At 58.8% G+C, this 57671-nt stretch carries 53 protein-coding genes (1 of these 53 running past the window's edge); 27 read left to right on the top strand and 26 right to left on the bottom strand.

What is annotated here, in order from left to right; genetic code table 11:
* Positions 1–242 carry the 3' end of an acyl-CoA dehydrogenase family protein gene (locus BFL40_RS14695; RefSeq protein WP_071484683.1) on the top strand. Its footprint begins 1003 nt before the window's first position, so the window shows 242 of its 1245 coding nt (coding positions 1004–1245); its start codon lies beyond the left edge, outside the window; it ends in the stop codon at positions 240–242.
* Between the two features lie 332 nt (positions 243–574).
* Here BFL40_RS14695 and BFL40_RS14690 read toward each other — a convergent pair whose 3' ends face one another.
* From BFL40_RS14690 to BFL40_RS14675, 4 genes are all read right to left on the bottom strand, one after another.
* Positions 575–1360: a sulfite exporter TauE/SafE family protein gene (locus BFL40_RS14690; protein ID WP_071484682.1), complete on the bottom strand. Its 786-nt coding sequence runs from the start codon at positions 1358–1360 to the stop codon at positions 575–577.
* Between the two features lie 91 nt (positions 1361–1451).
* Positions 1452–2222, bottom strand: coding sequence for a class I SAM-dependent methyltransferase (locus BFL40_RS14685; protein ID WP_071484681.1), 771 nt, complete (start codon positions 2220–2222; stop codon positions 1452–1454).
* Between the two features lie 58 nt (positions 2223–2280).
* Positions 2281–3585: an ATP-binding protein gene (locus BFL40_RS14680; protein ID WP_071484680.1), complete on the bottom strand. Its 1305-nt coding sequence runs from the start codon at positions 3583–3585 to the stop codon at positions 2281–2283.
* A gap of 3 nt (positions 3586–3588) precedes the next feature.
* Positions 3589–4290, bottom strand: coding sequence for a response regulator (locus tag BFL40_RS14675; protein WP_071484679.1), 702 nt, complete (start codon positions 4288–4290; stop codon positions 3589–3591).
* A gap of 172 nt (positions 4291–4462) precedes the next feature.
* On the opposite strand from BFL40_RS14675, the gene BFL40_RS14670 reads away from it, so the two are divergent.
* From BFL40_RS14670 to BFL40_RS14660, 3 genes are all read left to right on the top strand, one after another.
* The gene (locus BFL40_RS14670) at positions 4463–5617 is read left to right on the top strand and encodes an efflux RND transporter periplasmic adaptor subunit (RefSeq protein WP_071484699.1); all 1155 of its coding nucleotides are present in this window, start codon (positions 4463–4465) and stop codon (positions 5615–5617) included.
* A gap of 6 nt (positions 5618–5623) precedes the next feature.
* A complete protein-coding gene (locus tag BFL40_RS14665) occupies positions 5624–8713 on the top strand; it encodes a multidrug efflux RND transporter permease subunit (protein WP_071484678.1) in 3090 nt (1029 codons plus the stop codon).
* A 103-nt stretch (positions 8714–8816) separates the two neighbouring features.
* The gene (locus BFL40_RS14660) at positions 8817–9458 is read left to right on the top strand and encodes a DUF1345 domain-containing protein (protein WP_071484677.1); all 642 of its coding nucleotides are present in this window, start codon (positions 8817–8819) and stop codon (positions 9456–9458) included.
* A gap of 50 nt (positions 9459–9508) precedes the next feature.
* On the opposite strand, the gene BFL40_RS14655 is transcribed toward BFL40_RS14660, so the two are convergent.
* The 3 genes from BFL40_RS14655 to BFL40_RS14645 all read right to left on the bottom strand — a co-directional run bounded on the left by BFL40_RS14655 (position 9509) and on the right by BFL40_RS14645 (position 15474).
* Complete coding sequence (locus BFL40_RS14655; RefSeq protein WP_071484676.1) at positions 9509–11779, bottom strand: autotransporter outer membrane beta-barrel domain-containing protein; 2271 nt, start codon at positions 11777–11779, stop codon at positions 9509–9511.
* Positions 11780–12037: 258 nt separating this feature from the next.
* Positions 12038–14116, bottom strand: a complete 2079-nt coding sequence (locus tag BFL40_RS14650) for a hypothetical protein (RefSeq protein WP_083374600.1) — start codon at positions 14114–14116, stop codon at positions 12038–12040.
* A gap of 125 nt (positions 14117–14241) precedes the next feature.
* A complete protein-coding gene (locus BFL40_RS14645) occupies positions 14242–15474 on the bottom strand; it encodes a hypothetical protein (RefSeq protein ID WP_071484675.1) in 1233 nt (410 codons plus the stop codon).
* Between the two features lie 274 nt (positions 15475–15748).
* Between BFL40_RS14645 and BFL40_RS14640 the strand changes: the two genes are divergently transcribed.
* The 5 genes from BFL40_RS14640 to BFL40_RS14620 all read left to right on the top strand — a co-directional run bounded on the left by BFL40_RS14640 (position 15749) and on the right by BFL40_RS14620 (position 20950).
* Complete coding sequence (locus BFL40_RS14640; RefSeq protein WP_071484674.1) at positions 15749–16777, top strand: LacI family DNA-binding transcriptional regulator; 1029 nt, start codon at positions 15749–15751, stop codon at positions 16775–16777.
* Between the two features lie 144 nt (positions 16778–16921).
* Positions 16922–17704 (top strand): sugar phosphate isomerase/epimerase family protein, encoded by a 783-nt coding sequence (locus BFL40_RS14635; protein WP_071484673.1) that lies wholly within the window; start codon positions 16922–16924, stop codon positions 17702–17704.
* Complete coding sequence (locus BFL40_RS14630; RefSeq protein WP_071484672.1) at positions 17697–18638, top strand: sugar kinase; 942 nt, start codon at positions 17697–17699, stop codon at positions 18636–18638. Before BFL40_RS14635 ends, BFL40_RS14630 begins: the two co-directional genes overlap by 8 nt.
* A gap of 45 nt (positions 18639–18683) precedes the next feature.
* The gene (locus tag BFL40_RS14625; protein WP_071484671.1) at positions 18684–19976 is read left to right on the top strand and encodes an MFS transporter; all 1293 of its coding nucleotides are present in this window, start codon (positions 18684–18686) and stop codon (positions 19974–19976) included.
* On the top strand, positions 19973–20950 hold the full coding sequence (locus BFL40_RS14620) for a 2-hydroxyacid dehydrogenase (RefSeq protein ID WP_071484670.1): 978 nt from the start codon (positions 19973–19975) through the stop codon (positions 20948–20950). The genes BFL40_RS14625 and BFL40_RS14620 overlap by 4 nt, the downstream gene beginning before the upstream one ends.
* A gap of 68 nt (positions 20951–21018) precedes the next feature.
* On the opposite strand, the gene BFL40_RS14615 is transcribed toward BFL40_RS14620, so the two are convergent.
* Positions 21019–22644: a methyl-accepting chemotaxis protein gene (locus BFL40_RS14615; protein WP_071484669.1), complete on the bottom strand. Its 1626-nt coding sequence runs from the start codon at positions 22642–22644 to the stop codon at positions 21019–21021.
* Positions 22645–22880: 236 nt separating this feature from the next.
* Here BFL40_RS14615 and BFL40_RS14610 point away from each other — a divergent pair, with 236 nt between their 5' ends.
* The 3 genes from BFL40_RS14610 to BFL40_RS14600 are packed head-to-tail and all read left to right on the top strand — an operon-like array spanning position 22881 to position 25339.
* Positions 22881–24308, top strand: a complete 1428-nt coding sequence (locus tag BFL40_RS14610; protein ID WP_071484697.1) for a nucleobase:cation symporter-2 family protein — start codon at positions 22881–22883, stop codon at positions 24306–24308.
* 12 nt (positions 24309–24320) lie between these two features.
* On the top strand, positions 24321–24782 hold the full coding sequence (locus tag BFL40_RS14605) for an LEA/WHy family protein (RefSeq protein ID WP_071484668.1): 462 nt from the start codon (positions 24321–24323) through the stop codon (positions 24780–24782).
* Between the two features lie 5 nt (positions 24783–24787).
* On the top strand, positions 24788–25339 hold the full coding sequence (locus BFL40_RS14600; RefSeq protein WP_071484667.1) for a GNAT family N-acetyltransferase: 552 nt from the start codon (positions 24788–24790) through the stop codon (positions 25337–25339).
* A 143-nt stretch (positions 25340–25482) separates the two neighbouring features.
* Here BFL40_RS14600 and BFL40_RS14595 read toward each other — a convergent pair whose 3' ends face one another.
* On the bottom strand, positions 25483–26409 hold the full coding sequence (locus BFL40_RS14595; RefSeq protein ID WP_071484666.1) for a carbon-nitrogen hydrolase family protein: 927 nt from the start codon (positions 26407–26409) through the stop codon (positions 25483–25485).
* A gap of 91 nt (positions 26410–26500) precedes the next feature.
* Between BFL40_RS14595 and BFL40_RS14590 the strand changes: the two genes are divergently transcribed.
* Entirely contained in the window at positions 26501–27421 is a 921-nt protein-coding gene (locus BFL40_RS14590) for a LysR family transcriptional regulator (protein WP_071484665.1), read from the top strand.
* On the opposite strand, the gene BFL40_RS14585 is transcribed toward BFL40_RS14590, so the two are convergent.
* Positions 27393–27647, bottom strand: coding sequence for a hypothetical protein (locus tag BFL40_RS14585; protein ID WP_017848398.1), 255 nt, complete (start codon positions 27645–27647; stop codon positions 27393–27395). The genes BFL40_RS14590 and BFL40_RS14585 overlap by 29 nt on opposite strands.
* A 162-nt stretch (positions 27648–27809) precedes the next feature.
* Here BFL40_RS14585 and BFL40_RS14580 point away from each other — a divergent pair, with 162 nt between their 5' ends.
* Positions 27810–28130, top strand: a complete 321-nt coding sequence (locus BFL40_RS14580) for an ElaB/YgaM/YqjD family protein (protein WP_071484664.1) — start codon at positions 27810–27812, stop codon at positions 28128–28130.
* 36 nt (positions 28131–28166) lie between these two features.
* Here BFL40_RS14580 and BFL40_RS14575 read toward each other — a convergent pair whose 3' ends face one another.
* Entirely contained in the window at positions 28167–29204 is a 1038-nt protein-coding gene (locus tag BFL40_RS14575) for an Ldh family oxidoreductase (RefSeq protein WP_071484663.1), read from the bottom strand.
* 214 nt (positions 29205–29418) lie between these two features.
* Positions 29419–29688 (bottom strand): PepSY domain-containing protein, encoded by a 270-nt coding sequence (locus BFL40_RS14570; RefSeq protein ID WP_071484662.1) that lies wholly within the window; start codon positions 29686–29688, stop codon positions 29419–29421.
* 152 nt (positions 29689–29840) lie between these two features.
* Between BFL40_RS14570 and BFL40_RS14565 the strand changes: the two genes are divergently transcribed.
* The 7 genes from BFL40_RS14565 (at position 29841) to fapF (ending at position 35831) form a co-directional block, all read left to right on the top strand.
* Positions 29841–30836 (top strand): FecR family protein, encoded by a 996-nt coding sequence (locus tag BFL40_RS14565; RefSeq protein WP_071484661.1) that lies wholly within the window; start codon positions 29841–29843, stop codon positions 30834–30836.
* A 315-nt stretch (positions 30837–31151) separates the two neighbouring features.
* Positions 31152–31598, top strand: coding sequence for a fibril amyloid chaperone protein FapA (gene fapA, locus BFL40_RS14560; RefSeq protein WP_071484660.1), 447 nt, complete (start codon positions 31152–31154; stop codon positions 31596–31598).
* 1 nt (position 31599) lies between these two features.
* Positions 31600–32166 carry a fibril amyloid subunit FapB gene (gene fapB, locus BFL40_RS14555; protein WP_071484659.1) on the top strand — a complete coding sequence of 189 codons (567 nt, stop codon included), beginning with the start codon at positions 31600–31602 and terminating at the stop codon, positions 32164–32166.
* A gap of 66 nt (positions 32167–32232) precedes the next feature.
* A complete protein-coding gene (gene fapC / locus BFL40_RS14550; RefSeq protein ID WP_071484658.1) occupies positions 32233–32940 on the top strand; it encodes an amyloid-like fimbrin subunit FapC in 708 nt (235 codons plus the stop codon).
* Positions 32941–33003: 63 nt separating this feature from the next.
* A complete protein-coding gene (gene fapD / locus BFL40_RS14545; protein WP_071484657.1) occupies positions 33004–33681 on the top strand; it encodes a fibril amyloid maturation endopeptidase FapD in 678 nt (225 codons plus the stop codon).
* A 37-nt stretch (positions 33682–33718) separates the two neighbouring features.
* Positions 33719–34468 carry a fibril amyloid subunit FapE gene (fapE, locus tag BFL40_RS14540; protein WP_071484656.1) on the top strand — a complete coding sequence of 250 codons (750 nt, stop codon included), beginning with the start codon at positions 33719–33721 and terminating at the stop codon, positions 34466–34468.
* Positions 34469–34517: 49 nt separating this feature from the next.
* Positions 34518–35831 carry a fibril amyloid transporter FapF gene (gene fapF / locus BFL40_RS14535; RefSeq protein WP_071484655.1) on the top strand — a complete coding sequence of 438 codons (1314 nt, stop codon included), beginning with the start codon at positions 34518–34520 and terminating at the stop codon, positions 35829–35831.
* Positions 35832–35944: 113 nt separating this feature from the next.
* Here the strand turns inward: fapF and BFL40_RS14530 are convergent, their stop codons facing one another.
* Positions 35945–37270: a sigma-54 dependent transcriptional regulator gene (locus BFL40_RS14530; RefSeq protein ID WP_071484654.1), complete on the bottom strand. Its 1326-nt coding sequence runs from the start codon at positions 37268–37270 to the stop codon at positions 35945–35947.
* 343 nt (positions 37271–37613) lie between these two features.
* On the opposite strand from BFL40_RS14530, the gene BFL40_RS14525 reads away from it, so the two are divergent.
* Positions 37614–37874 carry a hypothetical protein gene (locus BFL40_RS14525; protein WP_071484653.1) on the top strand — a complete coding sequence of 87 codons (261 nt, stop codon included), beginning with the start codon at positions 37614–37616 and terminating at the stop codon, positions 37872–37874.
* Positions 37875–37974: 100 nt separating this feature from the next.
* Here the strand turns inward: BFL40_RS14525 and BFL40_RS14520 are convergent, their stop codons facing one another.
* From BFL40_RS14520 to gnd, 3 genes are read right to left on the bottom strand one after another with little or no spacing between them, the layout of a single operon-like run.
* The gene (locus BFL40_RS14520; RefSeq protein ID WP_071484652.1) at positions 37975–38799 is read right to left on the bottom strand and encodes a Cof-type HAD-IIB family hydrolase; all 825 of its coding nucleotides are present in this window, start codon (positions 38797–38799) and stop codon (positions 37975–37977) included.
* Positions 38796–40319 carry a glucose-6-phosphate dehydrogenase gene (gene zwf, locus BFL40_RS14515; RefSeq protein WP_071484651.1) on the bottom strand — a complete coding sequence of 508 codons (1524 nt, stop codon included), beginning with the start codon at positions 40317–40319 and terminating at the stop codon, positions 38796–38798. Before zwf ends, BFL40_RS14520 begins: the two co-directional genes overlap by 4 nt.
* The gene (gene gnd / locus BFL40_RS14510) at positions 40316–41299 is read right to left on the bottom strand and encodes a phosphogluconate dehydrogenase (NAD(+)-dependent, decarboxylating) (protein ID WP_071484650.1); all 984 of its coding nucleotides are present in this window, start codon (positions 41297–41299) and stop codon (positions 40316–40318) included. The genes zwf and gnd overlap by 4 nt, the downstream gene beginning before the upstream one ends.
* A gap of 270 nt (positions 41300–41569) precedes the next feature.
* Here gnd and BFL40_RS34340 point away from each other — a divergent pair, with 270 nt between their 5' ends.
* From BFL40_RS34340 to BFL40_RS14495, 4 genes are all read left to right on the top strand, one after another.
* On the top strand, positions 41570–41746 hold the full coding sequence (locus BFL40_RS34340; RefSeq protein WP_256254413.1) for a DUF6026 family protein: 177 nt from the start codon (positions 41570–41572) through the stop codon (positions 41744–41746).
* A 165-nt stretch (positions 41747–41911) separates the two neighbouring features.
* Positions 41912–43654, top strand: a complete 1743-nt coding sequence (locus tag BFL40_RS14505) for a phosphoethanolamine transferase CptA (RefSeq protein ID WP_071484649.1) — start codon at positions 41912–41914, stop codon at positions 43652–43654.
* 128 nt (positions 43655–43782) lie between these two features.
* Entirely contained in the window at positions 43783–46020 is a 2238-nt protein-coding gene (locus BFL40_RS14500) for a TonB-dependent siderophore receptor (protein WP_071484648.1), read from the top strand.
* Positions 46021–46162: 142 nt separating this feature from the next.
* On the top strand, positions 46163–46384 hold the full coding sequence (locus BFL40_RS14495) for a hypothetical protein (RefSeq protein WP_071484647.1): 222 nt from the start codon (positions 46163–46165) through the stop codon (positions 46382–46384).
* A gap of 101 nt (positions 46385–46485) precedes the next feature.
* Here the strand turns inward: BFL40_RS14495 and BFL40_RS14490 are convergent, their stop codons facing one another.
* The 10 genes from BFL40_RS14490 to BFL40_RS14445 form a co-directional block, all read right to left on the bottom strand.
* On the bottom strand, positions 46486–46977 hold the full coding sequence (locus BFL40_RS14490; RefSeq protein WP_071484646.1) for a GNAT family N-acetyltransferase: 492 nt from the start codon (positions 46975–46977) through the stop codon (positions 46486–46488).
* 164 nt (positions 46978–47141) lie between these two features.
* Complete coding sequence (gene zapE / locus BFL40_RS14485) at positions 47142–48248, bottom strand: cell division protein ZapE (RefSeq protein ID WP_071484645.1); 1107 nt, start codon at positions 48246–48248, stop codon at positions 47142–47144.
* A gap of 15 nt (positions 48249–48263) precedes the next feature.
* Positions 48264–48599: a nuclear transport factor 2 family protein gene (locus BFL40_RS14480; protein WP_071484644.1), complete on the bottom strand. Its 336-nt coding sequence runs from the start codon at positions 48597–48599 to the stop codon at positions 48264–48266.
* Between the two features lie 52 nt (positions 48600–48651).
* Complete coding sequence (locus BFL40_RS14475) at positions 48652–49368, bottom strand: helix-turn-helix transcriptional regulator (protein ID WP_071484643.1); 717 nt, start codon at positions 49366–49368, stop codon at positions 48652–48654.
* Positions 49369–49590: 222 nt separating this feature from the next.
* On the bottom strand, positions 49591–52248 hold the full coding sequence (pepN, locus tag BFL40_RS14470; protein ID WP_071484642.1) for an aminopeptidase N: 2658 nt from the start codon (positions 52246–52248) through the stop codon (positions 49591–49593).
* A gap of 12 nt (positions 52249–52260) precedes the next feature.
* Entirely contained in the window at positions 52261–53091 is an 831-nt protein-coding gene (locus BFL40_RS14465; protein ID WP_071484641.1) for a DUF2797 domain-containing protein, read from the bottom strand.
* Positions 53088–53348, bottom strand: coding sequence for a YeaC family protein (locus BFL40_RS14460; RefSeq protein WP_016972751.1), 261 nt, complete (start codon positions 53346–53348; stop codon positions 53088–53090). Before BFL40_RS14460 ends, BFL40_RS14465 begins: the two co-directional genes overlap by 4 nt.
* Positions 53349–53362: 14 nt before the next feature.
* Complete coding sequence (locus tag BFL40_RS14455) at positions 53363–54232, bottom strand: rhomboid family intramembrane serine protease (RefSeq protein WP_071484640.1); 870 nt, start codon at positions 54230–54232, stop codon at positions 53363–53365.
* Entirely contained in the window at positions 54229–55203 is a 975-nt protein-coding gene (locus BFL40_RS14450) for a metallophosphoesterase (RefSeq protein ID WP_408003992.1), read from the bottom strand. The genes BFL40_RS14455 and BFL40_RS14450 overlap by 4 nt, the downstream gene beginning before the upstream one ends.
* A complete protein-coding gene (locus BFL40_RS14445; protein ID WP_003217892.1) occupies positions 55200–56090 on the bottom strand; it encodes an NAD(+) kinase in 891 nt (296 codons plus the stop codon). Before BFL40_RS14445 ends, BFL40_RS14450 begins: the two co-directional genes overlap by 4 nt.
* A 145-nt stretch (positions 56091–56235) precedes the next feature.
* Here BFL40_RS14445 and BFL40_RS14440 point away from each other — a divergent pair, with 145 nt between their 5' ends.
* Complete coding sequence (locus tag BFL40_RS14440; RefSeq protein WP_071484638.1) at positions 56236–57183, top strand: DUF1853 family protein; 948 nt, start codon at positions 56236–56238, stop codon at positions 57181–57183.
* The last annotated feature ends 488 nt before the right edge of the window (positions 57184–57671 follow it).

Below are 57671 nucleotides of genomic sequence, written 5' to 3'. Positions count from 1 at the left end.
CGGCGCAGGTGGTGGTGTCTGAATTGATCCAGCGTGCGACGACCGAGCTGTTTAATGCGCTGGGGGCTTCGGATGTGCGTCAGGGTAAATCCCTCGACCGGCATTGGCGCAATGCGCGTACCGTGTCGTCCCACAACCCGGTGATCTACAAGGCACGCATTGTCGGCGATTGGGTGATCAATGGCACTGAGCCGCCGTTTGTGTGGCTGATCGGGAATGGGCCGGGTGAGGCGGCTTCTTGAGGTGTCGATTTTTCAGGGCCGCTGAGTACATATCCGTTGTTTGGGTAACGGCGGCTTAGGGTTTCGCCCTTACGGCGACTCACTTTGGAAAAGCCCCAAAAGTAACCCGCTGTAAAAGCCAGCCCTTTCAAGGTCTTTGAAAAACTGGCCATATCTGGCTGATACCAACCAGTTAAGGGCGAACACTGTCCCTGTGGCGAGCGGGCTCGCCACCGGTTACTTATTGCCTGTTCTATCTAAAGACCTTGAAAGGGCTGGCTGTAAAAGCGGAACCAATAGAGGCCATCACCGCAGCAACGGATATGTACTCAAAACCAACCAGCTCCCACAGATCAAAACGCCAGTTTGTAGCCAATGGTCATCAACATAACCGCCAAGCAAGGGCGCAACACACCATCAGGAACTTTGCCGGTCATGTGGCTGCCAAGGTAAATCCCCGGCAGCGAGCCCATCAGCAAAAAGCCCAGCAAGTGCCAATCCATATTACCCATGCTGGCATGCCCCAGGCCCGCGACCAGAGTCAGGGGCACCGCGTGAGCAATCTCGGTACCCACAAGCCGCCGGGTGGCCAGGAACGGGTACAGGATAAACAGCGCCACGGTGCCGAGGGCCCCGGCGCCGATGGAAGTCAACGCAACCATGGTACCCAGGACCGCACCGGTCACCACCGTGAGTGCGTTCAGATTACGCGGGCTCATGTGGTAGTCATCACCCGCATGGCGCTGAGCAAAAGCCAACAAGCTTTTCTTGAACAGAATCGCCAACGCGGTCAACAACAACACAACGCCGAGCGCCTGCTTGATCACCGAGTTCATGGCGCTGGGGTCGGTGTGCAAGCTGGCAAGAAACCACAGGGTCAGCAAAACGGCGGGCACACTGCCCAGGGTCAACCAGCCGGTGATGGTCCAGTCGATGTTCTTATTCTTGCTGTGTACCAGCACCCCACCGGACTTAGTGATGGCGGCATACAACAGGTCGGTGCCCACGGCGGTGGCCGGGTTGATGCCGAACCACAACAGGATCGGGGTCATCAAAGACCCCCCGCCGACACCGGTCATGCCCACGATAAAACCAACGATCAGGCCAGCCACTACAAAACCAACATTACCCACATCCATTACAACTACCTGCGGCCTTATAAATTTCTGGCCGCAGGATAGCGATTTTTCTTATAACGACTTATATCAATATGGTCTGACCTTATTCACTTTATGCCAGCCGATGACAGACATAGGCTTGGGTCTGGTAAGGGAAAGCGACGGTTTCACGCCCGCGCAAGTCGGGATGGGTGTCGATCAGTGTCCGCAATTGCGCAGTCACCGTGGCTTTTTCCGCCGCCGGCAGAACTGCAATAAAGCTCACCGAGAGAAAGCGATCCATGATCACTTCTTGAGGGCTGCCGACATGACTGTAAGGAAAACAGGTCACTTCAGGCTCGGAAAAGTACCGACCGGTGAAAGCCTCACGCCACAATCCGGTATGAAAACGCGGGGTGTCGCCTTCGTACGGCGTGATGATTTCAGTAATGGCCGCGACCCAACCCACCGATTCATCCCGAACATTCCACACCAGCCCCAAGCGCCCTTCGGGCTTGAGTACGCGGTGGATCTCCGCCAGCGCGGCCTCGGTGGAAAACCAATGGAACGCCTGGGCACACACCAGCGCGTCGGCACTGGCGGACGCCAGGGGGATGGATTCAGCCGTGCCGTTTATCAAGCGCACATCCGGCAACAGTTTGGTCAACTGTGCCCCCATCGCCTCCACGGGCTCAACGGCAATCAGCGTCGGCGCCAGGCTGCTGAGTAAACGGGTGAATTTTCCGGTGCCGGCGCCCAGGTCGATCACCGTCGACTGCGCGTCGATGTGCAACGCGTCGGTCAGCCAGCCGGTGAGTTGTCGTGGATAGTCCGGCCGGCCTTGGGCGTAGGTGACGGCCTGGGTAGAGAAACCTTGTTGAGCAGACGCGTGAACACCAGTCATTGCCAATTTCTCCTCGGGTAAAGCGGGGGCACAGTGTGCGCCCTTCCCTGACGATTTTCTAATTGGCCTTACTGGGCAACCACACCCGAAACCGTGCGCCGCCCAATGGCGACGCCAGCGCCGTCAAGGTGCCGCCTTGGGCTTCCAGCGCGCGCCGGCTGATGGCTAAGCCCAGGCCGAAGCCGCCGGTGGCGCGATCACGGCTGCGGTCCAGGCGGTAGAACGGCTCGAAAATGCGCTCACGCTGGTCGAGAGGAATGCCGATGCCATCGTCATCCACCCAGATTTCACAGCCCTCGGAACACACGTTGACCCCCACCTGTATGCGCTTGTCGCAGTAGCGCGTAGCGTTACGCAGCAGGTTCTGCAAGGCGCGGGCGGTGAGCCGTGGATCAAGGCTGAAACGCTCAACAGCACAGTCGAGTGCTACATCAATCACGATCTCAGGGTTTTCCAGCTCATCATCGACACTGCCCAACACGCTGTCGATAAATTCGTCGAGTACCACGTCCACTCGCTCCGGCAACTGCGCCGGGTTTTGCAGGCGGCTGTAGGACAGCAACTCCAGTACCAACTCATCCAGCTCACGAATATGCGCGACCAGGCTTTGCAAACGCTCGCGACTGGCTTGCGGCAAGTCTTCGGACAGCGCCAGCGCCAGGCCGAAATCCAGACGCGTGAGCGGCGTGCGTAGTTCATGGGAGACTGCATTGAGCAAGTCACGCTGCTGGTTAAGCAGGTGTTCGATATCATCGGCCATGGTGTCGAACACCGTGGCCAGACTGCCGATGTTGGAGCTGGCTGGAATCTGCGTACGCTCGCCCAGGTTTCCCCTGCCCAGTTGCGCGGCGGTACTTTTCAGGCGCTCCAGATCACGCCAGTGTGGGCGCAGCCAGATCAGCAGGCAGGCCAGCAGTGCCGCAACGATCAGCACGTTTATCGCCCAATACAGGACGTTCATGTCCAGCGGGTCCGGCGGGATCGTCAGCTTGACCACGAATTGCGCATTGATCGGCGAGCTGATTTCCTCCATCCAGCCCCACTCCCCCAGGCGGACCACCGGCTTGCCTTGCTCCAGCAGCTTTTCCTCTTCAGGTGTGTAACTTGCGTCCTGGCGTACTAACAGTTGCACTTTCAGCGGTGCGAAGTCACGGCCCAGTTGCTCGGTGACCTGTGACCAGCGCTCCACCGGCGCTCGCAGGTATTGTTTGACGATCAGCTTTTGCTGGCCGCGGGTCTGTTCAATGTTGTAGTTCATGTAGCGATGTTCAAACACTTGGATCACCAGCTTCGGGATCAGGTAGATCGCTGCGCTGTAGGTGACGATGGTGATCAAGTAGAGGCGTAGCAGTACACGAAACATGAATCAGCATTCCCACTCGGAGCGGCTGAACAAGTAACCCTTGCCCCACACGGTCTTGATCTTGCGCGCCTCGCCGGCATGGTCGTCAAACTTGCGGCGCAGCTTGGAGATAGCCACATCCACCGAGCGGTCGGTGCCGTTGAACTCGATACCGCGCAGGCGTTGCAGGATCTGGTCGCGGCTGAGCACTTCACCGGCGTGCCGCGCCAGCACCACCAACAGGTTGTATTCACCGCTGGACAGCTCCACCGCCTGCTCGCGCCATGTCACGGTGCGTTCCGACAGGTCAATGCACAGGTTGCCCATCACGATCTGGTCATTCGCCGCCTGCGGTTCGGAAAGGCTGCTACGGCGCAATAACGTGCGCACCCGCGCCAGCAACACCCGCGGTTCGCAGGGCTTGGTGACGTAATCGTCGGCGCCCATTTCCAGGCCCAGCACTTGGTCGTGGCTGTCATCGCGCGCAGTGAGCATCAGGATCGGCAGGCCCGCCGAATCAGTGCGCAGCAAGCGGCACACTTGCAGGCCGTCGAGGCCGGGCAGCATCAGGTCGAGAATCACCAGGTCCGGCGGGTTGAGGCGCGCGCGTTCGCGTACGTGGTCGCCACGGCTGAGCACGCTGACGTGGTAGCCATTGCGTTCCAGGTAGCTGGCAATCAGCTCGGAGAGTGCGGCGTCGTCTTCCACCAGAAGGATGTTGGGCATGGTGTTTCCAGATAAAACGGTTTGTCGGTGTGTTGCAGGATTGTGCAAGGATATACGCCCCCGGCGCCGAGCGCCGCCGCACCTTACATTTCTTCACAGACGACCTACACAGCTTCACAGCACCGAAGCGCCGGTGACATTAGGATGCGCCAGTCAATATTGGGATATGAGCATGTCGAAGAATCTGTTTGCGCCGTTTTGCCTGCTGGCCCTGACGCTGGCACTGAGTGCTTGTGGCCAGTCGGCCGACGAAGCGCCGGAAATGCCCCCGGCCAAAGTCCGCATCGAAACCCTGCAGGCCAAACCCCTCTCCATCAGCAGCGAGCTGAGCGGGCGTATCGCCGCGCCACGCATTGCCGAAGTGCGTGCGCGGGTCGCCGGCGTGGTGATGCAGCGGGTGTTCAAGGAAGGCCATGACGTAAAACAGGGCGACGTGCTATTTCGCATTGACCCGGCCCCCTTCAAGGCCGACCTGGACAGCGCCCAGGCCAACTTGAGCAAGGCTGAGGCCGATGCTTTCAAGGCGCGCTTGCAAGAGCAACGCTACAGCCAACTGGTCGAAGGCAACGCCATCAGCGGCCAGGATTACGACAACGCCCGCGCCGCCGTGCGCCAGACCAACGCTGAAGTCGCCGCCAACAAGGCCGCCGTCGAACGCGCCAAGTTGAACTTGGGCTACGCCACCGTGACCGCGCCGATTTCCGGGCGTATCGGTCGCGCGCTGGTGACCGAGGGCGCACTGGTCGGCCAGAACGAAGCCACGCCGCTGGCAATCATCCAGCAACTGGACCCGATCCACGCCGACCTCACTCAGTCCACCCGCGAGCTGAATGACCTGCGCCGCGCCTTCCGTGCCGGCAGCTTGAAGCAGGTCGGCCAGGACCAGGCCAAGGCCACGCTGGTGCAGGACGATGGCAGCCTGTACCCGTTGCCGGGCAAGTTGCTGTTTGCCGAAATCAGCGTCGACCCGGGCACCGGGCAAATTATCCTGCGCAGCGAGTTTCCCAACCCGGACCTCGACCTGCTACCCGGCAGTTTTGTGCGAGTGCGCCTGGAACAAGCCGTCGATAAACAAGGGATCAGCGTGCCGCAACGCGCCATCACCCGTGACAGCGCCGGCATCCCGATGGTGCTGCTGTTGGACGCCGAACAAACCGTCAGCCAGCAACCCGTGGAGTTGGGTGCGGTGATCGGGGATCGCTGGATCGTCAGCAGCGGCCTCAAACCCGGCGACCGCATTGTCGTTGAGGGCCTGCAACACGCGCGCCCCGGTGAAAAAGTTGAGGTGGATGACAGCCCAGCCTCTGGCCAGCTCGTAAAGGAATAATCCGCCATGCCGCAGTTCTTTATTGACCGCCCGATCTTCGCTTGGGTGGTCGCCCTGTTTATCCTGCTGGCCGGCGCGCTCTCCATCCCGCAGTTGCCGGTGGCCCAGTACCCCAACGTCGCGCCGCCGAAGGTGGAAATCTACGCGGTGTACCCGGGTGCCTCAGCCCAGACCCTGGATCAAAGCGTGGTCAGCCTGATCGAGCAGGAGCTCAACGGCGCCGACCATCTGCTGTATTTCGAATCCCAGAGCAGCTTGGGCTCGGCCACCATCACCGCCACCTTCCAACCGGGTACCAACCCGGAAATGGCCCAGGTCGATGTGCAAAACCGGCTCAAAGCGGTGGAGTCTCGCTTGCCTCAAGCGGTGACCCAACAAGGCTTGCAGGTGGAAAAAGTCTCCGCCGGTTTCCTGCTGCTGGTCACCCTCACCTCCAACGATGGCAAGCTCGATGACGTAGCGCTCAGCGATTACCTGGCGCGCAACGTGATGAACGAGCTCAAGCGTCTGGACGGCGTAGGCAAGGCCCAGCTGTATGGCGCCGAGCGTGCCATGCGCATCTGGATCGACCCGCAGAAACTGGTGGGTTTCAACCTCACGCCGGCCGACGTGAATGCCGCGATCAGCGCGCAGAACGCCCAGGTTTCAGCGGGCAGCATCGGTGATTTGCCGGGTACGAAAACCCAGGAAATCACTGCCGCGATCCTGGTCAAAGGCCAGCTTTCGACACCTGCGGAATTCGCCGACATCGTGCTCAAGGCCAACCCCGACGGTTCCACCGTGCGCATCGGCGACGTGGCACGGGTGGAAGTCGGCAGCCAGGAATACCAGTTTTCTACGCGTTTGAACGGCAAGCCGTCCACCGCCGTCAGCGTGCAGCTGTCGCCGGGGGCCAACGCCTTGAAAACCGCGACTCTGGTGCGAGCGAAGATGGATGAGCTGTCGCGCTACTTCCCGGCCAACGTGGAATACAAAATCCCGTACGACACCTCGCCATTCGTCAAAGTCTCGATCACCAAGGTGGTGTACACCTTGCTGGAAGCGATGGCGCTGGTATTTGCGGTGATGTTCCTGTTCCTGCAGAACGTGCGCTACACCTTGATTCCGACCCTGGTGGTGCCGATTGCGCTGATGGGCACGTTCGCCACCATGCTGTTGCTGGGGTTCTCGATCAACGTGCTGACCATGTTCGGCATGGTGCTGGCCATCGGCATCCTGGTGGACGATGCAATTGTGGTGGTGGAAAACGTCGAACGCATCATGGTCACCGAGGGCCTGTCGCCCAGGGAAGCCACGCGCAAAGCTATGGGCCAGATCACCGGGGCCATCATCGGTATCACCCTGGTGTTGGTCGCGGTGTTTCTGCCGATGGCGTTCATGCCGGGTTCGGTGGGGGTGATCTACCAGCAGTTCTCGCTGTCGATGGCCACCTCGATCCTGTTCTCGGCGTTCCTTGCCCTGACCTTGACCCCGGCCCTGTGCGCCACGTTGCTCAAGCCGATCGCCAAGGACGAGCACCATGCCAAGGGCGGTTTCTTCGGCTGGTTCAACAAACGTTTTGAGCAACTCACTGACCGCTACGAAGGCTGGGTGGCCTATGCACTCAAGCGCAGCGGCCGATACTTGCTGATCTATCTGGTACTCCTCGTGGGCCTGGGGCTGATGTTCAGCCGCTTGCCCTCCTCGTTCCTGCCGGTGGAAGACCAGGGTTACACCATCACCGATATCCAACTGCCACCGGGCGCGAGCAAGAACCGTACGGTGCAGGTTGCCGAGCAGATCGAGGCGCATAACGCTGAAGAACCGGGGGTGGGCGACACCACCATGATCATGGGCTTCAGTTTCTCCGGCTCCGGACAGAACGCGGCGCTGGCATTTACCACACTCAAGGATTGGTCCAAACGTAGCAGTGAAGATTCGGCCTCGGAAATTGCCGACCGTGCGAACGCCGCGTTCAGCGAGCTCAAGGACGCGATTGCCTACGCGATCCTGCCACCACCGGTAGACGGCCTCGGTACATCGAGCGGTTTTGAGTTCCGCTTGCAGGACCGTGGCGGCGTCGGCCATGCCGCATTGATGGCCGCGCGTACCCAGTTACTGGCCACCGCCGCGAAGAGCCCGATACTGGCCAACGTGCGTGAAAGCGCCCTGGCTGAAGCACCGCAAGTGCAGTTGCAAGTGGACCGCAAGCAGGCCAACGCGCTGGGGGTGTCCTTCGCCGACGTGGGTAATGTGCTGTCCTCGGCTATCGGCTCGGCCTATATCAACGACTTCCCCAACCAGGGCCGTATGCAGCGGGTGGTGGTGCAGGCCGAAGGCGACCAGCGCAGCCAGGTGGCGGACTTGATGAAGATCAACGTGCGCAACAACGCCGGGAAAATGGTGCCGCTGTCGTCGTTTGTCGAAGCCAAGTGGACCCAGGGTCCAACGCAGTTGACGCGCTACAACGGCTACCCCGCCATCGCCATCAGCGGCGAAGCGGCGCCGGGGCACAGCACCGGTGAGGCGATGGAAGAAATCCAGCGCCTGGTCAGCCAACTGCCGGCGGGCCTGGGTCAGGAATGGACCGGCTTGTCGTTGCAGGAACGTTTGTCCGGTTCTCAGGCGCCGTTGCTGTTGGGCCTGTCGCTGCTGATTGTGTTCCTGTGCCTGGCGGCGCTGTATGAAAGCTGGTCCATTCCGACCTCGGTGTTGCTGGTGGTACCGCTGGGTGTACTCGGCGCGGTATTGGCGGTGACCCTGCGCGGCATGCCTAACGATGTGTTCTTCAAGGTCGGCTTGATCACCATCATCGGTTTGTCGGCGAAGAACGCGATCCTGATCATCGAGTTCGCCAAGGACTTGTATGAACAGGGCGAAGACCTGATTGACGCCACCTTGAAAGCCGCGCGACTGCGCTTGCGACCGATCATCATGACTTCGCTGGCGTTTATTCTCGGCGTGGTGCCGTTGGCGATTGCCACTGGTGCCAGCTCGGCAAGCCAGCAGGCGATTGGTACAGGCGTGATCGGCGGGATGATCACCGCGACGCTGGCGGTGGTGTTTGTGCCGGTGTTCTTTGTGGTCGTCATGAAGCTGGTGCGCAAAAGGAGCTAAGCCCGCACTTGTGTGGCGAGCGGGCTTGCCACAACAAGCGCGCCAGCCACAACAAATCGGTTCTGCGCTATGGTGCTCACAACCTCCCCTGTTGTGAGCACCCATGCGCTTCCTCGCCCTTACCCACCCTCGCCTCTCCGCCGCCGCTGTGCTGGGCCTTGCCGCAGGTATCCTGGCGCCGGCGGATACGCTCATCAGCAAAATGCTCATTGGCTGGAACGCCGGGGTCTGGACTTACCTGGTGCTGATGCTGTGGCTGATCAGCCGGGCCCGGGCCGACGATGTAAAGCGCATTGCCGAAACCGAAGATGAAAACGCCGGGCTCGTGCTGTTCATGGTGTGCATCGCAGCGATTGCGAGCCTGGCGACCATCACCCTGAACCTGGTGGGCATCAAGGACCTGGACAGCACTGCGCGCCTGCTGCATTACGGTTTTACCGGGCTGACGGTGATCGGCTCATGGTTACTGATCGGGGTGATTTTCAGCGTGCATTACGCCCGCCTTTTTTACACTTGGGAGGGTGATGAGCCAGCGCTGCGCTTTGCCGAAGACCTGCGCACCCCCAATTACTGGGACTTCCTGTACTTCTCGTTCACCATCGGTGTGGCTGTGCAAACGGCGGATGTGGGTGTTGCTACCCGTGCAATGCGCAAAGTGGTCTTGGGGCAATCGTTGATTGGTTTTTTGTTCAATACGGCGATTCTGGGTTTCTCGATCAATATTGCCGCAGGGTTGTTCAGTTAGGCGCACAAAAAAGGGGAAGCCGAAGCTTCCCCTTGTTCAAGTGCGTGTCTTTAGAAGGCCCACTGCACACCTACAGTGCCACTGTACGGCGTGTCATACGCCTTGCCTTTGCCATGACTGAGTTCGGCATGCATGCTAAAGGTTGACGAAAGCGCAACAGCCATACCCACCGTACCCTCGATACCTGCACCCGACAGGTTGTTTTTAAACTTCTGATCGTTGATATAAACGTTGCTGTCCGGGCTGAAGTCACGTGCTGCAGCAACGCGTACGAATGGCTGGATTTTGGCGCCGCTGTCGAGCTGGATATCGTTACCCAGTGTCACACCCACCTTGCCGATCGCCGAGAGGGATCGATCGCTCTTCGCCTTCAGACCGTTGTCCATGGTGTAGTTCGAGCCACCAATAACAGCGGTGTCCAGCTTGGCGAACGGTTCAATAAAAGCGCCTTCATCGTTGAGCGGCATCTTGCGGCCCACTTCAACCCATCCACTGACCGCATCCTGTGTGTATTTGCCTTTGGCGCGCTGGCCATCGCTCATATTGACCTGGCTTTGGCCGTTCAACCGGTTGTACTTTGTGCCCACGTCGACATACACGCCGCTGTCGTCTTGCCAGATACCATAAATGCCCGCGTAAAAGCTGTTGACCATACCGCTGCTGCCACGGCTCAGGCCCAACTTGGAGTTGCTGTAACCACCCAGGACGCCAACCGTCCACTCTTCATTCAACGTATTGTCGAAACCCAGCGTGAAGCCGTTCTGATTCTGTGAATAGCCCACGCCGTTGCTGTTGGCCGCCACATCAATCTTGTTACCGTAACCGCGCATCCACAGGCCTTGGCTCTTGCCTTCACCGAAGCGCACTTCGCCCATGCGGGTGCGCAGTACGCTCGACTCGCCAATCAATACGGCTGGCGCCGCAGTGGCCAACGCCAATACCGCCTTGGCGCTGGTACTGGTGCCCTTTTTCTCGGTATCCAGAAGCCAGTCAGTGCCTTCCTGCTTGAGCCCGTACTCAAAGGCACCGACATCGACGGTGTCGCCCACCAGGCCAAACTTCGCGCCGCCGCTTTCCGTGTGTACCACCTTGATGGCTTCACCCGTGGCCAACTCTGAGCCACTGGCTGCAATCAACAGTTGGTGGTTGCCTTCGGCATTACCACTGACGTTCAACAGATCGGTCTCGCCGGTGTTGAAGTTGGTGTGCATGGCGAAGGTGCCATTGCCGGTCAAATTGTTGGTATTGAGTTGAAGGTATTGGGTGGGGGTACCAAACACGACGGAGCCACCGCCCATCTTCAAGGCATCGACCTGGCTGTCGCCCACCAATACCCACTGGGCACCACTGTTGACATCCAGTTGCTTGACGTTGAACAACTGGCCGGTCAGCGAGGCATTGTTGTTCAGTTGCACGGTGCCGGTGCTGCCCGTGCCAATCACGACGTCACCGATCAAGGCGCTGTTGTCGATATTCAGGTTGGCGGTGGCATTATTGCCCACCTCCATCAGAACACCATTGCCGCCAATCAGGTTCGAACCGTTAAGCACCTGAATATCGTTCAGGGCACCGCTGTTCACCGAAGGGTTAACCAGGATCGCTGAGCCGGTTCGGCCTTCGACGACTGAATTATCGAGGATCAGGGTATTGGTGCGGCTCAAATTGGAGTCCGCACGCAGATTGACACCGTTCAGCCCACCCACTACGCGGCTGTTATTCCTGACGAAACCGTCTGCGTTCGCCAATACCAAACCGGTGCCGGCGGCGCCCGTGCCTTCGACCACTGCCCGGTCGAGGTTCACGACGCTGTAGGCGCTTGCCGAGATACCACGTGTCAACCCGGAGACGCTGCTGTCGATAACCGTGACGGTTGAACCATCGGTACCCGCCAGTGACCGGCTGGCAGTCACGCCGAAACCACCAGCGTTGGAGACAATACTTTTGTTGGTAATTAATGCACTGCTGTTGCTGTTAACCAAAATGGCCGTCGCAACGGCGGGGCGCGCAGTCACTCGTGAACCGTCAACGACTACGCTGGATCGTAACGTCGCAGAAATTTCCTGAGTCTGGCTGCCTGGCTGAAGGGTCAGGCCGGCCCCTTGCATATCAATCTGGTTGGTGGTCGCACCGACTGAAATCAAGCTCGAACCCGGACGCAATACATAATTATCCACCGCGGTGGTAGACGATATCGTCGTGCCTGGGCGAACGACTTCAGTTCGCGCCTGGGCATCCGGGGCGACAAGAAACAGCAACGTGACCGCGGGAGCCGCCAGGGCAATGCTCAAGGGCGTCTGTTTGAAGTTAAATACTGCCGACATCTGAGTGGACCTCTAATGAATGCTTCTTTACGAAACAATTAAGGCGGGTCGGAACCTCTTGAGCCCCGCTACCAAGCGGCGGCATGATCACCCAGCAGTCCACCTGAATCTGTAGGACATTCCTTAAGCTCAGGCCGTTATGAAACAGTTGATGTTAACGCAGGCAACCTGCGAATCATTATTGACTCTGACCTAACTAAAAACGCCAAAGAGGGCTCCACCCCTCTTTGGCATTCACTGTTTTTACAACCCGACAGATTAAGCAGGAACAGGCAGACCATCACAGTAAACTGGAGAAGTCGTGCCCACTCTCACGCCCAATACTCGATGAATGGCGTCATCAGACGACACTGTTTCACCCGGCAATTGAACGCTGCTACGGATGTTTGCCGACCCCATGTTCACAAAAGCTTGCGACGGTTGAATGGGCTTCAGCAAGGTTGCAAATGACCCGAAGTCGACTTCAAAGCCACTTGCGGCGGCCGTCCCGGGCACCGAGTAAGTCTGGGTATGCGTCACCACAATCGGTGCCGTATTAGTGTTATTGCTGAACCCTTCAAAGGTGAGCGTCAGGATCGAGCCTCCCTGCAAATAAACTGACGGCGGGAGGAACACTTTAAGCGCGCCGGAATTAACAGGCACAAAGCACGGGCAGTTGATTGTCTTGCGCGTGCCCGACGTGTTCCGGATAACGGGTGCGTCCATACGCTTAAAGACAGAGTCAACAATGACGTTAGTCAATGTCGGCCGCTGCGGGTTCGTACTGCCTGCCGTAGTAATCGCATAATAAGCCGACACCGTCGGACCACCCTCGCTGATAATATCGGCCGCCGGAATCGTGAAATCGATAGCGCGACTGACCGGTATCGCCGTGACAAGTTGAGCATACGTCTTGGAGCCGTATACAAGCGTCAGCGTGAACGGCACTGAGTTTTCCGGTGTTGTCGCAACCGTCCACAACTGCACCCGCGCCCGGGCAGGCAGGTTCGCGTCCACACGTTCCAGATGGTTGTCCGGGCCGAACAAGCCATTGGCGCGAATCGCGTTGACTACCAGAGGAATCAAGCTTGGGTTGACATCCGTATCATCTACTGGCGGTGGCCCGACAACGGATTTATCCAGGTTGATCGTGGTAGACAATGCCGAAGGGTAAATCACCCCTCCACGGTCAACGCTCCAGGAAACCGTCAGAGGCAAGTTGCCTCTGGCATTTCCGTACAGCGTAGTCAGCTGAGCTACAGTGGCTGAAGCCCGCAGCGGAAAGGTGCTGGCGCCCACGGTGATAGGTGTTAGATCCACAACACCATTCGCCGTGGTGAGCCTGATCCTGACGATGTCCGATGGGCTGGAACGTTGGATGTTGGTGTAGGCAAGAATCCCCACGTTCATACCGCCTACCTGGGCGATATCTGCGCGGTTGATCAGGCCGTCAGTGGTGATAGCGTCAGCGGCCAGTTCAACGGTCGGCGCCAGCAAGTCGATCGGTACGGGGGCTACGCCGACTTGAGTCAGCCGGTAGGCATTCGACCAGTCACTGCAGTTTCCGGCAACGTCACACACCCGATAAGCAAAACGGTAGTTTCCGTCGGACTCAGCCTCAATGGTTTTCAACGACAATGGAATCGTGGCGGGAATGGCCGGGTCGTTGGATAACTTGAACTTCGTTTCAGGGTCAGGTGGATCAATCGGTGTAGGCCAATCCAGAAAACCTAACCTTGTCTCTGCATAATCGTCCTCGGAACGTCCTTTCAAGGCGTCATACGGAATTGTAAAAAAGACCGTCTCATTTGGTTGGCTCGCGAAAAAAGCCCGATCAAAAGGGACCGGCAGAGGCGATGGAGGCTGCGGGGCGGGCGGAGTTTCATTGGTATACGGCGTTTTGTCGTCGTAAATAAACAGCTGCGGCTCCGAGAAACTCGTGTTACCCAAATCCGGATTATCAACCGAATACCGAACCACGTACACGCCTGCGGACCTTAACGATTTGGGTATAGGCACCGGTATAATGGGCCCCGGGTTGCTAATTTGTACGGTAAAACCTCGACTGTTATCGCTGAAGTATTTATCTTCATCCGCTTCAGTGGGAAATTTTGACAAGTCCGTATAAGGTGCAAGCTGGATAGTTAAGAAGTCCGGAAAATCCGCATCGGTGCTGAATGGCACCCATCTTGTAATATCAAAATTTGCGACAAGCGCTTTGCCCGCTGCACTCGTAATCAAGCCAGTATAGCCAGCCACTGCGTCTTCAAAAACACCGACAGTCAATCTTGGCGGGTTATACGCCCTGACAGGCCGCGCTTCAAAGTCGTCAATGATTTTTCTGTTTGTGGGGTCCATTTTGTTTCTCCAGACACGTAAATCACCAGGATTAACTGCACACTTCGCCATTGAATAAACTTGCGTTTATTCACCACGAACTTTCAAAGTTTATGAACCGTAAAACGACCGTTTATGCTCATCCGCTACTTGGGATCACACACAATTCCAAGTGGCGTGGCATAACAACCGGTGGCATACGTCAAATCCGTTCGCACGCGACCTACTAGCGATTCGGCGACCAGCACACCACCGCGTCGAACTTCGTAAGTGCCCGTCGCCGACGCGTAGTTACGCAAAGGAAACAAGGTCGTCTGGTAAGGCAGTACCACCACCGTCCAGCCACTCGTACTGTGCGTCGACGTCCACGTCACGCTGTCCGTAAACACCACATTCGCGATGGGATTACTCCAGTTATTGGCGCTAAAACCTTGCCATTTAAACGTGAGTACATCGCCCTGCTGAATCGTGCTATTGGGGGCTATTAACCAACAAACACCCTGCACCGCCGGTGGCACCGAACGCGCGGTCAAATAACCGTTGGTGAGTGTGTGCTGTACGGTAGGAGCCGGAACTTTGACGGGGGGAATGACAACGACAAGTGCCACCGTAAAAGGCAGGCCGTCGCTCATTTCGCTAGCGTTCCCTGTCTTGTCCAAAACCTTGTAGAACACCCACGCGTTGCCGTCATTGAGTTTCTCAAAGGCCTTGGCGTCGAGCATCACCCTCCATGGGGTGAAGCTGAAATCGATCAGAGAGCGACCATCCGCGGGCGTTACGGGAGGGGTAGCCTGATTGGATAAATAAAACTCAACCACGTTGTCTATTAACGGCTCGTTGTCGTCGAAAATCGAGAGGTTGAATGCAACGCGGGGGTTGGCATTCAAGTAAGCCCTGTCTACTGCCGGTGTCGGCTGATTTACAAAGCTCAGCCTTTTCGTCTGATTTCGCAGTTGTGGAGCGTCCAGATCGATGATGGCCTGTTTTTCGCTTGACTCACTCAGGCCCGCAGCGTTTTCGATGGAGTAGGAAATAAAGACGGTGCGAGAGCGCAGCCTCACGTCCGCCGGGTCAATTTCAATATCGTAGAAGTCAGGCGGCGAACCTGGGGGCGGCCCGACTGTCACCGTTTTGAGCAGTTTGACGCCATCGTCACTGCGCCAAAACACCTTAACAATATGCTTCGGGTCATCCACCGAGGGTATCGGCAGCCAGGCCGAAATTCGAACCATGAAGGGGCGCAGAAACGCAAGCAGCACCACCCCTCTCTTATCATTGGGATCAACCCCTAAGACCGTCACCGAGTCTAGCCCGCTCAAGACCCCAGATGACCTCATCATCAACCTGGAACGGGAATAGGGTTTCTGGACGGTAGTCATGCTGTGGCCTCGGGTCGGTGACACAACGGAGTGTAAGGAGTGAAGTGTTTCCACCCGCTTGCTGTAGGAAAAATTAAACACCTAAAGCCCCGCGCCAGATACTGTCAGAACTAACAGGTGGGCCTACCCATTCGTCGGTTTGTTGACCTGCGCTCCTGAACAACTGCCCTCAGTCACACTTGACGAAAAAGCTGCGTTGGCGTTTCATGAAACCGGTTTCAGGCGATTACTTCGGTCTGTAAACCCATCCATCCAATAAGAAAGGCCCGCCACCGTGACTCCATTTTCCGCCGCCCAGCGCAGCCGCGTGACCATGCTCGACGTAGCCGAGCGCGCCGGGGTGTCCAAGGCCAGCGTGTCGCGTTTTATCGGTGACGACCGCGCCCTGCTCTCCGACGCTATTGCGCTACGTATCGAACAGGCCATCAGCGAACTCGGTTACCGCCCCAACCAGATGGCCCGCGGCTTGAAGCGCGGCCGCACACGCTTGATCGGCATGCTGGTGGCCGATATCCGCAACCCCTACTCCATTGCAGTAATGCACGGCGTCGAAACCGCCTGCCGCCAACACGGCTACAGCCTGGTGGTGTGCAACACCGACCGCGATGACGAGCAGGAGCGCCAGCACCTGGCAGCGCTGCGCTCGTACAACATCGAAGGGCTGATCGTGAATACCCTCGGCCATCACCTCGACCAGTTGCTGGAATTGCAGCGAGAAATGCCCCTCGTGCTGGTGGACCGCAAGGTCGAGCCGCTGCACAGCGACCTGGTAGGGTTGGATAACCCAGCTGCAGTGCGCATCGCAGTGGAGCACCTGCAACAACAGGGCTACCACGATGTGTTGCTGGTGAGCGAAGCCAGCGATGGCACCAGTTCGCGCTTGGAACGCCAGCAGAGTTTCAAGGCCGAGATTGCCAGCCGCCCGGGGCTGACCGGCGCGGTGTTGGAGTTGAATGGTGAGTTGGAAACCCGCTTACAAGCCTTTCTTGCAAAGCCTGGCCCCAAGGCGTTGTTCTGCGCCAACGGGATTGCCGCGCTGGCCTGTACCCGTGCACTCAAAGTGTTGGACTGCAACCTGTTTGAGGATGTCGGCCTGATCGCCCTGGATGACCTGGATTGGTACCCGCTGGTGGGCAACGGCATCACCGCCCTCGCCCAGCCGACCGAAGCGATTGGCGCCAGTGCCTTCGACTGCCTGCTCAAACGCTTGCGCGGCGATGACGCGCCGACGCGCACCCTGGATTTTTTGCCTGAACTGATCGTTCGCGGCTCCACCCAATCTCTGCGGAAAAAGAACACGTAACCGCTGTCGAGCCTTGGCGAGGCTGCGTCAGCGATTTGTCAGTCAGACCGCCGACGCAGCCTCGCTGGGGCTCGACAGCGGCTACGCAAATGTTAGTTGGCACTCTACGCACAAAAATGAAACCGGTTTCAGAGGTAAACAACAATGCATAAATACCCCGTTTCCATCAGCCTTTCCAGCTACGGCGCCGACCTTGTACGCACGCTTGGGCAATTGAGTTTTGTCGAGTTGCTGAGCGCTGCCGGTGCCCAGCGCATCGAATGGCGTGAAGAACTGCTGACCACCGAACACCCCGCAACACTGGCCCAGGCAGCGGCCGAACATGGCCTGGAGTCGGTGTTTTCATCGCCTCTGGAGCTGTGGGTCGCCGGGCGCGCCCAGCCCAACGCCGAACTCTGCACAACCCTTGACCGTGCCCAGGCATTCGGTGCGCGCTGGCTGAAAGTCTCCCTCGGTTACTTCACCGACACCAACGACCTGCAAAGCCTGCATGCCCTGCTTAACCGTCACCCGGTCAAGCTGTTGGTGGAAAATGACCAGACACTGCACGGTGGACGGATCGAGCCGATGCAGCGTTTTTTCACGGAAGTCGAACGCTTGGGCCTGCCGGTCAAGATGACCTTCGACATCGGCAATTGGCAGTGGCAGGACCAATCCGCCCTCACCGCCGCGCGCCTGCTGGGTCGCCATGTGGATTACCTGCACTGCAAGGCGGTGGCCCGGCGCCAGGACGGCAAGCTGGTCGCCCTGCCGCCCGGCGCCACCGACCTGCATCTGTGGGAACAACTGCTCAAGCATATGACTCAAGGTATTACCCGAGCCGTGGAATTCCCATTGCAAGGCGATGACCTCGTCGCAGTCACTGCGCAACAGGTCACCCACCTCGCCCACCTTGGCCAGCCCCGCGTGGAGAATGCGCATGTCTGAGATCGATATCCTGTCGTTTGGTGAAACCATGGCGATGTTTGTCGCCGAACAGACCGGCGACCTGGCCCAAGTGGCCCAATTCCACAAACGTATTGCCGGGGCCGACAGCAATGTCGCCATTGGTCTGTCGCGCCTGGGTTTTAACGTCGCCTGGTTGAGCCGGGTGGGCAATGACTCTCTGGGACGTTTTGTGGTCGACACGCTGAAAAGCGAAGGCCTGGATTGCCGCCATGTCGCGGTCGACCCGCTGCACCCCACCGGGTTTCAGCTTAAGTCCCGTGAAGAGGCTGGCGATGATCCCCAGGTGGAGTACTTCCGCAAGGGCTCGGCGGCCAGCCATTTGTCCATCGCCGCCATCAGTCCCACGCTGCTGCAAGCGCGTCACCTGCATGCCACCGGTATTCCGCCGGCGTTGTCCGAGGCCACCCGCGAGCTGTCCGTGGAGCTGATGACACAGATGCGCAAGGCCGGGCGCAGTGTGTCGTTCGACCCGAACTTGCGCCCCTCACTGTGGGCCAGCCGGCAGCAGATGGTCCGCGAAATCAACACCCTCGCAGGCCTGGCAGATTGGGTATTGCCGGGCCTGAGCGAAGGTCGCCTGCTCACCGGTTTCGAAGACCCGGCCGACATCGCCGCGTTTTACCTCGACCAAGGCGCGGAAGCCGTGGCCATCAAGCTTGGGCCTGATGGCGCCTACTACCGCACTCACATGGACCAGGGCTTTATCGCCGCCGTACCGGTGGAAAAAGTGGTGGACACCGTCGGTGCCGGCGATGGTTTTGCCGTCGGCATGATCAGCGCCCTGCTGGAAAACTTAAGTTTCCCCGAGGCGGTGCAGCGCGGTAATTGGATCGGTAGCCGCGCCGTACAGAACCGCGGTGATATGGAAGGCTTGCCCACCCGTTCGGAGTTACCCACTCGATCCGTTGCATGACCCACACCCTGTTGCCACAACTACAACAAGCTCAGGAGCAACCCCATGGACACCTTGAAACTCGCCACCCGCCGTTGGTGGTACATCATGCCCATCGTTTTTATCACCTACAGCCTGGCGTACCTGGACCGCGCCAACTACGGCTTCGCCGCCGCCTCCGGGATGGCCGAAGACCTGATGATCACCCCCGGCATGTCGTCGCTGCTGGGGGCGCTGTTCTTCCTCGGCTACTTTTTCTTCCAGGTGCCAGGGGCAATCTACGCGCAGAAACGCAGCGTCAAGAAGCTGATTTTCGTCAGCCTGATTCTCTGGGGCGGCCTCGCGACCCTGACGGGCGTGGTCTCCAACGCCTACATGCTGATCGCTATTCGCTTCATGCTCGGGGTGGTCGAGGCCGCAGTGATGCCGGCGATGCTGGTGTACCTGTGCCACTGGTTCACCCGGGCCGAACGCTCGCGCGCCAACACCTTCCTGATCCTCGGCAACCCGGTGACCATGCTATGGATGTCAGTGGTCTCGGGCTATCTGGTGCAGCATTTCAGCTGGCGCTGGATGTTTATCGTCGAAGGCCTGCCCGCCGTGATCTGGGCGTTTATCTGGTGGCGGCTGGCCGATGAGCGGCCCAAAGATGCCCAGTGGCTGAGCGACAGCGAAAAGCACACCCTGGAAACCGCCCTCGCCGCCGAACAGGTGGGCATCAAGGCGGTGAAGAATTACGGCGAAGCCTTTCGCTCGCCCAAGGTGATCATCCTCGCGCTGCAGTTCTTCTGCTGGAGCATCGGCGTGTACGGCTTTGTGCTGTGGTTACCGTCGATTCTCAAGGCCGGTTTGCAGATGGACATGGTCGAGGCCGGCTGGCTGTCGGCGTTGCCGTACCTGGCGGCAGTGATCGGAATGCTCGCGGTCTCCTGGGGCTCGGACAAGCTGCAAAAACGTAAGCGCTTTGTGTGGCCACCGTTGCTGATTGCCTCTATCGCTTTTTACGCGTCCTACATGCTCGGCGCCGAACATTTCTGGTGGTCCTACACCCTTTTGGTCATCGCCGGGGCCTGCATGTATGCGCCTTACGGCCCGTTCTTCGCCATCGTCCCGGAAATCCTTCCGGCCAACGTCGCCGGTGGTGCCATGGCACTGATCAACAGCATGGGCGCCCTCGGTTCGTTCGGCGGTTCCTACCTGGTGGGCTATCTCAATAGCAGCACCGGTTCACCCGGCGCCTCATACCTGCTGATGAGCGGTGCGTTGATGCTGTCGGTGGTGCTGACGATTTTCCTCAAACCCGGCGCCAGTGACCGCGTGTCGGTGCCAACTCTGGAGTTGAAGGTAAAAACCTCATGAAAAAGTCCGTCGTACTGTACAAAAAACTCTCCGCGCCACTGATGGCCCGTCTGCATGAGAGAGCAGAAGTCACACTGATCGACGCGCTGGACGACACGGGGCTGGCCAAGTTGCGCGACGCCCTGCCCACCGCCCACGGTTTGCTGGGTGCGAGCCTGCGCCTGGATGCCAAGCTGCTCGACCTGGCGCCAAAACTGGAGGCAGTGGCCAGCGTCTCGGTGGGGGTCGACAACTACGACATCGACTACCTGACCGGGCGCGGCATCCTGCTCAGCAACACCCCGGACGTGCTCACCGAAACCACTGCCGACACCGGTTTTGCGCTGATCCTGGCCACTGCCCGCCGTGTCGTCGAACTGGCGGATATGGTACGTGCCGGACAATGGAACAAGAACATCGGCCCGGCGCATTTCGGCAGCGACGTACATGGCAAAACCCTGGGCATCATTGGCATGGGCCGCATCGGCGAAGCGCTGGCCCAGCGCGGGCATTTTGGTTTTGGCATGCCGGTGATCTACCACAGCCAATCGCCCAAGCCATTGGTGGAGGCGCGCTTTGGTGCGCAGTACCGAAGCTTGGTGGACTTGCTCAAGGAAGCCGACTTTGTCTGCCTGACGTTACCCTTGACCGCCGAAACCGAAAAACTGATTGGCGCTGAAGAGTTCGCACTGATGGGCCCCGAGACGATCTTTATCAATATCTCGCGAGGCAAGGTGGTGGATGAAGCGGCGTTGGTCGACGCCTTGCAGCAACGCACTATTCGTGCGGCGGGGTTGGATGTGTTTGAGCGCGAGCCACTGAATCACGACTCGCCGCTGCTGCGTTTGAACAATGTGGTGGCGACGCCGCATATCGGCTCGGCGACTCATGAGACGCGGGAGGCGATGGCCAAGTGTGCGGTGGATAATCTGCTGCAAGCGTTGGCGGGGGAAAAGCCTGAAAACCTGGTGAACACAGCCGCCTGGAAGCAGTAACCCTGACACAACACCGTGACAATGTGGGAGCTGGCTTGCCGACTCCCACAGTAGAGATGTAGCGTCTATTAAATTACAAACCTGGCCACCATCCCATTCAAGTCCACCGCCAGGCGCGACAGCTCATGGCTGGCCGCGCTGGTCTGGTTGGCACCCGCCGCCGACTGAGTCGCCAGGTCGCGGATGTTCACCAGGTTACGGTCCACTTCACGGGAGACCTGGGCCTGTTCTTCCGACGCGCTGGCGATCACCAGGTTGCGCTCGTTGATCAGGCTGATCGATTGGGTGATCTGCTCCAGCGCCACGCCGGCGGCGCGGGCCAGTTCCAGGGTGTTCTGAGTGCGCTGGTTGCTCTGCTGCATGGACTGCACCGCTTCACCGGTACCGCTCTGGATGCCGGCAACCATTTTCTCGATCTCCTGGGTCGACTGCGCGGTGCGATGGGCCAAAGCCCGTACTTCGTCTGCAACTACCGCAAACCCACGCCCGGCTTCACCGGCGCGTGCCGCTTCGATCGCCGCGTTGAGCGCCAACAGGTTGGTCTGCTCAGCAATCGCACGGATCACGTCGAGCACCTTGCCGATATCACGGCCTTGGGAAGCCAGACCTTCGATCAGAACAGAGGTGTTTTGCACGTCCTGGGTCATGGTCTGGATCGCTCCGACGGTTTCCACCACGCGATCGCGGCCCTCGCGCGCCGCCTGGTTGGACTGGCCGGACGCTTCGGAGGTGGACACTGCATTGCGCGCCACTTCTTCTACGGCGGCGGTCATTTCGTTAACGGCGGTGGCGGCCTGGTCGATTTCGTTGTTCTGTTGCTGCAAGCCCTTGGAGGCTTCCTCAGTGACGGCGCTTAACTCTTCCGCCGCTGACGCAAGTTGTGTGGCCGAACCAGCAATGTGTTGGATGGTCTGGCGCAGGTTGGCTTGCATGGCGGCCAAGGCGCCGAGCAAACGGCCCGGTTCGTCCTTGCCGTCAACTTCAATGTCTTTGCTCAGGTTGCCACCGGCAATCGACTCGGCGGCGCTCACTGCCTTCTGCAAAGGGGCGACGATGCTACGGGTCAGCAGCCAGGCCAACAGCACCGTCATCAGTGCAGCCACCACGGCCACGATAATGATCCCGGCAACAGCCTGCTGATAACTGCTCTCGGCATCACGCCCAGATTGTTCGGCATCGGCGCTGTTGATGGCGATCAGTTTGTTCAACTGCTCCCCCATCAAGTCGGTACCGTCCTTGATCCGCGTGTTGATCAGGGTCCGCATGTCCTCGACTTTGTTCTGTTGGGACAGCGACATCATTTCTGCCTGGGCGACGAAGTAGCTGTCGAGTGTGGCGGCGAAGGTCTTGGCCAAAGCCGACTCTTCCGGGCCAGCCGGCAGGGCCGTGTAGGAACTCTGGGCCTGCTTGACCTTATCTACCAGTGCGGCCACGCGCACCTTGGCTTCTTCAAGGGCAGCGGGCTCACGGTTGATCAGAATGCGGAAGGAGAGAATGCGCAAGCGCAGCACGTTCTCAGTCATGTTGCCAAGGAACTTCACGCTGGGTAACTGATTTGACCCCATGTCCAGAGAGGCCTGACGAATTTGAGTCATGCGGTTGACCGCGAACACGCCCAGGATAACAACGAGCAACGCAATGAACGCAAAACCGAGAAAAGCGCGAGGGGCAATATTCAGATTACGAAGGGACATAGAGAGTGCTCTCAAGAAATAGTGTTGGCGAGCGTCCCTGCCGCGACACGATCAGTCGGCGTCAACGCGCCGCTCTGACCTTTGGGCACCACTGTTGTAATTAGTTTGGTGGGCTTACCTACGTTATCGGCAGGCGTGTGGATTTAATGCAGGATGTTTCGAAATATTTTTACACACTTCTGACAGCCGGCACTTTCTGGCATCCTGCGCGCCCCTTTCCCAACCGGGCCCGTATTTTGTCTGACGCTCAAACCCCTCGCCCCCGCTATAAATCCGACCTGATCTACGGCCTGGAAGATCGCCCGCACTTCACCGCAGCGATTTTTGCCGCGCTGCAACACGTGCTCGCCAGCTTCGTCGGCATCATCACCCCCACCTTGATCGTCGGCGGTGTACTCGGCCTTGAAAGCGAAGTGCCTTACCTGGTAAGCATGGCGTTGTTCGTGTCGGGGCTCGGCACCTTCGTGCAGGCGCGCAAGTTCGGCCCGGTGGGTTCAGGACTGTTGTGCCTGCAAGGCACCAGCTTTTCGTTTATCAGCGTGATCCTCAGCGCCGGTTTCATGGTCAAGGCCCGGGGTGGCGGCACCGATGAAATACTCTCGACGATCTTTGGTATCTGCTTCTTCGCGGCGTTTATCGAAGTGGTGCTCAGCCAATTCATCGGCAAGCTGCGCATGCTGATCACCCCAGTGGTGACCGGCACCATCATTACCTTGATGGGGTTGTCGCTGATCAAGGTAGCCGTTACAGACATGGCTGGCGGCTTTGGCTCCAGCGACTTGGGCGCGGCGAGCAATATGGGGCTGGCGGCGCTGGTGCTGCTGACCATCGTGTTGCTCAACCGCTTCAGTAATCCATTCCTGCGCCTGGGTTCGATCGTAATCGGCCTGACCCTGGGCTTTGTGGTGGCCTGGTGGATGGGCCGCGTCGACATGGCGGCGCTGCCCCAGGTGCCGCTGATCAGCGTGCCGGTACCGTTCAAGTACGGCTTCTCCTTCGATTGGGTGGCGTTTATCCCGGTGGCGGTGATTTTCCTGATTTCGCCCCTGGAAGCCGCCGGTGACCTGACCGCCAACTCGATGATTTCGCAACAACCGGTCAAGGGCCCGCTGTATATCAAGCGCATCAAGTCCGGCCTGTTGGCTGACGGCCTCAACTCGGCCATGGCCGCCACGTTCAATAGCCTGCCGATGGTGACCTTCGCCCAGAATAACGGTGTGATCCAGCTCACCGGTGTGGCCAGCCGCTATGTGGCGTACTTCATTGCCGGTCTGCTGGTGCTGCTCGGACTGTTCCCGGTGATCGGCGCGGTGCTGCAATTGATGCCCAAGCCGGTATTGGGTGGCGCGACCCTGATCATGTTCGGCACCGTGGCCGTGGCCGGGATTAAGATCCTCGCCGAAGCCGGGCTGCACCGACGTAATGTGCTGATCGTGGCGATCTCCCTGGGGATGGGCCTGGGCGTCGCCGCTGTGCCGGAAGTCTTGCGCGACCTGCCGAAAGCGCTGCACAACATCTTCGAGTCGCCGATCACCGTGGGTGCGTTCTGTGCAATCCTGCTGAACATTTTCCTGCCGGAAGAGTTCATAGAGCTGGAAGAAGATGAATTTGATCCGGAGTCCTCTACCCTCAAAGTGATGCAGGACCCGGACGTCGCGAAATAGGAGCAACTTTTTATGCGCAAGCTCATGGTTCTATCGTTACTGCTGCTGACCTTGAGCGCCTGCGCGCTATTCCCCAACCGTGACCCGGTCAATATCACGGTGGTGGGCATCGAACCGCTGCAAAGCCAGGATCTGGAAGTGCGTTTCGCTGTGAAGCTGCGGGTGCAAAACCCCAATGAAACAGCGATCGACTACAGCGGTGTGGCCCTGGATCTTGACGTGAATGGCCGGCCACTGGCGTCGGGTGTCAGTGATCAAGCCGGATCCATCCCACGTTTTTCCGAGACCGTTCTTACGGTGCCGGTGAGCGTTTCGGCATTTTCCGTCTTGCGTCAAACCCTGGGCCTGAGCCAGACCCAAAGCTTGAACAACCTGCCGTATGTACTGCGCGGCAAACTGGCGGGCGGGCTGTTCGGCACCCTGCGCTTTGTGGATCGAGGCACGCTGAACCTGCCGAACACGGCGACTTGGTAAACGCCATGCAACCGACATTGATCACCGCACGCTTGATCCTGCGCCCGCTGGCACTTGACGATGCTGAAGGCATCCAGCAGCAATTCCCCCATTGGGAAGTGGTGCGCTACCTCAACGACCAAGTGCCCTGGCCCTACCCGGCCGACGGCGCTCGCACCTATCTGGAGCAAGTCGCCTTGCCTGCAATGGCTCGAGGTGAGGAATGGCATTGGTCGATCCGCCTGAAAAGCACGCCTGAACAGTTGATCGGCAATGTGAGCCTGATGGACGAAGAGGATAACAACCGTGGGTTCTGGCTGGGCCCGCCGTGGCAAGGGCAAGGGTTGATGTCCGAAGCCAGCGCGGCGGTGACCGACTACTGGTTCGACGTGCTCAAGCGTCCCTTGTTGCGGGTGCCCAAGGCAACGCCCAACCGGGGGTCGCGGAGGATCTCCGAACGCACCGGTATGCGTCTGATTCGAAGCGACGAGGGGCAGTTTGTCGAAGGTACTTTTACCCGGGATATCTGGGAGATGACCCGCGAGGAGTGGCTGAAATCCAAATCGTGCAACCGATGACGCTCCAATGCGGGAGATGCGGTGTTCGGGGTAGCCATTTTCTTTAGGTAGATTGAGTACATATCCGTTGTTGGGGTAACGGCGGCTATGTACTCAACCTACCTAAAGAAAATGCCCCCCTGCCCCAACATTTCCCCCGTGCTTCAGTCAGTGACAAAACGCACACCCAGCTTTTCACGCTCATCCACCGTCAGTTCAAAGACATCCGGCCGGGCATAGTGCCCCACCACGTCATAGTCATACCGCGCGAGCACCAGGTCATCAGTATCGATCTGCGCCGTCAACAACCCCGCCTCCCCCAGCAACGGTCCGGCCAGGATGTCGCCCATAGGCCCGACAATCACACTGCCGCCCGCGATCAACGGACGATCATCCGGCCAATTGGCAACCTGCACACCCAGCGCCTCGGGCGACGCCTGCACCTGGCACGCGCTCACCACAAAGCAGCGCCCTTCATGGGCAATATGGCGCATGCTCACCTGCCACATCTCACGTTCATCCACCGTCGGGGCACACCACACCTCCACCCCCTTGGCGTACATCGCAGTGCGCAGCAGCGGCATCATATTTTCCCAACACACCGCACCGCCGATGCGCCCCACCGCCGCATCGATCACCGGCAAAGTCGAACCATCGCCTTTGCCCCATATCAGCCGTTCGGTGCCGGTAGGCATCAGCTTACGGTGCTTGCCCACCAAGCCGCCCGCCGGTTCGAAATACAACACCGTGCAATACAGGGTGCTGCCACTGCGCTCAATCACACCCAGTACCAGACTGGCCCCGGTACGCGATGACAACCCAGCCAGTGCTTCGGTCTCGGCGCCGGGAACGTCGATGGCATTGGCAAAATACCGCGCAAAGGCTTCGCGGCCTTGCGGCAGGCGATAACCCAGTTGCGTGCCAAAACTCTCACCTTTCGGATAACCGCCTAACAACGCCTCAGGCATCACCACCAATTGCGCACCGCTGTGCTTGATCTCGTCCTCGTACGCGAGGATTTGCGTCAGGGTTTCAGCCTTACCGCCGGGCAACGAACCGACCTGCAAGGCCGCCACAATAGAAACAGGCATCACGATCACTCCAGATAATGAGGGTTGCCCATTCTCCGGCCAGCCTTGATCATGAATAAAGCCCACCTCAGTGCTGAATGATATGAGCCAAATGAATATCGCCCAGGTCGACCTCAACCTGCTTAAAACCTTTGAGGCCCTGCACGATGAGTCCAGCGCCAGCCGCGCGGCATTGCGCCTGGGTGTGACTCAGTCGGCTATCAGTGCAGGCTTGCGGCGTTTGCGCGACGTGTATGGAGATCAGTTGTTTGTACGTACCGGTCGTGGCTTGGCGCCGACATTGCGCGCCAATCAGTTGAAGCCAGTGATCAGTGAGGCGTTGGATCGCTGCCGACAAAGCCTGGCCATGATCCATCCGGATAACCACGACTACCACGGGCGTTCGGTAGTGTTGGGTTTATCCGACGACTTCGAGATTGCCTATGGCCGTCGACTGATGGAGGCCATCGCACGTTGTGCGCCGAAACTACGGGTGATTTTCCGCCAGACCCACAGCCAGATCGTTGCAGGCGCCCTGCTCGACCGCACGCTGGACCTGGCCATCACTGCCGGCGGTTTTGCCGAACGCCGACTGAGCCGTCAGGTGCTGGGGGAAGGCGATTACCGCTGCCTGGTGGACCCCGGTAGCCTTGTGCCCGATCAACACGGTATCAACCTGGATGAATTCGTCACGCGCGAGCATGTGCTGGTGTCGTCAGGCGGGTTTATCGGAATTACTGATGAAGGGCTGGCAGCGCAAGGACTAAGCCGCCAGGTGTGTGCGTCCACCAGTCACTTTGCCGCGCTGCCGTTCCTGCTCAAGGGCAGCGCGGCTGTGGCGACGATTCCCGGGCATGCCGCCAAGGCCATTGCCGATCTGACGGGTTTGCGTGTGCTGCCCTGCCCGCTGGCGCTGCCACGCTACCCGGTGGAACTGGGTTGGCGTACCCAAGCGCAGTTGGACCCGATGCTGCTGAAAGTACGCGAGGCGATTGTGGCGTGCTTTATTTCGCCGCCGCCATCAGCTTGTTGACTTCGCTGCGTACCATGTTGGAAAACTCCGGTGGCGACATGCCGTCGAGTTCCGCGCGCACCCATTCGGCCCACTTGCCCTTGCGCTTCGCGCGTTCGCCGAACAACCGCGCCGCTTCGCCCTTGGCCTTGCCCAGGTTGCTTTGCCACAGGTCGTAGAGACGGGACTTTTCATCTTCCAGCTCGGCACGTTCGGCGAGGGTCTTGTTGGCCAGATTGAAGCTCATGTTGAATTACCTGCTGCACAAATAGGTGACATCTTACACTGTAGGTCGATATTTCCTGATTCGGTTTTACCCCGGATGCCCTCGCGGCAAAAAAGCTGCAACTTTTGCCGCCGCCCGACACTCCATTGTTCACTACCACATTTACCTGCAAGGAGTCACACAATGGCCCGCAAAACCGCCGCCCAAGCCGTCGAAGATCAAATCAAGGATCAAGCGTTCAGTGAATTGACCGCGTTGATTGAAGAGTCGGACAAACTGCTCAAAAGCAGCGCCACCCTGATAGGCGAGGAAGGTGAAACCCTGCGTGAGCAGGTTGCCATCAAACTCAAACAGGCCCTGGACTCGGTTTCCAATGTGCGTGAACGCAGCAAGCCCGTGGTCGACGCCACCGAAAACTATATCGGTGGGCACCCATGGCAGACCGTGGCCATTTCCGCAGGCTTTGGCCTGGTGGTAGGCCTGCTGCTCGGTCGCCGTAACTGATTAATAGTGGCTGCGCCAACACGGGTGCAGCCGCTTTTATTGCCCGGCCAATGCCCGCAGCCGTGCAAGTTCCTCAGCCTCAATCTCGATGCCGTGTTCGTCGGACCTCGCCCGCGTGCGATGCCGACGATCCCCCGGCAACCGCCGCAACCCCGCCGCATGCATCTGCCGCACCAACTCCTGACTGCGCTCGGCGAAGCTTTGCCCGGTAGTCTTGCTCGGGTCGATCACGATCAATAGCTGGCCGGTCCACGGCGTGCGTGCACCTGGGTGGTCCGCCCAGTTGAACTCGAAGGAAAAATTACCGCCCGTCAGGGCCGCTGCCAACAACTCGACCATCATCGACAACGCCGAGCCCTTGTGCCCGCCGAAAGGCAGCAGTGCACCGCCTTCCAGTACGGCTTTGGGGTCTTGAGTCGGCTGACCAAGGCTGTCCACGCCCATCCCGGGCGGCAGGCGCTCCCCCTTGCGCGCAGCGATTTGCACGTCGCCATGGGCGATGGCGCTGGTCGCCAAGTCGAACACAATGGGCAAGCCATCCGCACGTGGTGCAGCGAAAGCGATGGGGTTAGTGCCGAACAACGGCCGGTCGGCGCCGTGGGGCACCACGCACGTCATGCTGTTGACCACACTGAGCGCGACCAGGCCTTGCTCGGCGAAAGGCTCGACATCGGGCCACAAGGCGGCAAAGTGATGGGAATTATGAATCGCCAGTAATGCGATGCCGGCACTCCGGGCTTTTTCCACCAGCAGCGGGCGTGCCGCCTCCAGTGCCGGCTGCGCGAAGCCATTACCGGCGTCCACCCGCACAAAACCTGAGGCAACATCAGTAACTACAGGCTTGGCCGTGCCATTCACCCAGCCACTGGCCAGGGTACTGAGGTAGCCGGGAATACGGAAGATACCGTGGCTGTGGGCACCATCACGTTCAGCGCTGGCGCAATTGCGCGCAAGGATCGCGGCCACCTCGGGCGAGGTGCCGTGGTTTACAAAGATTGCGTGGAGCAAGGCCACCAGTTCAGTGAAACCGATGGCGGCATATGAACTGTCAACTGCGGTGGGCTGGGCAGACATCTGAAGCTCCGATTTTATGATTGGAAGGGGCTACGGGCGTGAAATCCAGACCGGTGATTAAACAACGCGGCCTGCGCCTTCTGTCAATGGCGATCGCGGCAAATATCGACCTCCCTCACACCGTGCCCTTAGCCTGCCAATCAATCTCTATTGATAACGGAGTACAGATTCATAGCCTGCTACGGGGGCCTGACCCGGCCCCCGGCAGCTGTGATCAGTCTTTCCGATCACGCAGGATATTGCCCGAAGTGCCCTCAATGCGTGCCTCATAGACAACGCCATCCGCCTTACGCCCTTTGACTTCCCAGTAGCCATTGTCGTCCGCCTCAGCGGCATAGACCTCGGTATAACCGGCCTTGGTCCTGGCGGTTTCGATCGCCTTTTCAATGGTGATCCAGCCCGCCCCCGGCTTATCCGCCAGGGCCGCACCCGCACTGAGCAAGACGGTGGTTGCACACAAGGCGACTAAGATTTTTTTCAGCATTTTCGTTCTCCATTAAGGGAATATCGGACTCATGTCCTGACACTCAAGGTAGTTCCAAACGAGAATAAATTCCAATTGATATGCAATCGCCATGATGGCTGTTCTCGCCATCCGCCTGTGGAGGTTAGAATGTGCGAAATCAGGATGAGTTAATGAGCGAAAAGTCCCTTTCAGAAGCCGAATATGACGCCATCACCGATGCCGCCGCGCATTGGTGCATGCGACTGCACGCGGGCGATTGCACAACCGTAGAGCGCCAGGCCTTTGAACAGTGGCACGATGCGCATCCGCTGCATGCATTCGAATACGCGGCCATGTTGGAAATCTGGGACGTTGCCGATCATTTGCCGCGCAGCGAACCAACACCCATGGTCGTGCCATTCAAACCCCGCAACCGCCTGCGCACTTACGCAGTTGCAGCGGCGGTATGCTTGGCGGCATTGCCGCTGGCCGCGTTTACCGGCTGGGAAGCAGGCTGGCTGCCGAGTGCCTATGAACGTTTCGAGGCTACCAATGGCTTGCGCCACGTAACGTTGGGTGATGGCAGCCAGGTGGAACTGAACCTCGGCACCGAGTTGGTCTACAGCAACTACAAGGACCAGCGCCGGGTCACCTTGAAAAAGGGCGAGGCGTTTTTCAAGGTCAGTCATGACCGTGAACATCCTTTCATCGTGTATGCGGGCGACGGTAAGGTTCGCGTCACCGGCACCCAGTTCAACGTCTGGAAGTATGAAGATCAGGTTCGGGTAATGTTGCTCGAAGGCTCCGTACAGATCGCCAGTGACACACTGCACGCCAGCGTACCGCTCAGCCCGGGCATGCAAGCCAGCTACCATCAGGGCGTTACCACGCCTGAGGTCCAATCATTCAACCCCAATGACAGCGCATTGGCATGGCGTAGCGGCAAGCTGGTACTCGACAACCTGGCCCTGGCTGATGCGTTGCCGCTGATCAACCGCTATCTGAACAAACCGGTGATGCTGGCGGATGCCAGTACCGGGGCGATTCGCATCGGCGGCATCTACAACATCAATGAGGTCAACAACCTCGTCCCTTCCCTGCCCAAGGTTTTGCCGGTCTACCTGACCCAGAATCAAGACGGCAATCCCGTACTCAATTCCATCCCACGTAAAGCACCGAAAGGCTGAGTCTTCCTGCAAGAGCGGGTTTGCTCGCGTCTGAAGTGTCCAGTTTTGAAACACACCCTTCTCCTGAAGCGCCCGCCCTGTGCGGGCTCATCGTTTTGTCATGGCCACTGTTTCATCGCTGAGACAGCTTGAAGCTGGGGCTGGGCATGTCCGCCCGGGCAGGCGCTGTCTCAACGATGAAACACCGTGGCCATCACTTCGCCTCGCTTTAATCGCAACCCTCTGAATAACCGAAATAAATAAAAAGCGGCACGCCTTCTGCTCTCTCCCTTACAGCGCTGTTTAGGGTCAGCGCGAAGAATAAGGAACACTGCCGTGGACACACACAATCCAGGCTCATTGAGCCTCCTGCTAATCAGCTGCGTACTCAGTGCCAGCGTGAGCCTTCCCGTGCTCGCTGCAGGTGATATCGTGATCCAGCGCACCGTTCAAGGCCACATGGCCGGCCGTTCACCCGGCGTCGATCCTAACCCCACTACCGTCAACGCCAACCCATCGGCACTCGTGGTTCGCACTACCAGCGAGCTTAGCGATAACGACATCGCAGGCATCAGCAGCGGCGCCAGCCTTAACCGCCTCATCATGCCTGGCGGCAACGTCACCGGTTTGAACACGCTCAATGGCAACAGCATCGTCCAGGGTGCAGGCAGTATGGCCGGCGGTAGCGGTGCCGGTAACGGCATCTCCGGCACGATCAATGGTGCGGTCTCTCGCGGCCTCGAACCCCTCAATAACATCAGCAGCATGCTGGGGGGGCATTGAGATGAAACGCTTCTGGATAGTTCTTGCGGTGCTGAGCAGCTCTTCAGCGATGGCCGACAGCAGTAACAACAACGCAACCATTGATAACTCGGGCGCCCAGTACAACGGCGTGGCCTCAGTCAACCAGGCGGCCGGCGACCAGCAACAACTGAGCAATAACGTCGCTATTGCGGTGGGCCAAAACGCCCAGGCAAACATTTCCGTCACCCAGAAAATCAGCGGTGCTCCCGCCGACCGCAGCCTGAACGCCAAGGCGGCGATCCAGGGCAACTCCTTCAGCAATGGCAACGGTGCACTGAGCGTCAATCAGTCGGCCGGGGCCCAGAACCAATCAATCAATGCCGTGCGAATCAGCCTCAGCGCTGTCCCGCAAAGCATCGATGACAGCGTCATGTCGCAACAGAACGTTGCGCTTGCAACTGACTCAGGGTCGACCTCTACCACTGGCAGCCGCCAGGTCGTTACCAGCGACCAGGCCTTCACCGGCAGCCGTGGAGTGGTACAGGTCACCCAGAGCGCCGGGGTGGGGAACCGAGTGGCTAACACCCTGAATGTACGACTCAACTGATGGAGCTGAGTCGATAGCTAGACCGTACCAACACTTAACCAACTAATAGAAGCAAGGAGAAACACCATGAAACCTACAATGGCTCTTAAACCACTGGCTTTCGCTCTCGCTGCTCTCATGGCTGTTGCTGTTCAAGCGGATCCTCGGCATCACCATCACACTGCCCCAACCACCCTTGCAGTCTCGGTAGCAGACTCGCAGAACAACTCAGGCAACGTTACGCTCAATGACAAGACGCTGAACAACGCCTCAACCACTAACTCGCTGAACAGCAACAGCGGCATTAGCGGTGGCAACGTGTTGAGCGGCACTGGCAACGCAGGCAAAAACGACGTAGCGATTGGCTCGGCAGACGATGCTGCACAAGTCTTCGCAGCCGTTGGCGTGAGTCAAAACAACAGCGGCAACCTGGTGACCAACTCCGGCAACACCAACAACGCCTCCGAAACCAACTCCAGCAACAGCAACTCGGGCGTCTCTCAAGCGACCGTTGCTGCGGGTACCGGTAACGCCGGCAGCAACAGCGTTGCAATCGCCGCTGGCGATGGCAAATCCGGCGGCGCCAGCATCACCGCGATTCAGAACGTGTCGGGCAACTTGACCCTGAACGCGACTGCTTCTGGCCACGGCTGGGGCTGGGGTAGCAGCAAAATTGTCACTAACAACGCCAGCCTGACCAACTCGGGCAACAGCAACGTCGGCGTGTCGGGTATCAACAACCTGTCCGGTACCGGCAACCTGGGTGCCAACAACGTCTCAATCACCAAGTTCTAATCAAGAACCGGGCCTTGGCAACAAGGCCCATTTTTATTCCAGTGTCCATCAGGCTATTCGATCATGCGCATCGTTGCCCTCACCTTCCTGTTACTGCTCGCCGGCCCAACCTGGGCAGGGCAAATGGCAATTGCCATGCCCGGTGGCGGTGTGATCTACAAGCAGGTCGAGAGTATCCGCGAGCGCAAATTCGCCAACCTGGTGGAACAGAAAACCGATTTCAGCTGCGGCGCTGCCGCATTGGCGACCATCCTGCGCCAGGCCTATTGGAAGGACGTGGATGAAGACCACGTCATCAAAGGCATGCTGGTCAACGCCGATCAGGACCTGGTGCGTACCCAGGGCTTTTCCATGCTGGACATGAAGCGCTACCTGGAAAGCATCGGCATGCGTGCCCGGGGCTACCGGATCAACGGCGACACCCTGCTCACGGTGAAAATCCCGGTGATCGTGCTGCTGGACATCCGCGGCTACAAACACTTCGTGGTGATGCAACGGGCCGATAAGGACTGGGTTTACGTCGGCGACTCCGTACTGGGCAACAAACGCTTTGCCCGTGACGACTTCGTCAAAGGCTGGAACGGCATCGTGCTTGCCATCCTCGGCGAAGGTTACGACAAAACCAACGCCCTGCTCACACCGCCCACGCCGCTGACCGCCAAGAACAAACTGAACGAATTCGCCCCGGTCCGGGACGCTGAATTGATGGATTTCGGTTTCATCCAGAGCGACTTCTTCTAGAAGCGCGATAAGGAGCAGGACGCTCCAGGAGCACACGATGAACACTTACCGTTGGCTGACGGTCATGTGCCTGGCAGCCTCAATGCCCGCTTATGCATCATCGGCGTTCAAGCCGATCGAGCTCAAGGACTCGGAACTGTCTGAACTGCGCGGGCGCTATGTAATGCCTGGGCGAATTATCAGTTTTGGTATCGTCATGAGCAGCACCTGGACCAACGCCGCCGGCGCCACCGTCACCGGCTCGGCCAGCATGCAGGTCAACTCATCCACCGTCACACCGCAGTTTTACGTGCAAATCACCGGCCACGGTGCCACAGGCGGCTCGCAGCAACCCACCGGCACCGGCACGGTCATTGGTGGCTCCGGCCTGGGCACAGGTCAAGGCGTGACGCAAAGCGTACGCGCGGCAGGTGATGGCAACACCGCCAGTAACGGCGTCGATATCAATGTCACTCAAAACGGCCTCGCGCCGGCCAATCTCGTGCAGTCCGGGCAAGCGCTGGTCGCAGGGCAGCCCATTACCGGCGGCACCGCAGCAGGTCAAGTCACCGTTTCAGCGGTGAATGGCGGGCTGCAACTGGCGCTCTTGGCCAATAACAACCAAGGCAATATCGTGCAGCAAATCGGTGGCGGTAATGTGTTGCAGGGCACGGTCATTCAGGGAAACAGCAATTTTGTGAGCAACATGACCCAACTGAATGTGGTGCTGGGGAACAACGGTTTGAACAATTTTGCGCAGAACCTCAACTTGAATCAACTCAAAGGCCTACGCCTTCCCGGATATTGAACTACGCTGAGCCACGACACTTACGCATTAGAAAGGGACGGCTTACTTCATGCATCGATCGTTATCGTTACGTGCCGTGGTTTGTTTGAGTACGCTCCTGCCGGCATCCATGTTGTATGCCGCGCCGGACGCTGATATTGACACTCTGAAAAAGGAACTGCTGGAACTCAAGCAACGTTACGAAGTGCAGCAGAAAGCACTGGCGGTATTGGAGCAACGGGTTCGACAGGTGGAGGACCAACCCGCGACACCGCAACCAAAACGCTTGGCTAAATCGCCGGCAGATTTCCAGAAGAACGGTACGACCGTGGCCGGCAATACGCCGGGCGTGGGTGCCGCTGCCGCTTCGGGCGGTGCAGGTGGGGGAGCCTCTTACGGCCAATCCCTGAAAGATGACTCGGCGCCCGCACAAAGTGTGAGCAACTTGTACAACGAAGCCAGCGGTTTCTTCGGCAACGGCAAGTTCAGCTTCGAAACCGGCGTCACTTACTCGCGTTACGATGCACGCCAATTGACGCTGAACGGCTTTTTGGCACTGGACTCGATCTTCCTCGGCAACATCAACCTGGACCGGATCAAGTCGGATAACTGGACGGTGGACCTCACCGGGCGCTACAACCTCGACAACCGTTGGCAGTTCGACGTAAACGTACCGGTCGTCTACCGTGAGTCAACGTACCAGTCCGGCGGCGCGAACGGCGGCAGCGGCACCGCCACTTCGGAAGAATCGGTGACCCGCAATCCAACAATCGGCGACGTCAACTTCGGCATTGCCTACAAATTCCTCGACGAGAGCGTCAACCTGCCGGATGCGGTGGTTTCGGTGCGGGTCAAGGCGCCAACCGGAGAAGACCCATTTGGCATCAAGCTGGTCCAATCACCCAACAACACCAACCTCTACGTGCCGGAAAGCCTGCCTACCGGCAACGGCGTCTGGTCGATTACGCCGGGCATTGCCTTGGTCAAGACCTTCGACCCGGCAGTGCTTTTCGGATCGCTGTCGTACACCCACAACCTGGAAGAGTCCTTTGGCGACATCAGTTCCAATGTCGGCCAGACAGTCCCCGGCAAAGTACAGCTTGGGGACAGTTTCCAGATAGGCGCCGGCGTCGCCTTTGCCCTGAACGAGAAAATGAGTATGTCGTTCTCGGTATCCGACCTTGTGCAACGCAAAAGCAAGCTCAAGCCTGATGGCGGCGATTGGCAATCGGTGGTATCCAGCGACGCCAACGCCGGTTATTTCAACGTCGGCATGACCATCGCGGCCTCCGACAACCTGACCATCGTGCCGAACCTGGCCATCGGGATCACTCCAGATGCACCATCGTTCAGCTTCAGCCTGAAATTCCCGTACTACTTCTAGCTCAATCGGGACACGGAGCGTCCCTGGCAGCATTCCCACGCAGAGCGTGGGAATGCTCAAGGAAAAGCCCCGCAACGATAAGGGTCGTTGCGGGGCTTTTCGGTTTACCCGCCCTAGCGGATCTGGTGTTTGTGCAGCAACCGGTAGAATGTCGGCCGGGAAACCCCCAGCACGCGGGCCGCGACACTCAGGTTGTCACTGTGCCGGTTGAGCACATCGCACAGCGCCTGGCGTTCAGCGCGGTGCTTGTAATCTTCCAGTGTAGCCATCGGTGGCGCGATTGCCTGTTCACCTTCCAATCCCAGATCAACGGCTTCGATTTGCCGCCCCTCGGCCAACACCAAACCACGCCGCACACGGTTTGCCAGCTCGCGCACGTTACCCGGCCACGGGTGTTGGCCCATCACCACAAGGGCCTCTTCGCTGAAACTGCGCGGCCGACGGCCGGTTTCCTGACTGTAGAAGCGTGAAAAGTGGTTGGCCAGCATGGCCACGTCACCATGGCGCTCGCGCAACGGGGCGGTGATCACTTGCAGTACGTTAAGTCGGTAATAAAGGTCTTCTCGAAAAGTGCCCTTCTCAACCGCTGCTTCCAGGTCAACGTGAGTCGCCGCCAACACCCGTACATCCACTGGGATCGGTTGGCTGCCGCCTACGCGTTCGATCTGTTTTTCCTGGAGAAAACGCAGCAGATTGGCCTGTAGCTCCATCGGCAAATCGCCGATTTCATCGAGGAACAGAGTGCCGCCATGGGCAGCTTCGATACGCCCGACCTTACGCTGATGGGCACCGGTGAACGCGCCTTTTTCATGACCAAAAAGCTCGGACTGGATCAGGTGTTCGGGAATTGCGCCGCAGTTGATCGCAACAAACGGCTTGGCATGGCGCTGGGATTGGCGATGCAGGGTCTTGGCCACCAGCTCTTTACCTGTGCCGCTGTCACCACGAATCAGTACCGGGGACTCCGTTGGCGCAAGCTTAGCCAGCAATTTTCGCAGTTCGCGGACAGGACGGCTGTCGCCCAGCAATTCATGCCCAGGCTCATCGACCAGCGTATGGCCTTTGCCTCGCAGGCGTGCCATGCCGAACGCGCGACCCAGGGTGACCTGCACTCGCGCGACGTCAAACGGTAAAGTATGGAAGTCGAAAAACCACTCACAGACAAAATCACCGACATTCTGCAGGCGCAGAACATCTTGGCTAAGTACAGCGATCCACTCAGTGCCACTACGGCTAATCAACTCCTTGACTGCTTCGGGGCGCTCAAGATGATAGGGCTGTAAACGCAGCAAACCTACATCACACGACCGGTCCCCCACCGCGCCAAGCGCACAGCTGTCCACTTCCCATCCGGCGGTGCGCAAGCCGGGCAATAACCCGTGGCAGTCATCACAAGGGTCGACCACGAGCAGGCGACGCTGAACAGGTGTAACAACCATGATTATTCCTTGGCGCCAAATTGCTAAAGCTTTTTAGAAACAACAGTTTGTGAGGCCTGGGGCTAACACTAGCAAGGTATTGACGCGCGCCTTGTACCGTTTCGCTATAAGTGTTGGCAAAAAGCCATTTCCCGGGGCTGTCGGGTAAAAAGTTGAGACTCGACAAAACGTTTATTGAGCTTTCAAAACAGCCGCTTACATGACGTCAATCACGGAAAGTTGAAATTTATTGCTCTAACATGTGACCCGTACCCGGCCATCGTGCATCAGTACAAGTAACCCGCCGCACGGTCAGCCCAACCGACGGCACTCACTTGATTGGGCATTTAGAGAGAAGACCCACATGAACGCCCCGCTCCGCATCAACGAAGCTCTTTTGATCGCAGACCGTGCTTTCCAGCCCTTTCAGTGCGTGGCCTGGCACGATGGCAATGGCGCCCTCAGCCTGAGCGTCATCGACCGGACCAATACCCGTATTGGCAGCAAACAGCTGTCTTCGAGCACCTATTCCGACCCGGCCCAACTGGAAGACCTGTTATTGCAGGCGCGTGCGGAACTCGACAAAGATGGCTATCAGTTGCTGTCGTGGGCAATGCCGAAGTAAATCGGCCGCAGCAACTTCCGATCATTGCCTGCATGCAATAACAATGATCGGAAGTTCAGTGTAAAACGCTGACGGTTCAACTTGATCTATCGAGCGTCACTTATTGCGCCGCAAGAATAAACCGCTCAATGGCCTCGGCAGCGCCATCCTCGACATTACTGCCGGTGACAACACTGGCTTGACGTTTGACGGCCTCCTCCGCCTGCCCCATAGCGATCGACAACCCTGCCACCTTAAACATCGCAGGGTCGTTGCCGCCGTCGCCGATGGCCGCCGTTTGCTCCAGGGGCACTCCCAGATAAGCTGCCAGGGTCACTAGGGCTTCGCCCTTGTTGGCCTTCATTGCCGTGACATCCAGGTATATCGGTTGCGAGCGTGACACCTGTGCCAGCCCTTCGACCTTGGGATGCAATTGCGCCTCCAGCTCGATCAGCAACTGGGTGTTACCGCTGGCGGCGACGATCTTGTCAATGCGATCCAGGTACGGTTCGAAACTTTCGACCACCACCGGTGGGTAACCCAGGCCATGCTGCTCCCGCGGGACCATCGGCCCCGAGGCATCACGCAACATCCAATCACCGTCGGCAAACACCCAGACTTCGACGTCCGGATGTGGGGTAAACAAGGCCAAGGCGACCAAGGCTGCTTCCGCAGGCAGATGGTGCGCAACCAGAATGCTACCGTCGGGGTTGACCAGCGTGCCGCCGTTGAAGCCCGCCGTTGGCACATCAATACCCAGCGCTTCGATCTGCTGCAACATCGCCTTGGGCGGACGCCCGGTGGCCAGGCTGAAAAACACTCCAGCGTCACGCAATGCGCGCACCGCATCAATGGTCCGCTGGCTCAGGCTGTGATCAGGCAGCAATAACGTGCCGTCCATATCACTCAACACAAACTGGATGGGATGGATCGCGGCGTCACTCATCCTAGGCTGTGCCAGGTGCGACCATCGCGGGCCAGCAAAGCATCGGAGGCCGCCGGGCCATCTTCACCGGCCTTGTAGGCCTGGATACCGTCGTCTTCCTTCCACGCATCCAGGAACGGCTGCACCGCACGCCAGCCGTTTTCAATGTTATCGGCACGCTGGAACAGGGTCTGGTCGCCGGTCATGCAGTCGTAGATCAGGGTTTCGTAACCCGTCGACGGTTGCATCTCGAAGAAGTCCTTGTAGTCAAAACCCAACTCGATGTTGGCCATCTCCAGAGTCGGCCCTGGCTTTTTGGCCAGCAGGTCGAACCACATGCCTTCGTTAGGCTGGATCTGGATTTTCAGGTAAGTAGGCTTGAGTTCATCCACAGCGGTGTCGCGAAACTGCGCATAGGGTGCAGGCTTGAAGCAGATCACGATCTCGGTGTCGCGAATGCTCATGCGCTTGCCGGTGCGCAGGTAGAACGGCACGCCAACCCAACGCCAGTTGTCGATCATCACTTTGAGGGCGACGAACGTCTCGGTGCTGCTGTCGGGCGCGACATTGGCTTCTTCGCGGTAGCCGGGAAGCGGTTTACCACCGATTTCGCCGGCGGTGTACTGGCCGCGTACCGAGTTGGCCCGGGCATCCTCCAAGGACCAGGGCCGGATGGCACCCACAACCTTGGCCTTTTCGCCACGCACCGCATCAGCGCCAAATGCTGCCGGCGGCTCCATCGCCACCATTGCCAGCAACTGGAACAGGTGGTTGGGCACCATGTCGCGCAAAGTGCCGGTTTTTTCGAAAAAATTACCCCGCGTTTCCACGCCGACGGTTTCCGCCGCGGTGATTTGCACGTGGTCGATGTAATGGTTGTTCCAGAACGCTTCGAACAGCACGTTGGAGAAACGGCTAATCAGGATGTTCTGTACCGTTTCCTTGCCCAGGTAATGGTCGATGCGATAGATCTGCTTCTCGCTCATCACCTTGAGCAGGCACGCGTTCAGCGCTTCTGCGGTGGCCAGGTCGGAACCGAAGGGTTTCTCAATGACCACGCGACGGAAGCTCTCATCGGTTTCCGCCAACAACCCAGCGCTGCCCAGACGCTGCACCACTTCACTGAAGAAGCGCGGTGCAGTGGCCAGATAGAACACTGCATTGCCGGTGCCGCTGTCGGCGATCTTCTTGGCGATGTCGGCGTAGGTGCTGTCGTCGAGGAAGTCGCCCTCGACGTAGCTGATGCCTTTGGCCAACTGCGCCCACAACTCAGGGTCAAGGGCATTTTCACCATTGCCCCTGACCTTGCTCGCGGCCTCAGTGCGAATGAAGTCCTCGAGTTTCTTGGCGAAGTCGGTGTCACTGATGGCGTTGTGATCAACGCCAACAATGCGCAGCCCATCACCCAGCAGCCCGTCGCGACTCAGGTTGTACAGCGCCGGCATCAGCAGGCGCTTGACCAAGTCGCCATGGGCGCCAAACAGAAACAAGGTGGTCGGTGGTGCAGGTTCGGCCTTGGGTTTCTTGCCGTTAGCGGTCATTTTTTGGAAGTCTCCACATGGCCGCCAAAGCCGAAGCGCATGGCAGACAACATTTTATCGCCGTAGGTGCTCTGCTGACGGGAGCGGAAACGCGCGAACAACGAGGTGGACAGAACAGGTACCGGCACCGCCTGCTCCATGGCCGCTTCGATGGTCCAGCGGCCTTCGCCACTGTCAGCCACGGAGCCCGAGTAGCCGTCGAGTTTCGGGTCGGTTGCCAGAGCATCGGCGGTCAAATCCAGCAGCCAGGACGACACCACGCTGCCACGACGCCAGACTTCGGCGATATCGGCAACATTGAGGTCGAAGCGCTCGTGCTCCGGCAGACTTTCCGAGTTTTTGGTCTTGAGGATGTCAAAGCCTTCGGCAAAAGCCTGCATCATCCCGTACTCGATGCCGTTGTGAATCATCTTCACGAAGTGCCCGGAGCCCGCAGGGCCGGCATGGATGTAGCCCTGCTCGGCGCGAGTGTCAGCAGCGGCGGAGCGATCCTTGGTGCGCGGGATGCTACCCAGGCCAGGTGCCAGGGCTTTGAAGATCGGGTCGAGGCGCTGCACGGTCTCGGTGTCGCCACCGATCATCATGCAATAGCCACGCTCCAGGCCCCAGACGCCGCCGGAAGTGCCGACGTCGACGTAATGCAGGCCTTTTTCCGACAAGGCCTTGGCACGACGGATGTCATCCTTGTACATGGTGTTGCCGCCGTCGATGATCACATCACCGTCTTCCAGCAGCTTGCTCAGTTCATTAATGGTGTCTTCGGTGGGCGCGCCTGCAGGCAGCATCACCCACACAGCGCGAGGCTTTTGCAGCCCGGCTACCAAGCCCTTCAAATCGGCGACGCCGGTGGCGCCCTCTTCGCTCAAGCCTTTGACGAATGCTTCGTTACGGTCGTATACAACGGTGGTATGCCCATTGAGCATCAGGCGCCGCGCAATGTTACCGCCCATGCGGCCTAGTCCGATAATCCCCAGTTGCATGTGCTGATGCTCCTAACTACTCAATAAATGTGTGACATAGTTTATAGCGCAATGAGGCTAATGAGGGTTAGTCCAGAGCGGAACCGTGTAGTTTCATGACAAAAAGTGGCCACTGCTTCGACATCGCCGCACTAAAAGTCACGAAGACCACAAAAAATAAAAAAGTTCCATTGATTAAAAAAAGAATTCAGAATTGCTTCCGACTGTTGCCGAGAACCTCAATTCAAACGTTCCGGCAGCGCGATCTCCCGGCTATTTGCGAGGTAAGCAATGAGCACTGCACAGATGACTCGCCCGCTACAGACCCTCTACGTCACCATTCGTCGCGATGAATTACGCCACTTAAAAGACGAACGCGATCAGTTGCAGCAGGAAGTCATCCGCCTACGTACGCTCCTTCAAGCCCAACTTGATAAGCCATCGGGCGTACAACCTGTGCTCTGCTGAAGCCGGTGCTTGAGCACTTTGTAAGATAACCCACACAAAAATCTCACAAATTTTTCACATTACCCTCCCGATACTCCCGCGCCCAAGGGCCGCTCCATGCATGGGCGGCCTCTGTTGCGTGCGTCCTTGCGCGTCGACTGCAAATTTATCGGGTTGGAGCACTGGATGGCGATGTTCAAACGCAGCACCACGTCTGCGAAAGGCTTTGATTGGGCCGGCCTTGGCTGGTTGTTCCTGTTTTTCTGGTATTTCTCGGGTATTACCCAACTACTGATCCAACTGACCGGCACCTCCGGTTTCACGGGCTTTCGCCAAGCTTTCTTCCTGAGTGCGCTGTGGCTGGCGCCGATGCTGCTTTTCCCACGCCGTACGCGCTTGCTCGCTGCACTGATCGGTGTGGTGCTGTGGGCCTGCTCCATGGCCAGCCTGGGTTACTTCTTCATCTACCAGCAGGAGTTTTCCCAAAGCGTCATCTTCATCATGTTCGAATCGAACATCTCTGAAGCTGGCGAATACGCCACCCAATATTTCGCCTGGTGGATCGTGCTGGCATTTATCGCCCATACCGCCATGGCAGTGCTCCTGTGGAGCCGCCTGCGCCCGGTTTACCTGCCGCGCGGCCAATCGATACTGGCGGCGACTGCCATCGTATTAGCGATTGTCGGTTACCCGCTGGTTAAACAGATTGCTACCAACCCCACCATGGAACTCGCTATCGACGGCTTCGAAACTCGTGTCGAGCCAGCTGTGCCATGGCAGATGATCGTTGCCTACCACCGCTACACCGAACAACTGAACAGCATGCAAGGCATGTTGACCAGCGCTAGCCAGATCCCCCCCTTGAAGAATCTCAAGGACACCATGGCCGGCCAACCGTCGACCCTGGTGCTGGTGATCGGTGAGTCCACCAACCGCCAGCGCATGAGCCTCTACGGCTACCCGCGCAACACCACACCGGAACTGGACAAGCTGCGCGACCAACTGGCGGTGTTCAACAACGTCATCACCCCGCGCCCCTACACCATCGAAGCGCTGCAACAGGTACTGACCTTTGCCGACGAAGAGAACCCGGACCTTTACCTCAAGACGCCGTCGATTGTCAGCGTCATGAAACAGGCCGGCTACAAAACCTACTGGATCACCAACCAGCAGACCATGACCAAGCGCAACACCATGCTCACGACCTTTTCCGAACAGGCCGACGAACAGGTGTACCTCAATAACAACCGTAACCAGAACGCCCGCCAATACGACGGCGACGTGCTGGCACCGTTCTCCAAGGCCCTGGCCGACCCCGCCGAGCGCAAGTTCATCGTGGTGCATCTGCTGGGCACCCACATGAGCTACCAGTACCGCTACCCGCCGACCTTTGACAAGTTCACCGATCGCCAGGGCGTGCCGGCCGGCATCAGCGACGCACAACTGCCGACCTATAACAGCTATGACAACGCAGTGCTATACAACGACTTCGTGGTGTCGAGCCTGATCAAGGATTACGCCAAAACCGACCCCAACGGCTTCCTGTTGTACCTGTCGGACCACGGCGAAGACGTGTTCGACTCGGCCGGCCATGGCACCCTGGGACGTAACGAAGGCAAGCCGACGGCGCCGATGTACACCATTCCATTCATGGCATACGCCTCACCGAAATGGCGTGAAACCCATGACTGGAGCTTCGCCAGCGACTTACAGCGCCCCTACAGCAGCTCACAGTTGATTCACACCTGGGCGGACCTCGCCGGGCTGAGTTTCGATGAATGGGACCGCAGCAAGAGCCTGGTCAATGACAGCTTCAAGCCCCGTCCGCAGCTGATTGGCGATCCGTATGCCCGCCAGCAAAAGGGTTTGATTGATTTCAGCTTGATCAAGCCAAAGCAAGCAGATCCCTCCGAGGTGGTTGCTAAGTAGCCATGGGTTTGTAACAGAAAGATAACAATCATTCTCGTTTAACCCTAAAGTTCCACGCCTCCTTTCGTCTTTGAGCCATGGCCTTCCCTTTCCGGGGCGGCCTCAAAGACGACAAGGAGTCTGCCGCGATGTTCGCGCCCTTTACCCGTTCCATGACCTTTACCCTCGGCCTGTTCAGCGTGGTGCTGAGCCCTGACCTACTGGCCGAAACCGATCCCGAGCAAGCCCCCGCCAAAGCCCTGGAACTGGGCAGCACCAGCATCACCGCCGAGGGCCTGGGTGCCAATACCGAGCACACCGGGGCCTACACCACCGGCTCGATGAGCACCGCCACTCGCCTGAACCTGTCCATCAAGGAAACCCCGCAATCCATCTCGGTGATCACCCGCCAACAGATGGATGACTTCAACCTCAACACCCTGACCGACGCCCTGCGCCAGACCACCGGCGTTACGGTGCAGCACATGGACTCCGACCGGGCGGGATATTCTTCCCGCGGCTACTCAATCAATAACTTCCAGATCGACGGCATGCTCAACACCTTCGGGCGCATGAAGTCCGATTCCGACACCATCATCTACGACCGCATCGAGGTAGTGCGTGGTGCTGCCGGCCTGACCACCGGCGCGGGCGACCCCTCGGCCACGGTCAACATGATCCGCAAACGCCCAACCGCGCAATGGCAGGCCAAGACCGGCGTCAGCGGCGCCAGTCATGACAACTACTACAGCTATGTCGATGTGGGCGGCCCCCTGGCGTTTGATGGACGCCTGCGTGGGCGTACGGTGCTGGCTTACCGTGACAGCAAATCCTTCCGTGACAACTACGCGATGCAACGGGAAGTGGGCTACGGGATTCTCGAAGGCGATCTGACGGACGACACCGTGCTCACAGTGGGCTTCGACTACCAGAACAAGCATGTGCAGGGCAGTTCCTGGGGCACCCTGCCCTATTGGAACAGCGACGGCAGTAAGGCGCGGCTGTCTCGTTCCGCCAACCTGGCCGCCGACTGGAGTTCCTGGCCGCTGAAAGACCAAACCACCTTTGCCTCCATCGATCACCAGCTGTCCGCGGACTGGCGCTTGAAAGCCGCCTATACCCATCGGCAAAGCGACACCAACGGCAAGGTGTACTACGGCGGCGCAGGAGCGCCCAACCCGGATGGCAGTGGCATGACGGCCTGGACCAACCAGATGGTCGGCACGTCGAAAATGGACGTGGTGGACTTCAATCTTGCCGGTTCCTATGAACTGTTGGGACGCGAACATGAACTGATGGTCGGATATGGCGAGTCCGAACAACGCGATGCTTCGCCTTTCCAGCGTTTTGATACGCCTGACGGCTACACGAACATCAAAGATTGGCAACACATGGGCGGCATCGCGAAGTTTCCCGACCGCACCACCGGCCTCAAGGGCGAACACAGCAGCAAAAAACAGAAGGCAGGTTACCTGGCCACGCGCTTGAGCCTGACCGATCGCCTGCACGCCGTGTTGGGCAGCCGTTATGGCAGCTGGGAAATTGAAAGTGTGTCTCCCTCCTACAACGCCAATAACCAGTTGACCCAGTCAGTAAAAACCAGCCAGACCCACAATGACATGTGGACGCCCTATGCCGGTTTGCTCTACGACATCACGCCGCAATACACCGTGTATGCCAGTTACACCGACATCTTCAACCCTCAGGGCCAACGTGATTCCAGCAAGAAATACCTGGAACCGGTAGTGGGCAGCAACTACGAAATCGGCCTCAAGGGCAGCCTGCTGGACGAGCGCCTGAACCTGGCAACCGCTTACTTCTGGAGCACCCAGGATAACGTCGCCGAACTCGATAACTCAGCTGCGCCAGACCCGATCACCCGCGAGCAGTTCTACAAATCAGGCGGTAAAGGCAACAAGGTGCAAGGCTTTGAAGTGGAAGTTTCAGGCGAGGTCATGCCGGACTGGAACCTCACTGCAGGCTACACCTATACCCATTCGCTGAACGGCGACAAGCAGCGCAACAACACCAACCTGCCGCTGAATCTGCTGAAAGTCTCCACGGCCTATCGGCTACCGGGCGAATGGCGTGGCTTAACGGTAGGTGGCGCGGTGAATTGGCAAAGTGATTTCTACGAGTTTGCCAATCGCCCTATCGGTGGCAGGGACAAGAATGGCTACCTGATTACCGAACGTACCAAGATCACGCAACAGGCCTACACCGTGGTCAACCTGATGTCGCGCTACCAATTTGACGACCACTTATCGGCGTCAGTTAATATCAACAATCTATTTGATAAAAAATATTACGAACGCGTCGGTTTTTATAATGGCGTGTATTGGGGAGACCCGCGCTCCATCACGCTTGCGCTGGACTGGAAGCTCTAACCCCCACCCCCGAAGTTAACAAATTCGTTAACTTCGGGGCAGCTCCACGTTAATTCCCACTTAATAAGATACCTCCATAGTCGCTCCACGAATCTGATCAAGGAGCGACCGGACACCTATCATTCTTAATGGGAACACTGCCATGAAACTCTCGACTTTGATGCTTGCCGGCCTGATGACACTGACCTCCGCTGCTGCTTTTGCCGAAGGTGGCTCCGAGCGCTCCAAGGCGTTTTACAACGACTTCGCCTTCATGCAGCAAAAGACTCACGGCACTAACGAACAAACTGCTGCTGCCGACGGCAAGAACATTAAGACCGGCACTGCTGAACAACCAAGTGCCGAGCAACAACCCAAGAGCTGATTTAATCTTTACTTAATCCGCAATACCCTGTGCCATTCCGCTCCTTTGGCAAAGGTTAGTTTGGCGCCATTTAATGGCGCCTTTTTTATGCGACTTATTTATTAAAGTGGTTTGTTCCAGAACAGCATACGGCCGTGAGCCGGATCAAAGATCGAATCGTCAAAACCGAACTTGCGGTATGCCGATTGTGCCACCTCATTGCCCTCGAGTACCTCCAGGGTAATCTTGCAGCAACCCCGCTGACGGGCGATCTCCTCGACCTTCTGCAGCATTTTCTGGCTCAATCCCAGGCCACGAAATTGATTCATCACCACCACGTCGTGAACATTGATCAAAGGACGGCAGGCAAAGGTCGAGAACCCTTCAAAGCAATTGACCAATCCCGCCGGCTCGCCACCGACAAACGCCAATACGCTGAACGCATGAGGACGCTTGGCCAGTTCGGCAGGCAGTTGCTGCAAGAGGTCGGCAGGCAATGTATGACCGCCGCCCATCGGATCTTCAGCATAATGATTGAGCACCAGGCCAATGGCTTCGGCGTGCACAGGATTGGTGTAGCTGGCTTGCAGCACCAGGATGTCTGGGGTGTCCATTTCCTTCCTCAATAACGACAACAAGGGAATCGGTTCCCTTTGAGGGGGTCGATTGTAAGCGTGGAGTCGGCAGGAGATGAAGGAGATTAACTACAAATACCCGACTGAAAGTACGAAGGTTGTGCACATCAAAAGGCGCCGCCTGACGTTTACGAAGATTTTTCCTAGGCGCCGAAACGCTGCAACTGCATCTCTTGCAAGCGACTCAGGGTGCGGCGGAACGCAAACTCCAGGTAGCCTTCGGTGTAGAGGCTTTCCAGCGGCACCTGGGCCTCGATGAACAAGGGCACCTTGCGGTCGTAGCACTCATCCACCAGCGCAATAAAGCGCCGCACGCTGTCATCGTGCACCGACAACTCCGGCAACTCGCGATCACCGGCTTCCACACGCTGAGCAGCATCTTCGGTGCCACGGGCAATCCGCGCCGGGCGCTTTTGCGCGCTTAGGTTGGGGACCTCCCCCAACAAGATCGCCTTGAAGCGGTCACACAACAGCATGAAATCCATCGCAGCCAGGGGTTGTTCACAGAGGTCAGCGTAGCGGCACCACAGCACTGTGTCGCTGGACTGCACCGCCACAACCGAGCGGAAACCGACGTTTACCGACCCACTGCTCACCACCTGTCCTTCGCTCAATTGCTTGAACACTGAGGCGAGCGCATCCGGCCGATCCACCCAATAACGCTGCACGCCAACACCGGGATGCAAACGATGATCCTCATCGCCATCTACCGCCACGACTTGCATATGCTGCTTGATCGCCGCGATACCCGGCAGGAAACGTTCGCGGTTGAAGCCGTCGGCGTACAACTGATCGGGTGGTTGATTGGAGGTGCAGACCATCACCACGCCCTCCTCGAACATCACCTGGAACAAGCGGCCGAGAATGATCGCGTCGCCGATGTCATTGACGAACAACTCGTCGAAACACAGCACGCGCACTTCCTTGCTCAACTCTCGAGCCAACGCTTGTAAGGGGTCGTGGGTCCCCGTGAGCTGGAACGAACGCTGATGCACCCACCCCATGAAGTGATGGAAATGCTGACGCCGCGCGGGGACACGCAAGCTTTGATAGAACTGGTCCATCAGCCAGGTTTTGCCCCGCCCCACCGGCCCCCACAGGTAAACACCGGTGATCGGCGAGCGGCCTTGGTGCAAGGCTTCGTGGCAGGCTTGCAGGGCTTGCACCGCACGGCGCTGGGCGTCGTCGGGCACAAACCCTTGCTGGGCGATGGCGTGTTGGTAGGCGGCCAGAGGCGAGTCAAAAGTCATGCGCGCCAGTATGGCCTACACAGAGATATCCAGTCGTGAAATCTTGCCCTGCTCGTTCAGGCGAAAGGTGTAGCGCAACTCCAATGGGCTACCGGGGAAATTACCGGAGACCACATTACTGACCAACACCTTGCCGGTGCGGTGCTGCACGTTGAGCACTTCGACCCGAGGCTGGTAACGACGCCCGGCGTCTTCCATCCAACGGGCGATGGCGGCAGTGCCGATCTGATGCTCGCCTTCATCGAACACATTGGCATCGTCGGCAAAACAATGGGCAATGGCAGAGGTGTCGCGGGTATTGGTCGCCGCGATATAGGCCACGATGGCCGGGGCCAACTCAGGAAGGGACATGGCACAACTCCTTGTTTGGTGATTTGTGGTGCCATGCTAAGCCAGGTCTGTGTCAGTTTTTGTCAGGAGTAAACGGCCCGGATTCATGCTGCTCCATCAGCTTGCGCCAGCCTCGCAAAAGGTCACTGCGCCGCCCCGGGTAACGTTCACCCTGGGCATCGGCAGCCGCCACCCGATCGGTACGAAAGGTGCGATAGGCGTCGCGCAACTCACACCAGGCGACGATCACCCGCACTTCATTGAGAAAGCCCAGGGCCAAGGGCCAGATCAGGCGCTGGCTCTGGGTTTGGCTGGCGTCCGCGTAATCGATATACAGCTTGGCCTGGTTGCGAATGGCTTCGCGAAACACGTTAAGCGGCACGCGGTTTTCCGGGTAGCCAAACCCGGGTGGGCCCGGCAACAACGTCGGATTACGCAGAGCCTCCTGCGCCGTGGGATCAAGCACGTCAGCAATCTTCGCCAAGGCATTGGCGGCGGCGCGGCTCAGCACGTCATCACCGCGCTGATCCACATAACGCAAACCCAGCACGATGGCTTCAGTTTCCTCGGCGTTCAGCATCAATGGCGGCAGAAACAGGCCGCTGCGCAACACATAGCCTACCCCCGCCTCACCGAAAATCGGTGCGCCCAGTGCGGTCAATTCAGCGATATCACGGTACAGCGTGCGCTCGGACACCTCCAACTGCGCAGCCAATACGGCGGCGGTCACCGGGCGTTTTTTGCCGCGCAGGGCTTGGAGTAAAGTCAGTAGACGAGTAGTACGCGACACGTGGCCCCCACCGAAAAGGAAAAATGTGCCGCAGCTTAGCAGAGCGTCCTGCCAGAAAATGTCAGCAGTAAACCGCCTCTTGGGCCTGCTCTGACCACGCAATCATCGCCGAGCGCTTCCCCATCGACAATGGCTTCGACACACCTCGGCCACCGGTTATCTGAGACGAAAAAAAACGGCGCTCTGTTTCTCAACAGGGCGCCGTTTTTTCATCGATGTAACTTACGCAAGGCTCTTGCTGACCACCTCGAACACATCACTGGACAGCTCGCCGGATGCACGAATGCGCTCCAGTTCCGCCTTCATCAGCGCCTGGCGCGCACTGTCGTATTTACGCCAGCGGGTCAGCGGCGCCAACTGGCGCGACGCAATCTGCGGGTTGAAACCATTCAACTGGATCACCAGGTCTGCCAGGAAGCGATAGCCCGAACCATCCGCCGCGTGGAAGTTGATCAGGTTCTGTCCGGCAAATGCACCCACCAGCGCGCGCACCTTATTCGGGTTCTTGATAGTGAACGCCGGGTGCTCCATCAACGCTTTAACCCGCGCCAGCCCGCCTGGCAATGTGCTGCCGGCCTGCACGCTGAACCACTGGTCCATCACCAGCGGGTTGTCCTTGAAGTTCTCGGCAAACACCGCCAACGCTTGGGCCTTCTGCGCCTCGAATGGCGAATTCACCAGCACCGCCAATGCAGTCAGGCGTTCGGTCATGTTGTCGCTGGTGTCGAATTGCTCCAGGGTCGCTGCCAGCACTTCAGGCTTACCGCTGAGCATCAAATACGACAGTGCAATGTTCTGCAATGCGCGACGGGCAAAGTGCTCAGCCGCGGCGACGTACGGAGTTTTCTTCGACAGCTCGCGATTGGCCTGGTAGCGCAGCCACAGCGCTTCGTTCAAGTTGTCAGCCAGTTGCTTGCGCGCAAACTCGCGGGCAGCGTGGATGGCATCGACGTCAGCCACTTCGCTGATTTCCGTGAGGTAGGCCTCACCCGGCAGCGACAGCATTTCGGCGACCATCGCCTGGTCCAGGCTTTCGTCGTTCAACACACTGCGCAACGCAGTAATCAAGCGCTGATCCAGCTTCAGAGGCTGGCCCGCCTGATGCTGAGCAATCAACTCCTGCAATACCTGCACCGCCAACTGTTGGCCGGCATCCCAACGATTGAAACCATCGCTGTCGTGCTGCATCAGGAACATCAGTTGGTCACGGTTGTAAGGGAAGCTCAGCTTCACCGGCGCCGAGAAACCACGCAGCAGCGAAGGCAGCGGCTGCTCAGCGATATCAACGAAGGTGAAGGTCTGCTCAGCCTCGGTCACCGAAATCACGCGGGACGTACCACCGGCCGCGGCTTCACCGGTCAGGCGCAAGGCAATACCGGCGCCCTTCCCGTCCAGCAAGCCCAATGCCACCGGAATCACGAACGGCAGTTTCTGCACCTTGTCCGGGGTTTCCGGGCAGCTTTGACGGAAGGTCAGGCTGTAGGTTTTGGCTACCGCGTCGTAGGACTCGCTCACCGCCAGACGCGGCGTACCGGCCTGGCTGTACCAGCGTTTGAACTGAGTCAGATCGGCGCCATTGGCGTCTTCCATCGCCTTGATGAAATCGTCGCAGGTCACGGCCTGGCCATCATGGCGTTCAAAGTACAGGTCGCTGCCTTTGCGGAAGCCTTCGGCGCCGAGCAAGGTGTGGATCATGCCGACTACTTCCGAACCCTTTTCGTACACGGTCAGGGTGTAGAAGTTGGAAATTTCGATAAAGCTGTCTGGACGCACGGCGTGAGCCATCGGACCTGCGTCTTCGGCGAACTGGTGAGTACGCAGGTACGCCACATCCTGGATGCGCTTGACCGTGGCCGAGTTCATATCGGCAGAAAAGCCCGAATCACGGAACACAGTGAAGCCTTCTTTCAGCGACAGCTGGAACCAGTCGCGGCAGGTCACGCGGTTACCCGACCAATTGTGGAAGTATTCGTGGGCAACGATCGCCTCGACCCGCTGGTGCGCGGCGTCAGTGGCGGTTTCGGCACGGGCCAGCACGGCGCTGGAGTTGAAGATATTCAGGCCCTTGTTTTCCATGGCGCCCATGTTGAAATCGTTCACCGCCACGATCATAAAGATGTCGAGATCGTACTCGCGACCGTAGGTTTCTTCGTCCCAGCGCATGGATTTCTTCAGGCTGGTCATGGCGTGCTGGCACTTGTCGATATTTTCCGGCTCGACGTAGATGCGCAGCGCCACTTCACGCTGAGTCATGGTGGTGAACGTGTCTTCAACGCACCACAAGTCACCGGCCACCAACGCGAACAGATACGCCGGTTTCTTGAACGGGTCTTCCCAGGTCGCCCAATGACGGCCGTCTTCACCAGGGCCGCTGGCAATCGGGTTGCCGTTGGACAGCAACACCGGGTAGCTGTGTTGCTCCGCGATCACCGTGGTGGTGAAGGTGCTCATCACGTCCGGGCGGTCGAGGTAATAGGTGATCTTGCGGAAACCTTCGGCCTCGCACTGGGTGCAGAACATGCCGCTGGATTTGTACAGGCCTTCCAGGGCGGTGTTGGTTTCCGGGTGGATTTTGACCGTGGTGTCGAGGGTAAAAATCGAATGCTTCGGATGTACCGTCAGGTGGCTATCGGTCAACTGGTAGTCAGCTGCCGTCAGCTCCTGATCAGCAAGGTTCACGCTCAACAACTCAAGCTGCTGGCCATCCAACACCAGCGGCGGCAAACCCGCGCCGCGCTCAGGGTTGCGGCGCATCACCAACTGCGCGTGGACCAGGCTGTGGTCCTCGAACAACTCGAAGGTCAGGTGCGTCTCATCGATCAGGTAGTCCGGCGCCTGATAGTCCTTCAGGTAAATCATCTTCGGCTGTTCGGTGCGCATGTCTTCGTCCTTTTACTGATGCACGGCGAGCTGGTAGGCCGTGTACTTACGAATGTTGATAACGCCGGTGTCGAAGATCAGGTATTGGCCCTTGATCCCCAGCAGCGTGCCTTCGGCAATCGGGTTCTTGTCCAGGTTGAAGCTGACGATCTTGGCCGGATATTGCTCCACCGGGTAGCGGATTTCGATCGGTTCGATGTCGGTCACCGGCTGGATGGCCTGTAGGCCAAAGCGCTCCTGCAAACTCAGCAGGCCTTCGGCGCAGGACGCAAACAGCTCATCGCGCACCTGCTTGAGGTCAACGGACTGGGCATCGCCCTTGAGCAGCGCGCGCCAGTTGGTCTTGTCGGCCACCTGGCTGCGGAACAGGTCCTCGACGAAACCGGATTGCTGACGGGTCGCCACACGCATGATCGGCAGCGCCTGGCTGGCGCCCTGGTCCAGCCAACGGGTCGGCAACTGGGTGGCGCGGGTGATGCCGACCTTGATGCCCGACGAATTGGCCAGGTACACCACATGGTCGGTCATGCAGAACTTCTCGCCCCAGCCCGGATCACGGCAAGTGCCAGCGTCGTAATGGCAACGCTCGGGGCTCATGATGCACAGGTCACACTGGGCCAGTTTGGTCATGCATGGGTAGCAATAGCCCTGACTGAAACTGGTCTTGGTCTTGCGGCCGCAATGGCTGCAATGGATGGCGCCAAGGTATTCCAGGCGCACGTGAGTACCGATCAACGGATTGACCGGCACCTCGGTATCGCCCAGGCGAAACGCGTATTGAACGGTCGGCTCACCGAGTTGCGCCGACATTTTGCTGACTGCACCGCGACCAATTTCAATCAATGGATCGCATCCGACTTGAACAGGATGTTCGGCACCGGTGCCGACTTGGACGCGCATTCCTGCGGGCCCATGTAGCCGGTGCGCTGGTCTTCCGGCAGGTTCTGGATTTCCCAGGCGATCACCGCTTGCAGGGACAGCTCACGCTGCTCGGCGGTGAGCTTGCGACCATCGGACCATTTGCCGATTTCCACGGCGAGCTTGAGGCTCTCGTAGATATCCGGGGTGATGTTTTCGATCATTTCAGCAAAAGAGGACATTAGGCTCTTCCTTATCAAATAGACGATTTGCGGCGGCTGTACAAACCGCCCAGCAAACCGGTCAAGCAACCGATGACCAACCCGCCCACATGGGCCGCGTTGGCGATTTCGCCGAAGCCGATCATCGAGACCAGCCCCGACATGCAGAGCACCAGCCATATCAGCATCATCGCCAGCACTCCACGGGGCAGGCGATACGCAGGGTTTGGCGACAATAATTGGAAAATCCAGCAATGCCCGAGCAGGCCATACAACACGCCGGACAGCCCACCGAACAGGCCGGGGCCACCGTAAGCGTATTGCGCGTAGTTGGAGACCAGGCTGAACAACAGGGTCAGGCCCAGCAGGTTAATGCTGCCCTGACGCACTTCAATGCGCCGCCCCAGTTCCCAGTACCACATGCCATTCATGGCCAGGTGCAGGATGCCGAAGTGAATCAGCATCGGCGTGACCAGTCGCCACCACTGCCCCGAGGCCATGGTCTCGGCAAACGGCGTGAACTGGATGTACTCACCCATCACGTGAAACGGCAGGAAGGTCAGCCAGCTCATGGCTTGCAGGTTTTCACCGAGCAAGGTCACAGCGCCGACAATGATGCTCGCCAGCAGCACCAGTGCCGTGACCGGGCTCATACGTACTTGCTGAACAAAGCTTGGGCGAGTCACTGGCACCTGTTCAGGAATATCCAGTTGCTGGTCCGGGTCGCCAGCGGGAAAACGCTGGTACAGCACGCGCACGTCGTCGCTGATGTTCTCGGGCACCCACAACACCTGCTCACCCGCCTCTTCGCTGACGCGATGAGGCACTTGCATGCGCTGCAGCAGCTTGACGAAACCCGCCAGGTCAACGCTCAGCGGCAAGCGCAATACAGCCACGGTACTCATGCAATCACCTCAGGTCGCTCAACGTCGACCCATACGAATTTACGCGGATCCAATTGGGTTTCCTGGTCTAGCCGATAGGCCACCAACTTGCCGTACAGCACCGCGCTGTAGTCCAGGCAGGCCAGGTTGTCGCGAATCGGCGCCGGTTTACCGCTGCGCCAGTAATGGCCGACGAACAACAACGGTTCGTCGACGCCATAGCGCAGCAGGGAATTTTTTTCAGTCGACGACAGTGGCGTGCGCGCCACCGGCTCCGGCAAGGCATCAGGCTGGAACACAATGTCGCCGTAGGTTTTCGGGTCGTCTTCCCAGAACTTGGTGCGAAAGAACGAACGCGTCAACCCATCACCACCGGTCAGCGTCAGGCCATCCGGCAGGCGCATATCGGTGCCGCGCAGCAGACGATCGAACGCGTTGCAGGCAAAACTGCCCGGTACGGCGGCGGCCTGCAGGAAGTGCTGGTCAATGCAGCCATCCGCGAAGGTGGCGCGCAACGGCTGGATAAAACCATCGTCCCAGCACGCATGCACCACGCGGAAACGCCCGGCGTCGACAAACAGCGGCATGTCGTAGAACCAGCCGAGGAAGTCGTGCCAGTCGGCCGGGTGATGTTCGAATTGGGTCAGGGTTTCGTGGATCAACCGCGCATGGCGTGGGTTGTGCTCGCGCACAAACTGTTTGCCACTGCCCGGCGGCGCCGGTGTGGACCAGCCCAAGGCGTTGAATTCATGGTTGCCCATGATGCACAGCGCCTGACCGGCCTCGGCCATATCGTGGACGATATGCAGTGCTTCGCGAATACGCGGCCCACGGTCGATGATATCGCCGAGGAACACCGCCATGCGCGTCGGATGACGCCAGGTGCCACCCTGCTTTTGGTAGCCCAACCGGTCGAGCAAGTGCTCAAGGGTATGAGCGCAACCGTGCACGTCACCAATCAGGTCGTAGCTACGCGCGGGATCGAGCATCAGTCGCCTCCACCCCCCAAGCGGCTGCCCCAGCCCAGCTTGGTGCGGCACACTTCGTAGTAGTTGTGGTCCAGCGGATGAATCAGCCGCAGCTTCTGCGCCTTCTTGCTCACGGTGATGGTGTCACCAGGGGCGCAGGTGAAATGGTTCTGCCCGTCACAGGAGACTTGCGGGTAGATCTGCATGTCTTTGGACACCACGATTTTCAGCTCACTGTTGCCGTCGACCACAATCGGTCTGCTGGACAACATATGGGGGTACATCGGCACGATCACAATGGCATCAAGCTTGGGATGCATGATCGGGCCACCCGCCGACAGCGCATAGGCAGTAGAACCGGTCGGCGTGGCGACGATCAGGCCGTCGGCCTTTTGGCTGCACACGAACTGGCCGTCGATATACAGCTCGAATTCGATCATTCGCGTGGATTTTCCGGGGTGCAGCACCACATCGTTAAGCGCGTCGCCCTGGCCGATGGCTTCGCCGTGGCGGCGCACTTCGGCCTGCAACAGGAAGCGGTTTTCCACCAGGTAATGGCCGTCGAGCACCTTGGCCACTTCGACTTCCAGCTCGTCGGGGCGGATATCCGTGAGAAACCCCAGGCTGCCACGGTTGATCCCCAGCACCGGCACGTTATGCCGTGCCAAGGCACGGGCCGCGCCGAGCAGGCTGCCATCGCCGCCGACCACAATCACCATGTCACACACTTCGCCGAGCATCTTGCGTGACGAGGTTTGCAGGCCATGGCCCGGCAGGATTTCGGCGATGGTGTCTTCGAGGATCACATGCAGGTGGCGTTCCAGCAGGAATTTTTTCAGCCGGCGGACGGTGTCCAGCACCTGGGTACTGCCCAGGCGACCGATAATGCCGATATTGCGAAATTGCTCCATGGGGCTCCTGCGGGATTGGGGTGTGGCAAAAAAGAACGATTATGGGCGAAAGGCCGCGTCAGGCAAAACCCTTTGTCGCTGCCAGGCCTTGATGACAATAGTTCTCAGCCACCTGCACAGCCAGTTAAAAGACTATGCTCGGACCATGACTGTATTCCCCGACTTGCACGCCCTGCCCCGCCAACTGCGCCACCCTGAGGTGCGCGATTTGGCGTGGGTGATGCTCGCCCCGCCGATGCTCATACAAACGCCGTGGCCGCAACGCCACCCACTGGCAGGCAGCGACTGGGTGCAAGCGCCCCATCTTCTCGAACATTGGTTACGCACGCTCGATCAAGACAGCCGTCCCTTGCAGCATTGGCTGAGCTTGTCGCGCACCCGGCGCCTGGGCTTGTACTACGAGCGCCTGTGGCAGTTCGCCGTACAGCATGCGCCGGGCGTGGAGTTGCTGGCGGCCAACCTGCCGATCCGCCGCGCCGGAAATACACTGGGCGAGCTGGACATGCTGCTGCGCGACCGCGACGGCGTGCATCACCTGGAACTGGCAATCAAGCTCTATCTCGGACCGCAGGCTGGCAACGGGCAAGATAACGCGCAGTGGCTGGGGCCTGGCTGCCATGATCGGCTCGACCGCAAGCTGGCGCATCTGGCCCAGCACCAACTGCCGATATCCGCGCGACCGGAGAGCCGCGAGGCGTTGGCGGCGCTGGATATCCAGCAGTTCGACGCGCATTTGTGGCTGGGCGGGTATTTGCTCTATCCCTGGCCCGGACAGGCTGAATCCCCCCACGGCGCCCATCCACAGCACTTGCGCGGGCGCTGGCTGCATCAGCGGGACTGGCGGGACTTTGTCAGCGCAAGCCCGCCAGGCCGATGGCAACCTCTGCCACGGCATGCCTGGTTGGCGCCCGCGCATTACCTGGCGAGTGACGTGTGGAGTGAAGAGCAGATGCACGGTTGGCTGGCAGACCTGGAGCCAATGGCACCGGCGCAGTTGCTGGTGCGGCTGGTTCAGAATGGCGAGGACTGGGAAGAAGCCGAGCGGTTGTTTTTGGTGGCGGATCTTTGGCCGAATGTGCCGGGGGCTGGCTGAGGTTTTGGGGGGGGGCACTTGAGGGCCTCATCGCAGCATGGGCTTGGAATTGCGCTAAACCGTGGGGAGGGAGCTTCGGGTGAGCTATTTTCCTTAGGTAGATTGAGTACATATCCGTTGCTGTGGTAACGGCTGCTTATGGTTCCGCTCTTACAGCGGCTCACTTTTGAACAGCGCAAAAGTAAGCAAAACGCTCTTGCCCCACCACTCGGCACCTCGCTGTGGCTCGGTGTGCCCGCACGCAGGCTTGAATCCGTGGGCCGCCGCGATGGGCCATCCTTGGCCCAGCGCGGCTAACCCGGCGTCCTGCCGGGTTACCCACGGATTCAAGCCTGCGTGCGGCCAGCGTGGTTAATGGGGCGCCTGAGATCAAAATCAAAAGCAGAGCACGGCGGCCTGAAAGCCGACCTGAGTGGTGTGGAGCAAAAGCCAGATCAGAAGCAGGGCAGATTGCAGTCATCCCTGATGTATGGAGATTAAAAATGTGG

This window comes from Pseudomonas costantinii (genome assembly GCF_001870435.1).
GTDB lineage: Bacteria > Pseudomonadota > Gammaproteobacteria > Pseudomonadales > Pseudomonadaceae > Aquipseudomonas > Aquipseudomonas costantinii.
The sequence above is the reverse complement of the archived record's forward strand: the minus strand, read 5'-3'. Positions and strand labels throughout refer to the sequence as shown.

Excerpts from the sequence above, each read along its gene's own strand:
- BFL40_RS14690 (WP_071484682.1), bottom strand. The coding sequence starts at position 1,360 with ATGGATGTGGGTAATGTTGGTTTTGTAGTGGCTGGCCTGATCGTTGGT.
- BFL40_RS14685 (WP_071484681.1), bottom strand. The coding sequence starts at position 2,222 with ATGACTGGTGTTCACGCGTCTGCTCAACAAGGTTTCTCTACCCAGGCC.
- BFL40_RS14680 (WP_071484680.1), bottom strand. The coding sequence starts at position 3,585 with ATGTTTCGTGTACTGCTACGCCTCTACTTGATCACCATCGTCACCTAC.
- BFL40_RS14675 (WP_071484679.1), bottom strand. The coding sequence starts at position 4,290 with ATGCCCAACATCCTTCTGGTGGAAGACGACGCCGCACTCTCCGAGCTG.
- BFL40_RS14670 (WP_071484699.1), top strand. The coding sequence starts at position 4,463 with ATGTCGAAGAATCTGTTTGCGCCGTTTTGCCTGCTGGCCCTGACGCTG.
- BFL40_RS14665 (WP_071484678.1), top strand. The coding sequence starts at position 5,624 with ATGCCGCAGTTCTTTATTGACCGCCCGATCTTCGCTTGGGTGGTCGCC.
- BFL40_RS14660 (WP_071484677.1), top strand. The coding sequence starts at position 8,817 with ATGCGCTTCCTCGCCCTTACCCACCCTCGCCTCTCCGCCGCCGCTGTG.
- BFL40_RS14655 (WP_071484676.1), bottom strand. The coding sequence starts at position 11,779 with ATGTCGGCAGTATTTAACTTCAAACAGACGCCCTTGAGCATTGCCCTG.
- BFL40_RS14650 (WP_083374600.1), bottom strand. The coding sequence starts at position 14,116 with ATGGACCCCACAAACAGAAAAATCATTGACGACTTTGAAGCGCGGCCT.
- BFL40_RS14645 (WP_071484675.1), bottom strand. The coding sequence starts at position 15,474 with ATGACTACCGTCCAGAAACCCTATTCCCGTTCCAGGTTGATGATGAGG.
- BFL40_RS14635 (WP_071484673.1), top strand. The coding sequence starts at position 16,922 with ATGCATAAATACCCCGTTTCCATCAGCCTTTCCAGCTACGGCGCCGAC.
- BFL40_RS14630 (WP_071484672.1), top strand. The coding sequence starts at position 17,697 with ATGTCTGAGATCGATATCCTGTCGTTTGGTGAAACCATGGCGATGTTT.
- BFL40_RS14625 (WP_071484671.1), top strand. The coding sequence starts at position 18,684 with ATGGACACCTTGAAACTCGCCACCCGCCGTTGGTGGTACATCATGCCC.
- BFL40_RS14620 (WP_071484670.1), top strand. The coding sequence starts at position 19,973 with ATGAAAAAGTCCGTCGTACTGTACAAAAAACTCTCCGCGCCACTGATG.
- BFL40_RS14615 (WP_071484669.1), bottom strand. The coding sequence starts at position 22,644 with ATGTCCCTTCGTAATCTGAATATTGCCCCTCGCGCTTTTCTCGGTTTT.
- BFL40_RS14605 (WP_071484668.1), top strand. The coding sequence starts at position 24,321 with ATGCGCAAGCTCATGGTTCTATCGTTACTGCTGCTGACCTTGAGCGCC.
- BFL40_RS14600 (WP_071484667.1), top strand. The coding sequence starts at position 24,788 with ATGCAACCGACATTGATCACCGCACGCTTGATCCTGCGCCCGCTGGCA.
- BFL40_RS14595 (WP_071484666.1), bottom strand. The coding sequence starts at position 26,409 with ATGCCTGTTTCTATTGTGGCGGCCTTGCAGGTCGGTTCGTTGCCCGGC.
- BFL40_RS14590 (WP_071484665.1), top strand. The coding sequence starts at position 26,501 with ATGAATATCGCCCAGGTCGACCTCAACCTGCTTAAAACCTTTGAGGCC.
- BFL40_RS14585 (WP_017848398.1), bottom strand. The coding sequence starts at position 27,647 with ATGAGCTTCAATCTGGCCAACAAGACCCTCGCCGAACGTGCCGAGCTG.
- BFL40_RS14580 (WP_071484664.1), top strand. The coding sequence starts at position 27,810 with ATGGCCCGCAAAACCGCCGCCCAAGCCGTCGAAGATCAAATCAAGGAT.
- BFL40_RS14575 (WP_071484663.1), bottom strand. The coding sequence starts at position 29,204 with ATGTCTGCCCAGCCCACCGCAGTTGACAGTTCATATGCCGCCATCGGT.
- BFL40_RS14570 (WP_071484662.1), bottom strand. The coding sequence starts at position 29,688 with ATGCTGAAAAAAATCTTAGTCGCCTTGTGTGCAACCACCGTCTTGCTC.
- BFL40_RS14565 (WP_071484661.1), top strand. The coding sequence starts at position 29,841 with ATGAGCGAAAAGTCCCTTTCAGAAGCCGAATATGACGCCATCACCGAT.
- fapB (WP_071484659.1), top strand. The coding sequence starts at position 31,600 with ATGAAACGCTTCTGGATAGTTCTTGCGGTGCTGAGCAGCTCTTCAGCG.
- fapC (WP_071484658.1), top strand. The coding sequence starts at position 32,233 with ATGAAACCTACAATGGCTCTTAAACCACTGGCTTTCGCTCTCGCTGCT.
- fapD (WP_071484657.1), top strand. The coding sequence starts at position 33,004 with ATGCGCATCGTTGCCCTCACCTTCCTGTTACTGCTCGCCGGCCCAACC.
- fapE (WP_071484656.1), top strand. The coding sequence starts at position 33,719 with ATGAACACTTACCGTTGGCTGACGGTCATGTGCCTGGCAGCCTCAATG.
- fapF (WP_071484655.1), top strand. The coding sequence starts at position 34,518 with ATGCATCGATCGTTATCGTTACGTGCCGTGGTTTGTTTGAGTACGCTC.
- BFL40_RS14530 (WP_071484654.1), bottom strand. The coding sequence starts at position 37,270 with ATGGTTGTTACACCTGTTCAGCGTCGCCTGCTCGTGGTCGACCCTTGT.
- BFL40_RS14525 (WP_071484653.1), top strand. The coding sequence starts at position 37,614 with ATGAACGCCCCGCTCCGCATCAACGAAGCTCTTTTGATCGCAGACCGT.
- BFL40_RS14520 (WP_071484652.1), bottom strand. The coding sequence starts at position 38,799 with ATGAGTGACGCCGCGATCCATCCCATCCAGTTTGTGTTGAGTGATATG.
- zwf (WP_071484651.1), bottom strand. The coding sequence starts at position 40,319 with ATGACCGCTAACGGCAAGAAACCCAAGGCCGAACCTGCACCACCGACC.
- gnd (WP_071484650.1), bottom strand. The coding sequence starts at position 41,299 with ATGCAACTGGGGATTATCGGACTAGGCCGCATGGGCGGTAACATTGCG.
- BFL40_RS34340 (WP_256254413.1), top strand. The coding sequence starts at position 41,570 with ATGAGCACTGCACAGATGACTCGCCCGCTACAGACCCTCTACGTCACC.
- BFL40_RS14505 (WP_071484649.1), top strand. The coding sequence starts at position 41,912 with ATGGCGATGTTCAAACGCAGCACCACGTCTGCGAAAGGCTTTGATTGG.
- BFL40_RS14500 (WP_071484648.1), top strand. The coding sequence starts at position 43,783 with ATGTTCGCGCCCTTTACCCGTTCCATGACCTTTACCCTCGGCCTGTTC.
- BFL40_RS14495 (WP_071484647.1), top strand. The coding sequence starts at position 46,163 with ATGAAACTCTCGACTTTGATGCTTGCCGGCCTGATGACACTGACCTCC.
- BFL40_RS14490 (WP_071484646.1), bottom strand. The coding sequence starts at position 46,977 with ATGGACACCCCAGACATCCTGGTGCTGCAAGCCAGCTACACCAATCCT.
- zapE (WP_071484645.1), bottom strand. The coding sequence starts at position 48,248 with ATGACTTTTGACTCGCCTCTGGCCGCCTACCAACACGCCATCGCCCAG.
- BFL40_RS14480 (WP_071484644.1), bottom strand. The coding sequence starts at position 48,599 with ATGTCCCTTCCTGAGTTGGCCCCGGCCATCGTGGCCTATATCGCGGCG.
- pepN (WP_071484642.1), bottom strand. The coding sequence starts at position 52,248 with ATGCGCACCGAACAGCCGAAGATGATTTACCTGAAGGACTATCAGGCG.
- BFL40_RS14460 (WP_016972751.1), bottom strand. The coding sequence starts at position 53,348 with ATGTCCTCTTTTGCTGAAATGATCGAAAACATCACCCCGGATATCTAC.
- BFL40_RS14455 (WP_071484640.1), bottom strand. The coding sequence starts at position 54,232 with ATGAGTACCGTGGCTGTATTGCGCTTGCCGCTGAGCGTTGACCTGGCG.
- BFL40_RS14445 (WP_003217892.1), bottom strand. The coding sequence starts at position 56,090 with ATGGAGCAATTTCGCAATATCGGCATTATCGGTCGCCTGGGCAGTACC.
- BFL40_RS14440 (WP_071484638.1), top strand. The coding sequence starts at position 56,236 with ATGACTGTATTCCCCGACTTGCACGCCCTGCCCCGCCAACTGCGCCAC.